The sequence below is a fragment of the Paraburkholderia sp. BR10923 genome (assembly GCF_040948765.1).
Lineage (GTDB): Bacteria > Pseudomonadota > Gammaproteobacteria > Burkholderiales > Burkholderiaceae > Paraburkholderia > Paraburkholderia youngii.
This window is the reverse complement of sequence record NZ_JBFPKO010000019.1, coordinates 1-55,105: the sequence shown is the minus strand read 5'-3', so window position 1 is coordinate 55,105 and position 55,105 is coordinate 1. Positions and strand designations below refer to the sequence as shown.

At 64.3% G+C, this 55,105-nt stretch carries 57 protein-coding genes and 1 pseudogene (1 of these 58 cut by a window edge); 31 read left to right on the top strand and 27 right to left on the bottom strand.

Annotation, left to right across the window (positions count from 1 at the left end; genetic code table 11):
* Positions 1-705, top strand: partial view of an AraC family transcriptional regulator gene (locus AB3X94_RS28730; protein ID WP_176105742.1) — the 3' portion only. It extends 264 nt beyond the left edge of the window; the window shows 705 of its 969 coding nt (coding positions 265-969); its start codon lies beyond the left edge, outside the window; its stop codon occupies positions 703-705.
* On the opposite strand, the gene AB3X94_RS28725 is transcribed toward AB3X94_RS28730, so the two are convergent.
* The 3 genes from AB3X94_RS28725 to AB3X94_RS28715 are packed head-to-tail and all read right to left on the bottom strand — an operon-like array spanning position 702 to position 2,827.
* Complete coding sequence (locus AB3X94_RS28725; protein WP_368613360.1) at positions 702-1,508, bottom strand: molybdopterin-dependent oxidoreductase; 807 nt, start codon at positions 1,506-1,508, stop codon at positions 702-704. The two genes, AB3X94_RS28730 and AB3X94_RS28725, sit on opposite strands and share 4 nt — an antisense overlap.
* Positions 1,505-2,155: a cytochrome b/b6 domain-containing protein gene (locus tag AB3X94_RS28720; protein WP_368613359.1), complete on the bottom strand. Its 651-nt coding sequence runs from the start codon at positions 2,153-2,155 to the stop codon at positions 1,505-1,507. Before AB3X94_RS28720 ends, AB3X94_RS28725 begins: the two co-directional genes overlap by 4 nt.
* A 42-nt stretch (positions 2,156-2,197) precedes the next feature.
* Entirely contained in the window at positions 2,198-2,827 is a 630-nt protein-coding gene (locus AB3X94_RS28715) for a DUF5666 domain-containing protein (RefSeq protein WP_176105745.1), read from the bottom strand.
* A gap of 247 nt (positions 2,828-3,074) precedes the next feature.
* On the opposite strand from AB3X94_RS28715, the gene AB3X94_RS28710 reads away from it, so the two are divergent.
* The 3 genes from AB3X94_RS28710 (at position 3,075) to AB3X94_RS28700 (ending at position 5,550) form a co-directional block, all read left to right on the top strand.
* Positions 3,075-3,746, top strand: coding sequence for a heavy metal response regulator transcription factor (locus tag AB3X94_RS28710; protein ID WP_368613358.1), 672 nt, complete (start codon positions 3,075-3,077; stop codon positions 3,744-3,746).
* Complete coding sequence (locus AB3X94_RS28705) at positions 3,743-5,143, top strand: heavy metal sensor histidine kinase (protein WP_368613357.1); 1,401 nt, start codon at positions 3,743-3,745, stop codon at positions 5,141-5,143. The genes AB3X94_RS28710 and AB3X94_RS28705 overlap by 4 nt, the downstream gene beginning before the upstream one ends.
* Positions 5,144-5,247: 104 nt before the next feature.
* Positions 5,248-5,550 carry a putative quinol monooxygenase gene (locus tag AB3X94_RS28700; RefSeq protein ID WP_176384599.1) on the top strand — a complete coding sequence of 101 codons (303 nt, stop codon included), beginning with the start codon at positions 5,248-5,250 and terminating at the stop codon, positions 5,548-5,550.
* Between the two features lie 57 nt (positions 5,551-5,607).
* Here the strand turns inward: AB3X94_RS28700 and AB3X94_RS28695 are convergent, their stop codons facing one another.
* Positions 5,608-7,086: a diguanylate cyclase gene (locus tag AB3X94_RS28695; RefSeq protein WP_368613356.1), complete on the bottom strand. Its 1,479-nt coding sequence runs from the start codon at positions 7,084-7,086 to the stop codon at positions 5,608-5,610.
* A gap of 115 nt (positions 7,087-7,201) precedes the next feature.
* The gene (locus tag AB3X94_RS28690; RefSeq protein WP_368613355.1) at positions 7,202-7,960 is read right to left on the bottom strand and encodes a GntR family transcriptional regulator; all 759 of its coding nucleotides are present in this window, start codon (positions 7,958-7,960) and stop codon (positions 7,202-7,204) included.
* 268 nt (positions 7,961-8,228) lie between these two features.
* Between AB3X94_RS28690 and AB3X94_RS28685 the strand changes: the two genes are divergently transcribed.
* The 3 genes and pseudogenes from AB3X94_RS28685 to AB3X94_RS28675 form a co-directional block, all read left to right on the top strand.
* The gene (locus AB3X94_RS28685; RefSeq protein ID WP_217709839.1) at positions 8,229-8,570 is read left to right on the top strand and encodes a UxaA family hydrolase; all 342 of its coding nucleotides are present in this window, start codon (positions 8,229-8,231) and stop codon (positions 8,568-8,570) included.
* Between the two features lie 89 nt (positions 8,571-8,659).
* A complete protein-coding gene (locus AB3X94_RS28680; RefSeq protein ID WP_368591622.1) occupies positions 8,660-9,835 on the top strand; it encodes a UxaA family hydrolase in 1,176 nt (391 codons plus the stop codon).
* Between the two features lie 171 nt (positions 9,836-10,006).
* Positions 10,007-10,117 (top strand): annotated as a pseudogene (locus tag AB3X94_RS28675) (dicarboxylate symporter family protein); the annotation flags it as partial.
* Positions 10,118-10,293: 176 nt separating this feature from the next.
* On the opposite strand, the gene AB3X94_RS28670 reads toward AB3X94_RS28675, so the two are convergent.
* Complete coding sequence (locus AB3X94_RS28670; protein ID WP_368613354.1) at positions 10,294-10,482, bottom strand: hypothetical protein; 189 nt, start codon at positions 10,480-10,482, stop codon at positions 10,294-10,296.
* A gap of 259 nt (positions 10,483-10,741) precedes the next feature.
* On the opposite strand from AB3X94_RS28670, the gene AB3X94_RS28665 reads away from it, so the two are divergent.
* Complete coding sequence (locus tag AB3X94_RS28665) at positions 10,742-11,119, top strand: hypothetical protein (protein WP_176105750.1); 378 nt, start codon at positions 10,742-10,744, stop codon at positions 11,117-11,119.
* Positions 11,120-11,636: 517 nt separating this feature from the next.
* Here the strand turns inward: AB3X94_RS28665 and AB3X94_RS28660 are convergent.
* Entirely contained in the window at positions 11,637-14,222 is a 2,586-nt protein-coding gene (locus AB3X94_RS28660; RefSeq protein ID WP_368613353.1) for an adenosylcobalamin-dependent ribonucleoside-diphosphate reductase, read from the bottom strand.
* 274 nt (positions 14,223-14,496) lie between these two features.
* On the bottom strand, positions 14,497-14,784 hold the full coding sequence (locus tag AB3X94_RS28655; RefSeq protein WP_013091570.1) for a DUF3331 domain-containing protein: 288 nt from the start codon (positions 14,782-14,784) through the stop codon (positions 14,497-14,499).
* A gap of 343 nt (positions 14,785-15,127) precedes the next feature.
* On the opposite strand from AB3X94_RS28655, the gene AB3X94_RS28650 reads away from it, so the two are divergent.
* Entirely contained in the window at positions 15,128-16,222 is a 1,095-nt protein-coding gene (locus AB3X94_RS28650) for an AI-2E family transporter (protein ID WP_368613352.1), read from the top strand.
* A gap of 7 nt (positions 16,223-16,229) precedes the next feature.
* Here the strand turns inward: AB3X94_RS28650 and AB3X94_RS28645 are convergent, their stop codons facing one another.
* Positions 16,230-17,102: an alpha/beta hydrolase gene (locus AB3X94_RS28645; protein ID WP_368613351.1), complete on the bottom strand. Its 873-nt coding sequence runs from the start codon at positions 17,100-17,102 to the stop codon at positions 16,230-16,232.
* A gap of 122 nt (positions 17,103-17,224) precedes the next feature.
* Positions 17,225-18,337, bottom strand: coding sequence for an OpgC domain-containing protein (locus AB3X94_RS28640; RefSeq protein WP_368613350.1), 1,113 nt, complete (start codon positions 18,335-18,337; stop codon positions 17,225-17,227).
* 526 nt (positions 18,338-18,863) lie between these two features.
* Here AB3X94_RS28640 and AB3X94_RS28635 point away from each other — a divergent pair.
* Both AB3X94_RS28635 and AB3X94_RS28630 read left to right on the top strand, forming a co-directional pair.
* Positions 18,864-20,042: a porin gene (locus AB3X94_RS28635; protein WP_176105755.1), complete on the top strand. Its 1,179-nt coding sequence runs from the start codon at positions 18,864-18,866 to the stop codon at positions 20,040-20,042.
* Positions 20,043-20,468: 426 nt separating this feature from the next.
* Complete coding sequence (locus tag AB3X94_RS28630; RefSeq protein ID WP_176105756.1) at positions 20,469-21,413, top strand: peptidoglycan DD-metalloendopeptidase family protein; 945 nt, start codon at positions 20,469-20,471, stop codon at positions 21,411-21,413.
* 251 nt (positions 21,414-21,664) lie between these two features.
* Here AB3X94_RS28630 and AB3X94_RS28625 read toward each other — a convergent pair whose 3' ends face one another.
* A complete protein-coding gene (locus tag AB3X94_RS28625; protein WP_176105757.1) occupies positions 21,665-22,063 on the bottom strand; it encodes a hypothetical protein in 399 nt (132 codons plus the stop codon).
* A gap of 350 nt (positions 22,064-22,413) precedes the next feature.
* Here AB3X94_RS28625 and AB3X94_RS28620 point away from each other — a divergent pair, with 350 nt between their 5' ends.
* From AB3X94_RS28620 to AB3X94_RS28610, 3 genes are read left to right on the top strand one after another with little or no spacing between them, the layout of a single operon-like run.
* Positions 22,414-22,869 carry a (2Fe-2S)-binding protein gene (locus AB3X94_RS28620; protein WP_368613349.1) on the top strand — a complete coding sequence of 152 codons (456 nt, stop codon included), beginning with the start codon at positions 22,414-22,416 and terminating at the stop codon, positions 22,867-22,869.
* Between the two features lies 1 nt (position 22,870).
* Entirely contained in the window at positions 22,871-25,123 is a 2,253-nt protein-coding gene (locus AB3X94_RS28615; RefSeq protein WP_368613348.1) for a molybdopterin cofactor-binding domain-containing protein, read from the top strand.
* A gap of 17 nt (positions 25,124-25,140) precedes the next feature.
* Positions 25,141-26,445, top strand: coding sequence for a cytochrome c (locus AB3X94_RS28610; RefSeq protein ID WP_368613347.1), 1,305 nt, complete (start codon positions 25,141-25,143; stop codon positions 26,443-26,445).
* An 86-nt stretch (positions 26,446-26,531) separates the two neighbouring features.
* Here AB3X94_RS28610 and AB3X94_RS28605 read toward each other — a convergent pair whose 3' ends face one another.
* Positions 26,532-27,236, bottom strand: coding sequence for an SDR family oxidoreductase (locus AB3X94_RS28605; RefSeq protein WP_368613346.1), 705 nt, complete (start codon positions 27,234-27,236; stop codon positions 26,532-26,534).
* 399 nt (positions 27,237-27,635) lie between these two features.
* Between AB3X94_RS28605 and AB3X94_RS28600 the strand changes: the two genes are divergently transcribed.
* From AB3X94_RS28600 to AB3X94_RS28585, 4 genes are all read left to right on the top strand, one after another.
* Positions 27,636-28,082, top strand: coding sequence for an Ohr family peroxiredoxin (locus AB3X94_RS28600; RefSeq protein ID WP_176105762.1), 447 nt, complete (start codon positions 27,636-27,638; stop codon positions 28,080-28,082).
* Positions 28,083-28,179: 97 nt separating this feature from the next.
* Positions 28,180-28,626: an Ohr family peroxiredoxin gene (locus AB3X94_RS28595; RefSeq protein WP_176105763.1), complete on the top strand. Its 447-nt coding sequence runs from the start codon at positions 28,180-28,182 to the stop codon at positions 28,624-28,626.
* A gap of 69 nt (positions 28,627-28,695) precedes the next feature.
* Positions 28,696-28,968: a hypothetical protein gene (locus tag AB3X94_RS28590; RefSeq protein ID WP_176105764.1), complete on the top strand. Its 273-nt coding sequence runs from the start codon at positions 28,696-28,698 to the stop codon at positions 28,966-28,968.
* Between the two features lie 257 nt (positions 28,969-29,225).
* Positions 29,226-29,684 carry a MarR family winged helix-turn-helix transcriptional regulator gene (locus AB3X94_RS28585; protein WP_176105765.1) on the top strand — a complete coding sequence of 153 codons (459 nt, stop codon included), beginning with the start codon at positions 29,226-29,228 and terminating at the stop codon, positions 29,682-29,684.
* A 41-nt stretch (positions 29,685-29,725) separates the two neighbouring features.
* Here the strand turns inward: AB3X94_RS28585 and AB3X94_RS28580 are convergent, their stop codons facing one another.
* From AB3X94_RS28580 to AB3X94_RS28545, 8 genes are all read right to left on the bottom strand, one after another.
* Positions 29,726-30,316 carry a winged helix-turn-helix transcriptional regulator gene (locus AB3X94_RS28580; protein WP_368613345.1) on the bottom strand — a complete coding sequence of 197 codons (591 nt, stop codon included), beginning with the start codon at positions 30,314-30,316 and terminating at the stop codon, positions 29,726-29,728.
* Between the two features lie 463 nt (positions 30,317-30,779).
* The gene (locus AB3X94_RS28575; protein WP_152854273.1) at positions 30,780-31,436 is read right to left on the bottom strand and encodes an amino acid ABC transporter permease; all 657 of its coding nucleotides are present in this window, start codon (positions 31,434-31,436) and stop codon (positions 30,780-30,782) included.
* A gap of 2 nt (positions 31,437-31,438) precedes the next feature.
* On the bottom strand, positions 31,439-32,206 hold the full coding sequence (locus AB3X94_RS28570) for an amino acid ABC transporter permease (protein WP_176105767.1): 768 nt from the start codon (positions 32,204-32,206) through the stop codon (positions 31,439-31,441).
* 62 nt (positions 32,207-32,268) lie between these two features.
* Positions 32,269-33,081, bottom strand: coding sequence for a transporter substrate-binding domain-containing protein (locus AB3X94_RS28565; protein WP_176110348.1), 813 nt, complete (start codon positions 33,079-33,081; stop codon positions 32,269-32,271).
* A 62-nt stretch (positions 33,082-33,143) separates the two neighbouring features.
* Complete coding sequence (locus AB3X94_RS28560; protein ID WP_368613344.1) at positions 33,144-34,238, bottom strand: ABC transporter ATP-binding protein; 1,095 nt, start codon at positions 34,236-34,238, stop codon at positions 33,144-33,146.
* A gap of 25 nt (positions 34,239-34,263) precedes the next feature.
* A complete protein-coding gene (locus AB3X94_RS28555; RefSeq protein ID WP_368613343.1) occupies positions 34,264-35,136 on the bottom strand; it encodes an ABC transporter permease in 873 nt (290 codons plus the stop codon).
* Complete coding sequence (locus AB3X94_RS28550) at positions 35,133-36,116, bottom strand: ABC transporter permease (RefSeq protein WP_368613405.1); 984 nt, start codon at positions 36,114-36,116, stop codon at positions 35,133-35,135. Before AB3X94_RS28550 ends, AB3X94_RS28555 begins: the two co-directional genes overlap by 4 nt.
* A gap of 5 nt (positions 36,117-36,121) precedes the next feature.
* Positions 36,122-37,216: a PotD/PotF family extracellular solute-binding protein gene (locus tag AB3X94_RS28545; protein WP_368613342.1), complete on the bottom strand. Its 1,095-nt coding sequence runs from the start codon at positions 37,214-37,216 to the stop codon at positions 36,122-36,124.
* Positions 37,217-37,708: 492 nt separating this feature from the next.
* Here AB3X94_RS28545 and AB3X94_RS28540 point away from each other — a divergent pair, with 492 nt between their 5' ends.
* Positions 37,709-38,602, top strand: a complete 894-nt coding sequence (locus tag AB3X94_RS28540; protein WP_176105771.1) for a LysR substrate-binding domain-containing protein — start codon at positions 37,709-37,711, stop codon at positions 38,600-38,602.
* A gap of 36 nt (positions 38,603-38,638) precedes the next feature.
* Here the strand turns inward: AB3X94_RS28540 and AB3X94_RS28535 are convergent, their stop codons facing one another.
* Positions 38,639-39,721 (bottom strand): calcium:proton antiporter, encoded by a 1,083-nt coding sequence (locus AB3X94_RS28535; RefSeq protein WP_176105772.1) that lies wholly within the window; start codon positions 39,719-39,721, stop codon positions 38,639-38,641.
* 285 nt (positions 39,722-40,006) lie between these two features.
* A complete protein-coding gene (locus AB3X94_RS28530) occupies positions 40,007-40,366 on the bottom strand; it encodes a BON domain-containing protein (RefSeq protein WP_176105773.1) in 360 nt (119 codons plus the stop codon).
* 325 nt (positions 40,367-40,691) lie between these two features.
* Between AB3X94_RS28530 and AB3X94_RS28525 the strand changes: the two genes are divergently transcribed.
* Positions 40,692-41,321 carry a DNA-3-methyladenine glycosylase gene (locus AB3X94_RS28525; protein ID WP_368613341.1) on the top strand — a complete coding sequence of 210 codons (630 nt, stop codon included), beginning with the start codon at positions 40,692-40,694 and terminating at the stop codon, positions 41,319-41,321.
* A 228-nt stretch (positions 41,322-41,549) separates the two neighbouring features.
* Positions 41,550-41,897, top strand: a complete 348-nt coding sequence (locus AB3X94_RS28520) for a DUF4148 domain-containing protein (protein ID WP_176105775.1) — start codon at positions 41,550-41,552, stop codon at positions 41,895-41,897.
* A gap of 274 nt (positions 41,898-42,171) precedes the next feature.
* Here AB3X94_RS28520 and AB3X94_RS28515 read toward each other — a convergent pair whose 3' ends face one another.
* Positions 42,172-42,624, bottom strand: coding sequence for a CBS domain-containing protein (locus tag AB3X94_RS28515; RefSeq protein WP_176105776.1), 453 nt, complete (start codon positions 42,622-42,624; stop codon positions 42,172-42,174).
* A 314-nt stretch (positions 42,625-42,938) separates the two neighbouring features.
* Here AB3X94_RS28515 and ribA point away from each other — a divergent pair, with 314 nt between their 5' ends.
* The 3 genes from ribA to AB3X94_RS28500 all read left to right on the top strand — a co-directional run bounded on the left by ribA (position 42,939) and on the right by AB3X94_RS28500 (position 44,838).
* Positions 42,939-43,589, top strand: coding sequence for a GTP cyclohydrolase II (gene ribA / locus AB3X94_RS28510; RefSeq protein WP_027193807.1), 651 nt, complete (start codon positions 42,939-42,941; stop codon positions 43,587-43,589).
* A 163-nt stretch (positions 43,590-43,752) separates the two neighbouring features.
* Entirely contained in the window at positions 43,753-44,478 is a 726-nt protein-coding gene (locus AB3X94_RS28505; protein ID WP_368613340.1) for an integrase arm-type DNA-binding domain-containing protein, read from the top strand.
* 171 nt (positions 44,479-44,649) lie between these two features.
* Positions 44,650-44,838, top strand: coding sequence for a helix-turn-helix transcriptional regulator (locus AB3X94_RS28500; protein ID WP_368613339.1), 189 nt, complete (start codon positions 44,650-44,652; stop codon positions 44,836-44,838).
* A 436-nt stretch (positions 44,839-45,274) separates the two neighbouring features.
* Here the strand turns inward: AB3X94_RS28500 and AB3X94_RS28495 are convergent, their stop codons facing one another.
* On the bottom strand, positions 45,275-45,532 hold the full coding sequence (locus tag AB3X94_RS28495; RefSeq protein ID WP_368367471.1) for a cytochrome b/b6 domain-containing protein: 258 nt from the start codon (positions 45,530-45,532) through the stop codon (positions 45,275-45,277).
* Positions 45,533-45,624: 92 nt separating this feature from the next.
* Complete coding sequence (locus AB3X94_RS28490) at positions 45,625-45,960, bottom strand: hypothetical protein (RefSeq protein ID WP_246391809.1); 336 nt, start codon at positions 45,958-45,960, stop codon at positions 45,625-45,627.
* A gap of 334 nt (positions 45,961-46,294) precedes the next feature.
* Between AB3X94_RS28490 and AB3X94_RS28485 the strand changes: the two genes are divergently transcribed.
* From AB3X94_RS28485 to AB3X94_RS28465, 5 genes are all read left to right on the top strand, one after another.
* The gene (locus tag AB3X94_RS28485; protein ID WP_176105777.1) at positions 46,295-47,227 is read left to right on the top strand and encodes a LysR family transcriptional regulator; all 933 of its coding nucleotides are present in this window, start codon (positions 46,295-46,297) and stop codon (positions 47,225-47,227) included.
* A 119-nt stretch (positions 47,228-47,346) separates the two neighbouring features.
* Positions 47,347-48,555, top strand: coding sequence for a YbfB/YjiJ family MFS transporter (locus AB3X94_RS28480; RefSeq protein WP_176105778.1), 1,209 nt, complete (start codon positions 47,347-47,349; stop codon positions 48,553-48,555).
* Positions 48,552-49,835, top strand: a complete 1,284-nt coding sequence (locus AB3X94_RS28475) for an MFS transporter (protein ID WP_176105779.1) — start codon at positions 48,552-48,554, stop codon at positions 49,833-49,835. Before AB3X94_RS28480 ends, AB3X94_RS28475 begins: the two co-directional genes overlap by 4 nt.
* Before the next feature lie 57 nt (positions 49,836-49,892).
* Positions 49,893-50,993 (top strand): NAD(P)H-dependent flavin oxidoreductase, encoded by a 1,101-nt coding sequence (locus tag AB3X94_RS28470; RefSeq protein WP_368613338.1) that lies wholly within the window; start codon positions 49,893-49,895, stop codon positions 50,991-50,993.
* 181 nt (positions 50,994-51,174) lie between these two features.
* The gene (locus AB3X94_RS28465) at positions 51,175-52,122 is read left to right on the top strand and encodes a LysR family transcriptional regulator (RefSeq protein WP_176105781.1); all 948 of its coding nucleotides are present in this window, start codon (positions 51,175-51,177) and stop codon (positions 52,120-52,122) included.
* A gap of 30 nt (positions 52,123-52,152) precedes the next feature.
* Here AB3X94_RS28465 and AB3X94_RS28460 read toward each other — a convergent pair whose 3' ends face one another.
* Together AB3X94_RS28460 and AB3X94_RS28455 are read right to left on the bottom strand one after the other, a co-directional pair.
* Entirely contained in the window at positions 52,153-52,863 is a 711-nt protein-coding gene (locus AB3X94_RS28460; RefSeq protein ID WP_176110351.1) for an SDR family NAD(P)-dependent oxidoreductase, read from the bottom strand.
* Between the two features lie 195 nt (positions 52,864-53,058).
* Positions 53,059-53,481, bottom strand: coding sequence for a VOC family protein (locus tag AB3X94_RS28455; protein ID WP_176384532.1), 423 nt, complete (start codon positions 53,479-53,481; stop codon positions 53,059-53,061).
* A gap of 200 nt (positions 53,482-53,681) precedes the next feature.
* Here AB3X94_RS28455 and AB3X94_RS28450 point away from each other — a divergent pair, with 200 nt between their 5' ends.
* Positions 53,682-54,119: a MarR family winged helix-turn-helix transcriptional regulator gene (locus AB3X94_RS28450; RefSeq protein WP_368598545.1), complete on the top strand. Its 438-nt coding sequence runs from the start codon at positions 53,682-53,684 to the stop codon at positions 54,117-54,119.
* 85 nt (positions 54,120-54,204) lie between these two features.
* Positions 54,205-55,105, top strand: a 901-nt coding sequence (locus AB3X94_RS28445; RefSeq protein WP_368613337.1) for a DHA2 family efflux MFS transporter permease subunit, incomplete at its 3' end; no start/stop codon positions are given.

Here is a 55,105-nt window from a genome sequence, read left to right as displayed (position 1 = left end):
CCGTTGCCGTTCGAATGCGAGACCGAAGCAAGCGAACAGGAGCCTTTTCTCGGCATTTCCGTGCGCGTCGATCTGACGATGGTCGCCGAGTTGCTGATGGCGCTCAACGAGACCCAGGGTATCGCGCAGCACGAACCGGCCGGCATCTACTCGACCCCGCTCGATCCCGCGCTGAGCGGCGCAGTGAAGCGTCTGATGGAAGCACTCGCATCGCCGCTCGATGCGCGCATCCTCGCCCCTGGCATCGTGCGGGAAATCTGTTATCGCGTGTTGACCGGCGAGCAGGGCGGCGCGATTCGCGCGGCGCTCACGCACCAGAATCACTTTGGCCGCATCGCCAAGGCGCTGCGGCGCATTCATGCGGACTACCACGGCTCGCTCGATGTCGATACGCTCGCGGCCGAGGCCGGCATGAGCCTCGCGGTGTTTCACGCGCAGTTCAAGGCGGTGACCGCGACGTCGCCGATGCAGTACGTGAAGACCACGCGTCTGCATCACGCGCGTCTGATGATGGTGCAGGATGGCTTGAATGCCGGCGCGGCCGCCGCGCGGGTCGGGTACGAAAGCGCGTCGCAGTTCAGCCGTGAGTTCAAGCGGCTATTCGGCCTGAGTCCCGTCGACGAGGTCAAGCGCATGCGCGCCGCTCACGATGCGCCGCTGCCGCGCGCGCACAAGCCGGTGCCGCGTTACGTGACCGCGGTCTAAAGTCCGCTGAACCAGTTGTAGCCCTGATCTTCCCAATAGCCGCCGGGGTTCGTGTCGGTGACGAAGATCGCGGCGATATGCTTCGGGTTCTTGAAGCCGAGCTTGGTCGGCACGCGCAGCTTCAGCGGATAACCGTATTTGGCCGGCAGCGGCGCGTTGCGGAAAGCGAGCGTCAATTGTGTTTGCGGATGCAGCGCGGTCGCCATGTCGAGGCTCGAGTAATAGCGGTCCGCGCATTTGAAGCCCACGTAGCGCGCGCTCAGATCGGCGCCGATCAGTTCGAGAAACGTGCGAAACGGCACACCGCTCCATTGTCCGATCGCGCTCCATCCCTCGATGCACACGTGGCGCGTGATCTGCGAAACCTGCGGCAATTTGCGCAGCTGCTCGAGACTCCAGCTGCGCTTGTCCGCGACGAGCCCCGACACTTCGAGCCGAAAGCTCGAGCCGTCGATATCGGGTGCATCGAACTCGGGATAGAACGCGTTGAACGGAAAAGGATCGGTGATATCGCGCGCGGCATAGGTCGGCGCTAGCTTGTTGCGATTGAAGAGCCACGCCTGCACGCGATCGTTCCAGCGCGACATCGCCCACAGCACTTTGTCCACTGAATCGTTGTCCTGCAGGTTGCAGCCGGACAGCATCGCGAGCGCGCCAATCGAAAGCGAGGAGCGCAGAAATAAGCGGCGTTGCAATTGCTCGATTTGCGGCCGGTGCTCGGCAAGCACGATGCGTGAGCGGCGCGCGCCGTCTGTATTGGCGTGCGTATCGTTCGCCGTGTCGGTTCGTTGCGGGGCGCTCATGCGCGAGTCCTCCGAAGGGCTTGATCGATCCGATGCGTGCGGTGCCGGGCGCGTCCAGTGAACATCGGCGGCAACGTGCGCGGCACCAGCAGCACCAGCAGCAGATGCACGACGACGAAGCCGACCACGCCGGCCATCGCGACGAAATGCACGCGCCGCGCAAAATCGAAGCCGCCGAACAGCGCGGTCAGCCACGAGAACTGCACCGGCTTCCAGATCGACAGTCCCGATGCGACGAGCAGCACCCCGAGCAGCAGCACCAGCAGATACAGCGCGCGCTGCACGGCGTTGTACCGGCCGGTCTCGTGCGGCAGTCTGAAGCGCAACGCGAGCGCCGCATCGCGCGCCACGTCGCGGGCACGCACCGGCAGCAGCTTGCGACGCAAATGGCCGCTCGCGACGCCGTACGCGAAATACAGCAGCCCGTTCACGCACAGCAGCCACATCGCCGCGAAGTGCCATGCGATCGAGCCGCCGAGCCATCCGCCGACCGTCGCCCATACGGGAAACCGGAACGGAAAGATCGGCGACGCGTTATAGATTGCCCATCCGCTCATCACCATGCAGACCATCGCGAACGCGTTGATCCAGTGCGTCACGCGAACGAAGAGAGGATGAACGATCAGAGCTGCTTGCGAGTCGGGCATTGGCTTCAAAGACGAGAGGAGGAAGACGAACGAAGTGCCGCGTTACATCGGCGGCGTCACGCCATGCTCACCGGCCGAAATGAAATTCGCCGCCATCGAGCCGTCCGCCTCCTTGTGCGCAAACAGCACGACCTTCGCGCCGGGCGTCAGCAGCGCGCGGCTGCCAGGCTCCAGACTGACGATGGGCACGTCCTGCGGAATCACGATCTTCTTCTCGCCGTCCTTATACTTGACGGTGATCGTGCGGCCGTTGCTGACCACCAGCGAGCCGACCGTGCCGTTCGTCATCGTGCTGTTCGCGCCGAGATCCCACGGTCGATGACCTTCGCCCGAGCCGCGCATGCTCGGCGGGAACACGTGCACTTCGAGCGCTTTCAGCGTGCCGTCGGACTGCGGAATCGCGGCGGTGCCGACATAGCTGTCCGGCTTGATGTCGGTGACGTTCGCGAGCGTGACGCCGCGAATCGGCGTGTCGGCGGCGAGCTTCACGTCGACGTCCTGGCCGTCGCGCGTGTGGACTTTGAGCAGATCGCCCGACAGCGACGTGACCGTGCCGCGCACGCCGGTCGGCACGGCAGTCTGGGCCGAAGCCCCGAACGTCGTCGCGAACAGTGCGGCGGCGAGTGCGGGGACGGCGAGGGCGCGCAGCGTGCGTGCGCGGACAGTGTTCATGCGGGTCTTCATCAGGCAACTCCAGGAAAGGGATGCAGCGTGGTGGATGGTGCTGTCAGACTAGCCGCCACATCGGCTCATCAAGGTGACGGGAGGATGACAAAAACGTCATCAATGGCCGACGGCGGCCACGTAGAATGGCCGCCGGGGGAGCGTCGCAGGTTTTTTCGAGCGCTCCCGTCAGGCGTTTATTGCGCGCGCGAGCGCGGCCTTGCGGGTCGAATCGTGCGCAGGAGCGGCGAGCATCATGAGCATTCTGGTTATCGAAGACGATCCGAAAACCGGCGACTATCTGAAGAAGGGCTTGCGCGAGAATGGCTACGCGGTAGACCTCGCGCGCACCGGCACGGACGGCCTTCACCTGGCGCTCGGGCACGACTACGAACTCGTGGTGCTCGACGTGATGCTGCCCGGCATCGATGGTTGGGAAATCATGCGGGCATTGCGCGCGCGACGCGATTTGCGGGTGATTTTCCTGACCGCGCGCGATCAGGTCAGCGACCGCATTCGCGGTCTGGAACTCGGCGCCGACGACTATCTGGTCAAGCCGTTCTCGTTTACCGAGTTGGTGCTGCGCATTCGCACGCTGTTGCGCCGTGGGGTGATCCGCGAAAGCGACGTGTTCGAAGTCGCCGACTTGAAGCTCGACGTATTGCGCCGCCGGGTCACGCGCGAGGGCGTCGACATTCCGCTGACCAACAAGGAGTTCATGCTGCTGCATCTACTGGTGCGCCGCGAGGGCGAAGCGCTGTCGCGTTCGCAGATCGCGTCGGAAGTGTGGGACATGAATTTCGATAGCGACACCAACGTGGTCGACGTGGCGATCAAGCGCCTGCGCGCGAAGGTCGATCACCCGTTCGAGAAGAAGCTGATTCACACGGTGCGCAGCATCGGCTACGCGTTCGGCGACGGCGCATGAGACTCTGGACCGAACGCTCGCTGATCGCGCGCACCACGTTGCTGTTCGCGCTGATCGCCTGCGCGGTGATCGGTTCGCTCGGCGCGTATTTCTATCATTCCGCCGAAGTCGCGCTGCAACGCCGCGCCGATGTCGTGCTGAGCGGCCGCGTCGAGCATTTCAGCCGCATCGTGCACGACCTTTACTCGGTCAGCGAATTGAAGAAGCGTCCGCTGCTGTTCGAGACGATGCTCGGCGCGGAGGAGGACGTGCTGATCTTCCGGCGGCCGGGCGAAGCGCCGTTCGTCGACGTGAATCCGGGCGGGCTCGCGGTGCCTGATTTGCCGCTCGCCCCGGCAGGTGATCCGCCGCGCGCCATCGACGTCCGTCGGACGCACCTTCCCGACGGCGTGCCGGTGCATTGGGCGATCGCGACCGCGACAGCGCGCGAGGATGGCACCGAAGTCGAGGTGATCGCCGGCCATCCGATGACACACGAAATGCGCATGCTGGCCGAGTACCGCAACCGCATCGTGCTGGCGACGCTGAGCGGCATGCTGGCTGCGACGCTGCTCGCTTACTGCGTGCTGCGCCGCGCGCTGCGACCGGTGCGCGAGATCGCCACCCGCGCCGCGCAAATCAGCCCGACGAATCTGACGGTGCGGCTCGACGATCAAGCGGCGCCGGTGGAACTGCGTCAACTCACGCACGCGTTCAACGCGATGCTCGATCGTCTCGCCGACGGGTATCAACGCCTGCAGCAGTTTTCCGCCGATCTCGCACACGAGATTCGCACACCAGTCGGCGCGCTGGTCGGCCAGACCCAGGTGGCGCTCGCGCAGCCGCGCGAACCCGACGAGTATCAGCAACTGCTCGAATCGAATCTGGAGGAGCTGAATCGCCTGAGCCATATCGCGGAGAACATTCTGTTTCTCGCGCATGCGGATCATGCGGCGTTGTCGATCGAGCGGCAGCCGGTCGATCTGCGTGGCGAGCTCGTCAGAATCGCCGACTATTTCGAAGGCCTGGCCGACGAACGCGGCATGCGTTTCGAAGTCGACGCGGCAGGCATCGCGTCGGCCAATCCGATGCTGTGCCGCCGCGCGATCAACAATCTGGTCGTCAATGCGGTGCGTTACGGCGCGGGCGGCACGATCGTGCGCCTGCGCGGCGAGCAAGACCAGGCGGGCGCGCTGGTGACGGTCGAGAACGAGGGCGAGCCGATTCCGGCCGCGCAACTCGACCGGCTGTTCGATCGCTTCTATCGCGGCGACGCGGCGCGCAGCGCGTTCACGGAATCGAACGGACTCGGGCTCGCGATCGTGAAGGCGATCATGCATCTGCATGGCGGCAGCGCGCGCGTGGTGTGTCCGCTGCCGGGCGTGGTGCGTTTCGAGCTGCGCTTTCCGGGCGCGTGACTTGTTCGCGGCGTAGGTCCGGCGCCGCGTCAGACGCCGCCGCCTATACTTTTCAAAGCGCTTTGAAAGGATCGTTCGCTGCCGACCTCACCAGGAGTCGCATCATGGTCAAGCTCGCTTTGTATGTCCGTCTGGAAGCCAAGCCCGGCAAGGAAAAGGAAGTCGAGGCGTTTCTGCTCGGCGGCCTGCCGCTCGTCGAGCAGGAACCGGCCACCGCAGCGTGGTTCGGTCTGAAACTCGGTCCGTCGATCTACGCCATTTTCGATGCGTTCGACGACGAAGCCGGCCGCGACGCGCATCTGAACGGCAAGGTCGCGGCCGCGTTGATGGAGAAGGCGGCCGAGCTGTTCGCGTCGCCGCCGAGCATCGTCAGGCTGGATGTGCTGGCAGCCAAGCTGCCGGGCTGAGTGAGCTCGAGCGTCGAGCGTTGCGCCGGCGTGGCGAACGCCTGACGCCCTCGGCCGTTACTTCGCCGGCGCGTCCACGCCCGCCTGCGCGTCGTAGTGCGCGCGCTTTTCCTCATACATCAGCAGATCGGCGCGCTGCACGCCCGCTTCCAGCCGATCGCCGCGCTGGCAGGTCGCCGCGCCCATCGAGAAGCTCAGCGGCGAGCCCGGATAGAACTGGTTGTTCATCTCGACCAGCTGGCGAATCGCGTCGATCATCGCCGCGCCACCGCGCTCGTCGGTATCGGGCATCAGGATCGCGAACTCGTCGCCGCCGATCCGCGCCGCGTGGAACGGCGACTCCATCGCCTTCGCGAGCACTTCGCCAGCCCGCCGCAGCAGCGCGTCGCCGGCCGCGTGGCCGAGCTGATCGTTCACCCGCTTCAGGCCGTTCAGGTCGGCCATGATGATCGTGACGGGCCACGGTCCCTTGCGTTCCAGCCGGTTCAGTTCGTCGACGTAGAACGAGCGGTTGCGCAGCTTGGTCAGCACGTCGTGCTTGCCGAGGAATTCCAGGTAGGCCTCGGCCTTCTTGCGCGCGGTGATATCGGTCAGCGCGACGAGCACGAGATCCCAGTCCCGCTCGTGGCCGGGCAGCACCGAGAATTGCAGGTGTACGTGAACCTCGTTGCCGTCGAGTGAATAGTTGAGCACCTCGCGCTGCTGGAACAGCTTGTTGTCCCACAGGTCGATCAGCTGCTCGCGGAAATGCGGGCGCATCTCGTCGCGGAACACGTCGGCGAGGCGCGCCAGCAGCGTCTTCTTGTCCTTCGCGCCGAACATACCCAGCGTGTGGTGGTTGACGTCGAGCACATGGATTTCCGCCATGCAGCGTTCGACGAACTCGGGATGGACGTCGGTAAACACCCGGAAATCGTTGATGCCGGCCGCGCGCGCGCCGTCGAGCAGGCGTTTGACCGCGCTGAAATCTTCGACCCACAGCGATACCGGCGAATGTTCGAAGAGCCCGCGCGCGTATTCTTCCGCTTCCGCGACACGGCGCCGCGCGCCTTCGAGCTCGGTGATGTCTTCGGTCGACACCAGCACGCGGTCCCAGCGTTGCTCGTGACCGGGCAGCACCGCACCCTTGAGCAGCACGTCGAGCCGCCGTCCGCCGAGCGTGTAGTTGACCGTGTGGCTCGTGAAGTTCGATTGTCCGGCCCAGAGCTGGCACAGCTCCTCGAGGTGCGTTTTCAGCATGTCGTCACGGAACACCGACGCGAGGTTGCTCGTCAGCGTGTCGAAATCGGCGGCCTCGAATTGCGTGAGCGTCTGCCGATTGACCTTGATCACGCGGATGCGGTGAGCGCATTCCGCAACGCGGCGCGGGTCTGCGGCGAAATGGGCGCGCAGATCGGTCACGCCCGCGGCTCGCCATTCATCGAACAACGCGCGCACGCCGCTGAAATCTTCGAGCCACAGCGACACCGGCGCGAGTTCGAACATTCCGGAGTCGTCGTTGATGGGCGCGGCGCCGCCCGTGAGGGTATCCAGCATTAGGTTCTCGGATTCGGAAGTGCGGCTATTTTAGACAGGTTGGCGCCGGCCGAAAATGAAAGACGATTGGCCTGTCGTTTTTGCGCAGATGGCCCTGGCGAGTGACGGTGGTCCGCTATTTCTGATCGTCGCGCGCCGCGCGCGTGCCGATGTACTCGTACTCCTCGGTATTGAGCCGCGAAATGCGCAGTTCCACCGCGCTGCGGTGATACGAGTACGCGATGCGCCGAATCTCGAGCAGCGGCGCGCCGACATCGACGCCAAGCTGCGCGCTTTCGAGCTCATTGGCGAGCGCAACGCTCACACGCTCATCGGTCTCGACCACGTTGATGCCGAAACCGTCCTGATAGAAGTTGTACAGCGTGTTCGGCCGGTTGCGCAGCTTGCTTTCGGTCAAGCCGGGAAACAGCGCTTCGGGCACGGTGATATGTTCGATCAGCACGGTCTTGCCGTGCAGCGCGAGCCCGTTGACGAACTGCAGCACGCGCGCGCCGGTCTCGATACCGAGCGCGGCGACCGCCTCGCGCGACGCTCGCGCCTTCTTGAACCCGATCAGCGTGACGACCGGGTAGGCCTTGTCGCCGTCGCGCCGCACGATGCGAAAGAAGCGGAAGAAGTGCCGGTCGCGCTGATGCATCGCCACGAAGGTGCCGAGCCCCTGATGACGGATCAGAATGTTCTCGGCGCACAGTTCGTCGATGGCTTTGCGCAGCGTGCCGATCGACACGCCGAAGCGTTCGGCAAGGCGCTTTTCCGAAGGAATGCATTCGCCGCCTTTCCATTCGCCGGCCGCGAGCGCCGCGAGAATCGCGCTCTTGACCTCCTTGTACCGTGTGGCGCCCACTGCGGGCGCGTTGATCGCGAGCGTGCTCATGAAAACCTCTGGGATACGCGAGTCGTAGCTCGCCTGCGTTGAACCTGGCCTGATTCTAAACGACCAGGTCATCTAATACATCTGGATGAATCGTATGTTGTCGGCGATTCGCGACAGCGGCATGGGTCTTCATTCAGTCCTCTAACACATATATATGACCTAGTTGACATTGAGTAAGTGGACGCCTAGTATCGATTCACCGCGGCGCACCTGACTGCGCTGCCCCGGCGGCACCCTCACCGCATTCAAACTACGAATGGAGACGCTCATGAGCAATCCCACGGCAGACATCAACGACACCGCAGCGGGCGCGTCGGCGCCACGCAGAACGATCCACATTGTGCTGCACGAGGCGAAAGACACGGTCGGCGTGGCGGTGGTCGAGGGCATCAAGGCGGGCATGCAGCTCAACGCATGGATCATGGACGACGACGCAATCGTCACCGTGCCGGCGAAGCAGGACATTCCGATCGGTCACAAGGTCGCGCTGAAGGACATGGCCGTCGGCGACACGGTGTTCAAGTACGGCGTCGACATCGGCAAGGTGGTCGCGCCGATCAAGGCCGGCGAGCACGCGCACGTGCACAACATCAAGACGAAGCGCTGGTAAGCAACGCGCGCAATTGCTGCCTGTTTTGCCGCATCCCGCTTCGCGGCATCGGGCCGCCCCTCACTGGCAACCCGAACGAGAGAGAAACCATGAGCGTGATTGACCTGGATACCACTTTCCGCGGCTATCGTCGCGACAACGGCCGCGTGGGCGTACGCAACCACGTGATCATCCTGCCGGTCGACGACCTGTCCAATGCCGCGGCACAGGCGGTCGAACACAACATCAAGGGGACCATGGCGCTGCCGCATCCGTATGGGCGGCTGCAATTCGGCGCCGACCTCGAACTGCATTTCCGCACGCTGATCGGCGCGGGCAGCAATCCGAACGTCGCGGCGGTGGTCGTGATCGGGATCGAGGAGGGCTGGACCAAGCGCGTCGTCGACGGTATTGCGAAAACCGGCAAGCCGGTGATGGGCTTCGGCATCGAACTGCATGGCGATCACGACACGATCATGCGCGCGTCGAAGGCCGCGAAGGAAATGGTGCAGTATGCGACCTCGCTCGATCGCGAGGCGTGCCCGATCTCGGAGCTATGGGTGTCGACCAAGTGCGGCGAGTCGGACACCACGTCGGGCTGCGGCTCGAACCCGACCGTCGGCAATGCGTTCGACAAACTCTACGGCCTCGGCACCACGCTCGTATTCGGCGAAACCTCGGAGCTCACGGGCGGCGAGCAGATCGTCGCCGCGCGCTGCGCGAACGACGGCGTGCGCGAGCGCTTCCAGTTCATGTTCGACCGCTACCAGGACATGATCAACCGCTGGAAAACCGATGACCTGTCCGAGTCGCAGCCGACCAAGGGCAATATCGCGGGCGGCCTGACGACGATCGAGGAAAAGGCGCTCGGCAACATCCAGAAGATCGGCAAGAAGTGCATGGTCGATGGCGTGCTGGACAAAGCCGAGGAGCCGACGCATTCGGGACTGTGGTTCATGGATTCGTCATCGGCCGCGGCCGAGATGGTGACCTTGTGCGCGGCATCGGGCTTCGTCGTGCATTTCTTCCCGACGGGACAAGGCAACGTGATCGGCAATCCGATCGTGCCGGTCATCAAGATCTGCGCGAATCCGCGCACGGTCCGCACGATGGGCGAGCATATCGACGTGGATGTGACCGGCATTCTGCAGCGTGAGCAGAACCTCGACCAGAGCGGCGACAAACTGCTCCAATGCATGATGGCGACGATCAACGGCCGTTTCACCGCAGCCGAAGCGCTCGGTCATCGCGAGTTCGTCCTGACGCGTCTGTTCGAAAGCGCCTGACACGGGCGGCTTGGCCGCCGCGGCGAGCCGCACGGCTCGCGCGCCGCGGTCCCCACCTTCCCGGCGCATGCCGGCACGGAGAAGCGGCCAACGATGCCCCCGTGACCGGCAGCTCATGCGGCAGTGGCGCCGGCTCGACATCTGGCAGCAGCGAGTGGAGGAGACACCATCTTGCGCGTGCTCAAACATCTCTACGTGCAGGTCCTGATCGGACTTGCGGCTGGCATTCTCGTCGGTCATTTCGCGCCCGTGTTCGGCGTGCAGATGAAACCGCTCGGCGACTGTGTGTGCGGGCGCTTTTAGTACTCTACAAAACCGAAATGACCCTGAGAGAACTCACTCTTTCGGCAAGCCAATCGTTATAGAAGAAGTCGGTGGGATTGTAGGGCATTGCAATCAGGCAGCGCAGGTGGTGGCGAAACTCCAGATGTCCCCGTAGATTGGTCGCGTTTGGGCAATCACCTCTTCAGCATGGCCTCGCGGGCTTCCCGAACCTGCCGGGCGGCCTCGATGTCAGTAAGACGCTGTGCTTCCTGCTGCAGGCCATTGAGTGTGACGCCGTCGCGCAGGAAGTTGCTGGCACCTTCGAGCACCGCGCGCACGCACGCAACGGTGCGGATTCCTGTTTCGTCCAACTTGAGGATCATCCCGTGACGATCAACACCCTCAGGTGTTCCCTGGCAACCGGAGCACGATGTCGCTCGTATCAGGGTCAACATCGGCTGAAAACGCGTCCCACCCCGGTATGAAGAAGCAATGGCGCATGTTTGATTCTAATGGCTCGGCAGCGGTTGACATAGACTTTGATTCCCACCACGGGCAGTCTAATCCGCATGCACATAACTGGGATGGCAACGTGCGCGATCAAGGTTGGCCCGTTTCAATTCTCCCTTAGTGAGGCAAACTGTGACAGATATTGACGCAACGCTCCACGCGTATGATTACTTCCATGACTGGCATGTCGAAAGCATCGTGCTACAAAATGAATCTGACTTGACTTGTCCTGACACATTGATTCTGGGTCTCAAACTCGGTGCGCGTCGAGTCACGGCCACCTTTCAAGGAGTGACCCGTCTAGGGCTCGAGAACGGCGGTACAGTCAATATCGTGCTGTCGATGGAGAGGGCACGGCCGAACACGCAAGTTGAAGCACTTGCACGCAATCTGTTGAAGTGCTCATTGCCGGGTAAAAGAACAGCTCAACACATTGTCTATCTGCATCCGACTGCCGGCTTTGCGATCGCTATAGAGTTCGATTTGTTCATCATCCGGGAACATGCATAGTGGAGACGAATATGCCGCCCCTCACAAGTCGTTTTTTTTTGTGCCTCTCTCTTCGGCCGCTTCTACAATCAACCCGCCATGCCGGAGACATGCGCCGCCCACTCTTCCTTCACGGGCAGCGCTGTTCGAGCAGGTCAGTCTTGTGATAGGCCACATCAACCTTGTTCGCAACCATATGCGAGCGCGCCCACTCGACAAAATTCCAGTTAAATCTTTAGTCCCCGTCATAACCATAAAATGAGCGAACCAGATACCGAAACGACAAGCCCAAAAGAGCTTGCTGCCGAATCCATCGTACAACGCGGCCCGATGCGGCAGGGCAACTATCCTGCACGTCGTCGAGCCAAAATCCTGCATTGATCTCGGCGAGGGGAACAGCAGGCGCATCGTTTTAGCCCGGGTCGACGCGGCGGCTGAATGCGACCTTTTCGGACCTCACGGCCTAGATTAGTTGCCACGGTCGCTTTGCGACCTTACGGGAATACTCACATCCACGCCGCTCGCTCCTCACCTCCCGCTACCCGCACGCCCCCACCTCCCCGCACGCGGTACAAAAATCGCAGCCATCCTTGCGAATCACCGCATTCGCGCCACACGAAGCGCATTTGCGTCCGAGCATCGTGTGCAGCCCTTGCGTGCCGTTCGGCTGCAGCAACGCGTCGGCGCTATCCGCCGGATTCGGACGCAGGCCGAAATCGGCGGACAGCGCCAAGTCTGTTTTCATTTGTCCGCGCGGCAAACGCGCAAGCATCCGCGATGCGACCTGATTGCCCTCGGCGTCGAGAAAGCCGCGTCGATACAGGATCTGCTGGATCGCGAACGCGAGCGCCGCCACTTCGGAATCGTGCCAGCGCGGCGCGCGATGACCGTCGAGCCGCTGCACGTCGCCAAGCCGCACCTGGCCGCGATCCCACGACACCTTGCGCATATCCTGCAGATTGCGCGCGACGAAGCCGCCGCGCGCGGCCAGCGACAGCGAACGCATCGTCGCGGTGATCCATTGCTGCGACTCGTCGCGCTGACCGACCGGAATGAAGAATTCGATCGGCCGCTCGATCGTCACGTCCTCGCCGCCGAGCCGCCCCGTCACCTCGATGAACGACACTGCGACATACAGCGACTTCTTGCCGGCCTGCGTCAGATACTCGACCTTCTCGATGATCGCCGGCAATTCGCCCCTCGGCCGATGATCGATCGCGATACGCAGCGGGTCCTGATCCATCTCGGCGAGCGTGTCGTCGGCCTGCGCGGACGACACGCTCAGCACCGCGCCGAGCGTGTCGTTCGGGCGATAGGTGGCAAGGCCCTTCAGCCCGTTTTTCCATGCATCGAAGTAGAGGCTTTCGAACGCGTCGAATGGATAGTCGGCGGGCACGTTGACGGTCTTCGAGATCGATGTGTCGACGTACGGCTGCACGGCCGCCATCATGTCGAGATGGTCGCGCGCGGACATCTGCAGCGCGCTGACGAAATAGTCGGGCAGGCGGGTCACATCGCCGCCGAGCTCGCGATAAAGCCGGTATGCGTAGTCCTCGACGTCGAACGATTCGCGGCCGCCGTCGGCCATCTCCTTCATGCGCGTATAGGTCCACGAGAACGCCGGCTCGATGCCGTTCGACGCGTTGTCCGCGAACGCGAGGCTCACGGTGCCGGTCGGCGCGATCGACAGCAGGTGGCTGTTGCGGATGCCGTCGCGGCGGATCGCCTGCTTGATGTCGTCGGGCAGACGCGATGCGAAGGTGCCGGCTTCCAGATAGCGCGCGGCGTCGAACAGCTCGAACGCGCCGCGCTCCTTCGCGAGTTCGACCGACGCGCGATACGCTTCGTCGCGCATCAAGCGCGCGATGCGTACCGCGAAATCGCGGCCTTCCTGCGAGTTGTAGCGCAGGCCCATCATCACCAGCGTATCGCCGAGGCCGGTGAAGCCGACGCCGATGCGCCGCTTCGCGCGCGATTCGGCGTATTGCTCGGGCAGCGGCCACAGCGTGACGTCGAGCACGTCGTCGAGAAAGCGCACCTGCGTGCGGGTGCGGCGTGCGAGGCCGTCCCAGTCGAACGATGGCTGGCGCCCCTGCATCTGCGCGAACGGATCGACGACGAAGCGCGTCAGATTGAGCGGTCCGAGGTTGCAGCAGCCGTAGGCGGGCAGCGGCTGCTCGCCGCACGGATTGGTCGCGCGGATCGTTTCGACCGCGCGCAGATTGTTGTCCTCGTTCATCCGCGAGATGAACACGATGCCGGGCTCGGCGACGTCGTACGTCGAACGCATGATGCGGTCCCAGATCGCGCGCGCTGGACGTTCGCTATAGACCCACAGGCCGTCATCGCGCTGCCGCACGTCGCCGGCCGCGCGCAGCGCCGGCGACGGCTCGGCGCGATGGACCAGTTGCCACGGCTCGTCGTTCTCGACCGCGCGCATGAATTCGTCGGTGACGCCGACCGACACGTTGAAGTTGTTCCAGCGCCCCTTCGAATGCTTGGCCTCGATGAATTCGAGCAGGTCCGGATGGTTGCAGTCGAGCACCGCCATCTGCGCGCCGCGCCGCGAGCCCGCGCTTTCGACGGTGCGGCACGATGCGTCGAACACGTCCATGTAGCTGCACGGACCCGAGGCGGCCGAGCTGGTCGTGTGAACCCGCGCGCCCTTCGGCCGGATCGCGGAGAAGTTGTAGCCGACGCCGCCGCCGCGGCGCATCGTTTCGGCCGCCTGCAGCAGCGCGACGTAGATGCCCGGCAAACCCTGTTCATCGACGCCCTGAATCGAATCGCCGACCGGCTGCACGAAGCAGTTGATCAGCGTCGCGGCGATGCCGCTGCCCGCCGCGCTCATGATGCGGCCCGCGCCGAGCGCGCCGTGGCGCATATTGTCGAAGAACTGTTCCTCGACCGACGCGCGCAACTCGGGCGGCTCGGCCTCGGCGACGCCGCGCGCGACGCGGCGATACACGTCGTCGGCGGATTGCTCGTCGCCCTTCGCATACTTTTCGAGCAGCACGTCGAGCGAGAACTGCTGCGGCGGGATCAGCGAAGCGGGAGGAGCGGAGGAAGCGGAAGGCGTGGAAGCGGCGGTGGCCGCGCGGGTTTGCGGCGTGTCTTCTGCCATGATCGGCCCTCAAACGGCGTCGCGGCGGGCGCGGCGCGGTGGTGGAAGGCGCGCAGCCGGCGCCGGATAGCGAGCCGGCAGTCGGGCGGGCGCAACGAGTCCACCTTAACGCACGAGGCGCGGGGCGGCAACCGTGAGCGGGGGCAGCGCGGCGGCGGATCATGCGATGCCGCGGCGGCCGGGCACACGGTCGTTAAGGGGCGCATGGGCGGTAGGGAGACAGACGGGGTTGAAACTCGCGCTCCGGCCGCGGTAGTCGGGAACGTTCCGTGCGTCAGGCCGCTTCGAGCAGCGGTTCGAGAATTTCCGCGCAGATCATCGCGGACGCATTCGATGGCGCTGGGCGCTCGGCCGGCTTGAACACCGGGTCACCGCGGCGGATCTTGCGGCGCGACACCGCGCAGGTGCCAGACGAATGCGCCGAGCGGCGGCGCCAGCGCTGTTCACCGTAGTGGCAGCGGCCCGGCTCGACCCAGCGGATCACCAGCGTCGTGTCGGAGCTCTCCAGAATTTCGATGCGTACGCCATTGCTACCGTCGAGGGGGATGGACTCCAGGGTCATCATCGACTCCGTATTGTGGAGTGCCGAATTTAGTCCCGTGCGCGCCGGATAGCCATTGTGTCATCGTTGAAACACCGTTCCGGAATTAGCAATAATCACACTTGACATTTGCGACTTGCTGAAATGACGGGCGTTACAAGCATTTTTATGTGATTTTTTAATAATGCACATTTTTGCAACGCTGTGTTGCATATGGCGCGACGAGGAGGGCCGCCGGGAAAAGGGCGGCAACGCTTCCTTTAAGATGTTGGGTGTCGGGCGGCGAACTGAGCCGTCAGTGTAGCGGGTTTGAATTTTTCAGGTCGGCTCGTGCGCACACTGTTCAAAAAACACCAGAGTTCACATGATTCCACGCCCTCCCGCCGTCCCGCCCAACTCTCCCGAACCGTCGTCCGTCGCCGTCGAGCGCCAGAAAAAGCAGAGGGCCGCGTCGGTCGTGCTCTATATCGGGCTCGTGCTGCTCGCATTGTGGGTGGTGCGCGATTTCATCGTGGTGGTGGCGTGGGCGGCGGTCGTCGCGATTGCGCTGTGGCCGCTGCTGCACAAGGTGGCGGGGAGCCGCTGGTTCAGGGGGCGCACGACCCTGCTCGCGACCGTCTTCACGCTGCTGATTGCCGTGCTCGTGCTGCTGCCGCTCGGGCTCGGCATCGCGCAGGCGCTGCGCGAGGCGCATGAACTGAACGAATGGTTCCGCAGCGCGCAGGAGAACGGCATCCCGCTGCCGGACTTCATCAACCGTCTGCCGTTCGGCGTGCAGCAGATCAGCTCGTGGTGGCAGGCCAATCTCGCTCAGCCGCTGCGCGACTCGGCGGCGATGAAAGGCTTGCACAGCGAAACGGTGATGACGCTCGGCCGGCATTTCGGCGCTCGCGCCGCGCATGCGGCGATGGTGTTCGCGTTCATGCTGGTCACACTGTTCGTGATTTTTCAGGCGGGGCCGCGCCTGTCCGGCTCGTTGCTGAAGGCCGCGCGACGCGGTTTCGGCGATAGCGGCGCGGACCTCGTCGCGCATATGGGGACCGCGGTGCGCGCCACCGTGTCGGGCTTGATCGTGGTCGGCGTCGGCGAGGGCCTGCTGCTTGGCGTCGCGTACTTCGTGACCGGCGTGCCGCATGCGGCGCTGCTCGGCTTCGTGACGGCGATCGCCGCGATGCTGCCGTTCTGCGCGCCGATCGTATTCGGTCTCGCGGCGCTGTGGCTGCTCGTGCAGGGCTCGATGGTCGCAGCGGCCGGGCTGCTGATATTCGGCGCGGTCGTCGTGTTCGTCGCCGAGCACTTCGTGCGGCCGGTGCTGATCGGCAACTCGACGCGCCTGCCGTTTCTGCTCGTGCTGTTCGGCATTCTCGGCGGCGCCGAGACGTTCGGGCTGCTGGGGATTTTCATCGGCCCCGCGTTGATGACGGTGCTGATGGTGCTGTGGACCGATCTCGTGGAGTAGCGCCGGCTCAAGGCCGCTGATTCGACGGATGCTCCAGCGCCGGCGGCTTCACGCAGCCGAGCGTGTATTTGAGCGCGGCTGGCAACAGCGCGCTCCATACGTCCCACGTGTGGCCGCCGTCGATGATCCGCAGCGCCGCCGGATTGCCCGCGAGCCGCAGACGGGTGTACAGCAGCGACGCGTCGGCCTGGATGTCGAGGTCGTCGTCGCCGGCTGCGATGAACATCGGCAGGCGATACGGCTGGCTCATATAGCGGTCCCACTGCGCCGGGTAGTTGAGCTCGTGCCAGATGCGCGGATCGAACTGGTGCTCGCCGAACACGCCGACCCGCCGCGCCGCCGACGCGCGCGGCGGCTCGTTCGCGTAGATCGCGGGACTCAGCAGCAGCGCGCCGCAAAACATCTCGGGCTGCGTCAGCGCGTAGCGCAGCGCGCCGAAGCCGCCCATCGATACGCCGCCGATCATCCGGCCGCCGCGCTGCGTCGCGACCGCGTAGTGCGTTTCGATCTCGGGCAGCAGATCGCCGAAGAACGCGCTCTCCATCTTTTCCTTGCGGTCGACGTACCAGTCCGTGCCGCCTTGCGGCATCACGATCACGACCGGTGCAATCTCCTTGCGCTCGATCAGCGTGTCGGCGGCACTCTGCAGATGACCTTGCGCGAGCCAGTCGTTGGCGTCGCCGTTATTGCCGTGCAGCAGGTAGAGCACCGGCAGGCGCGGACCGTCCGCGCGATAGCCGGCCGGCAGGTAGATCGTGTAGTTCCAGTCGCGGCCGAGCGCATCGGAATGGAAGCTGCGGCTCGCGACCGTGCTCGCGAACGCGGGCGCGCCGACGGCGGAGGCAAGCAGTGCGAGGGCGAAACAGAGGAATCGACGCATGTCAGTGAGGATGGCCGGCTGGCGCGGGATTCGCGCGCGGCCGTCATCCTATCAGCATTGGCGCCAGATTTGAGATGGGAAGTGGCGGACAGGCGGACGGCGCTTTATGCGCGCAAGGTTCTTCAGCCCGAGGTCCGCAGCCGCCCTTCAACGAACCGCGCGACGAAGCGCTTCAGCGGCTCCACGCCCAGCGCGACGGCAAACAGCGCGCCAACCGCGGCCGCATCGGCGAGCAGTCCGAGCGGATAGTTCAGGTAACCATCGGTCGCCGCGTAGAGCACCGAGTCGATCACCAGCGAAATCACAGCGCCGGCAATGAAGCACAGCAAGCCCTGACGGCCGATCAAGCCGACCCACGGCAGCCGCCCCGCGACCTTCTTCGCCCAGCCGAGCTCGATCAGATTGGCGACGAGCCACGCGATCGCGAGGAAGTTGCCCGCGCGCAGATAGGACAGATTCTGCTTGAGGCTTCCGGGAAGGGGCGCGTGCAGCAGAACCAGCTTGTAGTAGGCGGCGCCCACGACCACCGCGAACGCCAGCACGCTGACGAGCCAGCCGGATCGATGCGCGCGGGTTCGCTGATACACCGGCTGGCAGCGCGCGAGCACGCCGAGCACGAACAACAGTTGCCACGCGAACGGGTTGAAGTCCCAGTGCATGTCGGGCGCGGCGGGCAGGTACTTGTTGATCGCCGGCGCGCCGGCCCACAGCGCGACGCTGCCGGCGACCAGCAGCCACGGCTTGCTGCGCGCGAGCGGCAGGATTGCGGGGACCAGCAGCGCGAAGAAAGCGTACATCGGCAGCACCGACGCGAGGTACGGCTGGCGGCGCAGCAGCACGATGTCGCGCAGTGCGGCGAGCGGCGTGTCGATCAGGTCGTCGAGATCGGTCGTGGCGAGATTCGGCCCGTCGATGCTGAATGCGGTGAGCACCGCGCTGACCAGCAACATCAGCCCGGCGGTGACGAGAAACGCGCGATAGATCTCGAACGAGCGGCGCACGAAGCGGCCGCGCGCGACCGTCTCGTTGCGCCGCTCGGCGAGCGTCGCATAGGCGGTGGCGGTCGCGAAGCCGCCGAGGAACACGAACACTTCGGCGGCATCGCACAGCGCGTACGCATGCAGCGTCACGCGCGACAGAATGCTGCCGCCGATGTGATCGACCACGATGATCAGCAGAACCAGGCCGCGGAAAAAGTCCAGTTCGATCAGGCGGGAGGAGGGCTTGTCAGGCATTGTTCGAGTCAAAAGCAGCCCCGTGCGACGGCGCGCTGATCCAGCGCGGCGGGCGTCTCACAAGGCTTTCTAATATGGGATTGGGTGCTGCGGCGGGAAGGCGATCCGGGTTGGCGTCGCCTGTGGTCCGCGTCGCCGACTTCGGCCGCCGTTTCTAGGTGGCGGGTGAGCGGGCTGTAAAGAGGACCTGCGCTGCGGCATCGAGTTCCGTTGCATGGCAGCAGAGGCAGGGGATTATATTTCTTTTCATGACAATCACGCAGCGAGACCGGCAGCCGCGGCTGCCGTTTACCTGAACCGACCTTACGAAAAAAGAGGAAACAACGCGCAGTGGAGAATTAGCAACATTCCCGATGCTTGGCGCATCCACTCATGGACGGCCGGACGATGTCATGTGAGGATTTCTGGAAAGCGCAGCCATTGGAGCAGTCCTCAGAACTGCTGGGAAAGTGATGAGAATAAAAAGCAAAGAGAACAAAGCGGCCGGATCGAGTTGTCCTATCACTCGAGGTGCAGGGAGATCATCATGAACAAGCAAGTGTTCGCGCTGGCTGTCTCCGTTGCTGCGTCTTCCGTTCTTGCCGTGCCTGCCGTCGCGCAGACTAGCGTCACGCTGTATGGCGTGATCGACGAAGGCATCAACTACACGAACAATGTCGGCCACGGCCATGTTTATGAACTCGCCAGCGGCCTTGCACAGGGGAGCCGCTGGGGCCTGAAGGGCGCCGAGGATCTCGGGGGTGGACTGAAGGCGATCTTCCAGCTCGAGAATGGTTTCGATCTGAATTCCGGGCGGCTCGGGCAGGGCGGCCGCCTGTTCGGCCGCCAGGCTTTCGTCGGACTCAGTTCGCAGGCGTACGGCACCCTAACGTTTGGCCGACAATACGATTCGGTCGTCGATTATCTGGCGCAGACAACGGCCAACGGCAATTGGGGCGGTCAACTGTTCTCGCATCCGTACGACAACGACAACACCGACAACACGTTCCGCCTGAACAACACCGTCAAGTACGCGAGCCCGTCGATCTCGGGCTTCCAGTTTGGCGGCACCTACAGCTTCAGCAACGACACGAGCTTCGCCAACAATCGCGCGTACAGTTTCGGCGGCCAGTACACGTATGGCGGGCTGCTGGTCGCGGCGGCCTATCTGCAGGCCGACAATCCTGGCGGCAGTGCGAACGGCGCGGTCGCCACGAACGACGCCGGCTTCGTCGCGACGCGCATGCGCGTGTTCGGCGGCGGCATCACCTATACGTTCGGACCGGCGACGGCGGGCTTCGTCTACAGCAACTCGAACTATCTGGAGCCGACCGCAAACGGTTATCTCGGCATCGAGCCGTTAGTTCCACTCGTGCCCGTCACGCCGCCGGGCGTGCTGCTGAACTCGCTCAAGTACCAGAACTTCGAGATCAACGGCAAGTATCAGATCTCGCCGGTGCTGTTCGTCGGCGCGCAGTACGTGTACACGATGGAAACCTACGACGCATCGAACGGCGGCGTGAAGCCGCGCATCCATACGTTCGGGCTGATGGCCGACTACAACCTGTCCAAGCGCACCGACGTCTATCTGCAGGGCGCCTATCAACAGGTCGCCGGCGATTCCACACTGTCGATCCTCGATTTCGCATTCATCCCCGGCACGCAGTCGCCGTCGTCGACGTCGAAGCAGGTCGTCGTGCGCGCGGCGATCCGGCATAAGTTCTAGTTCGTTGCTCGTCGAACGCGGATCGGCCAGCCTTCGAATTTCGAAGGCTGGCTTTTTGTGCTCTCCGCCTCGACCGATGACTATTCAAGTTCCCCCCGCATCTGCCGATAAGCCGAAGGTCAACGAGTCTGAACGCGCCGCGGCGAAGCGGCGATGTGTGCGTCGTTGATGTGCCGAAACACGTGCCGTCGTAACGCGGAAACACGGCTCGTAACGTCTGTATCAGAGTGTGTGGCGCGGCGCGTTTTTATTAAACGGCACTTTAGAATTCCGCCAGAAATTTGATCGGCAAGCAGGCACGGAGTGAGCGCCCTTCGAGGCAGCTTCGCCATGTCGTCGGGAAGGCCGCGCGTCCGAAGATCGCGCGCCTTGTCAGCGGCAGCGGCGTATCCGGCTTGCGCATCTATACAGCAGGAGTCGGACAGAATGAGAAAGCGTTTCGACAGAACGATCCTGGCCGGTCTCGCCGGCGCATGGGTCGCGCTGGCCGTCAGCGGTTGCGCGAACGTCGGGCAGCCGAATGCGCAGAACGATGTGGCAAACAGCACCAGCGCAGCGTCCGGCGTGCCGGCGGCGAATGCGACGGGGACAGGGTCTGGCGATGCGGCGGCAGCCGCGCCGCTGTCGATCGATGCCAGCGATAACGTGCCGCTGAAAAAGTCGCCGCCGCTCGTGTATCGGGTCAGGCGCGGCGACACGCTCGCGCGGGTCGCGCAGCGTCACCACATCAGCGTCAAGCAGTTGCAGGCATGGAACGGGCTGAAGGCGTCGGCGCGGCTGAAGCCGGGGCAGGTGCTGCACGTTGCGTCGCCGGAGACGGTGCGCGCGGTGAAGGCGGCCAATGCGGCGGCCGCCGCGAAGGCGGCGGGGTCCGCGGCGCCCAGTGCTTCACAAGCGACAGCGCCAACGTCGGCACAAGCTTCGACGCAGTCCGCAGCACCCGCTCCGGATGCCGCGGAAGTCCGCCAGGTCACGCAGGAAACCCGCCGGCATGCGAGCAGCGTGACGCTCGCGTGGCCTGCCGCGGGCAGCGTCGTCGAAGCGTTTCAGCCGGGCGAAACACGCGGCATCGAGATCGGCGGCAAAGCGGGCGATCCGGTGCGAGCCGCCGCCGACGGCAAGGTGATGTACGCGGGCACCGGACTGAACAGCTACGGCAGCCTGATCATCGTCGAACACAACAAGGATTTTCTGACCGCGTATTCGCACAACCGCAAGCTGCTGGTGAAGATGGGCGACATCGTCCGCAAGGGGCAGCAGATCGCGGAGATGGGCGACGAGAACAACTCGCGTGTGTCGGTCGGGTTCGAAGTGCGGCACGACGGTAAGCCGGTCGATCCGCTGCGTTACCTGCCGCAGGGGCGCAGTTGAGCTTTGGCGTTCCCGCAAAAGCTCACCTTGAATTTATTCAGCTAACCCAGGTAATCTGGTCGGCCGCGCCTTCCAGGCGGTAGATAAATCGTTGCCAAAGTACCTTCACGTCAGAGCATTTCGCTCAATTTACGCAAAAGTACCGGCCATCGACGATGCCACACCGACGTGCGGCCGCTTATCAACGGTGAGGAAATGCAGGAGCCGGCAAGCAGCGCACGCGCCGTCGCCGTGCTCCGCGCGAATCGCCGTTAGCTCGTTTGCACGGCGCGCAGCAAACGCGATACCTCGCCGTGGTAATGCAGGATCGCCGGATCGGCCTGCAACAGCGGCAGATAACGCGGCAGGAAGTGGTTGTTCGGTTGCTCGGGCGAGAACAGTCCGATCACGGCCTCGGCCGTCGCGAGACGGTCGCCGGCCTCGGCCTCCGCGTCGTCGAGAGTCTCATCGACGCTCGCGATCACCGTTGAAAGCGGTGTCAGCCAGCGAAACCCCGAACCGTTGATCAGCACCTGCAGGAATGCCGCCGGCGTCACCGGGCCGAACTCCTTTTCGTATACGGCGCGTTCGTGATCGAGAATCGCCTTGTGCAGCGCAAGCAATGGTCGGCGAACATCCGTGAGGAATTGAATGCATTGCGGGTCGTTCATCGGCGGCTCCAGCGGCTGAGGTGACACGACGGAATCGCGCGTCGCAACACCACTCAATGCGATGCAGCGGGTCGCGCGACGGATCGATCCATCGATGGTAACGCATCGCCCCAGCCGGCACATGCGATCCACCCCGCATAGCATGCGATGTGCCGCCTGGCACCGCCAAAGCGTAGTTCTTTCGACACGACTACAATCGGCCGGTTTTCTGTCGACACCCGCTCGATCACAGGCCGCTTTTCATCGCGGATTAGCGCGACATGCCGAACAAAACGGCGCATGTTCGCGCTCTGGTGCGGTGTCGCGATCTAAACCGCGTGACCACGACAACATCCCCACCGGAGCCGCTCATGACAACGCTCAATATCAACGGCGAAACCCATACCGTCGATGCCCCGCCCGACATGCCCCTGCTGTGGGTGCTGCGCGATCTCGTCGGGCTGACCGGCACCAAGTTCGGCTGCGGCATCGCGCAATGCGGCGCGTGCACCGTGCATCTCGATGGCGTCGCGGTGCGTTCGTGCGTGTTCCCGGCGGCGGCGGTCGGCGACGGCAAGGTCGTCACGATCGAAGCGGTCGGCGCCACGCCCACGGGCCAGAAAGTGCAGCAGGCCTGGCGTGAACTCGACGTGGTGCAGTGCGGCTACTGTCAGTCCGGGCAGGTGATGTCGGCGGCGTCGCTGCTCGCGCGCAATCCCAATCCGAGCGACGCCGACATCGACGCCGCGATGGCGGGCAACATCTGCCGCTGCGGCACCTATCACCGCGTGCGCGCGGCGATCAAGCAAGCTGCGAAGGGGGCCTGACATGTCCCAGGGATTGCTCGATGCGCAGAATGGCGCGCAGCCGACCGACACCAACACGCGGCATGCACACGGCATCTCGCGGCGCACGTTCCTCAAATTCGGCGCGACGGTCGGCGCGGCGGCTGGCGGCGGTCTGCTGCTCGGCTTCAGCATGCCGGCCGCGAGCCAGGATCAGAAGTCGGGCAAGAGCGTGATCGGCGGCGATGCGAACGAGGCGCCGCAAAGCGGCGTGTTCGCGCCGAACGCGTTCATCCAGATCGACACCGCCGGCAAGGTCTCGCTCGTGATACCGAAGGTCGAGATGGGTCAGGGCGTCTATACGTCGATTCCGATGCTGATCGCCGAAGAACTCGAAGTCCCACTCGACTCGGTCACCCTCGATCACGCGCCGCCCAACGAAAAGCTCTTCATGGACCCGCTGCTCGGCGGGCAGTTGACCGGCGGCTCGACGTCGATCCGCTTCGCGTGGGAGCCGATGCGCCGCGCCGGCGCGACTGCGCGCGCGATGCTGATCAACGCGGCCGCGCAGCAGTGGCAGGTCGATCCGGCCAGTTGCCATGCGCAAGGCGGGCAGGTGATCCACGCGGCCAGCAATCGCAGCGCGAGCTATGGTCAGCTCGCGCAGGCGGCGTCGGCGCTTCCCGCGCCGCAGAACGTGGCGTTGAAAGACCCGAAGGATTTCAAGCTGATCGGCACGCCGGCGAAGCGTCTCGATTCGCCGGAGAAAGTCGACGGCACCGCGCAGTTCGGCCTCGACGTGCGCTTGCCCGGCATGGTCTACGCGGCGATCGCGAACTGCCCGGTGTTCGGCGGCACGCTCGCGAGCGTCGACGCTGCGCATGCGAAGCAGATTCCCGGCGTGCGCGAAGTCATCAAGCTCGACAACGCGGTCGCGGTGATCGGGGACCACACGTGGGCCGCTAAGCGCGGTTTGCAGGCGCTCGACATCAAGTGGAACGAAGGCGCGGGCGCGCAGGTAACGATGAAGCGCATCGTCGACGACCTCGCGGCGGCCTCGCAACACGGCGGCGCGGTGGCGCGCAAGGACGGCGACGTCGGCCGCGCGTTCGGCGATGCGAAGTCGCGCGTCGACGCGGTCTACCAGCAGCCGTTCCTCGCGCACGCGACGATGGAGCCGGTCAACGCCACGGTCCACGTGCGCGGCGACGCGTGCGAAATCTGGCTCGGCTCGCAGGTGCCGACGCGCGTCGTCGATGCGTCGGCCGCGGTCACGGGCTTGCCTGCCGACAAGATCATCGTGCACAACCATCTGCTCGGCGGCGGCTTTGGGCGGCGGCTCGAAACCGACATGGTCACGCAGGCCGTGAAGGTCGGCAAGCAGGTGTCGACGCCGGTCAAGGTGCTGTGGACGCGAGAGGAAGACATCCAGCACGACATGTACCGGCCGTACTACTACGACACGATCTCGGCCGGGCTCGACGCGAATGGCAAACCGATCGCGTGGCAGCATCGCATTGCCGGTTCGTCGATCATGGCGCGCTTTGCGCCACCCGCGTTCAAGAACGGGCTCGACCCCGACGCGGTGGAAGTCGCCGCCGATCTGCCGTACGACCTGCCGAACCAGCTGGTCGACTACGTGCGCGTGGAACCGCACGCGGTGCCCACCGCGTTCTGGCGCGGCGTCGGGCCGACGCGCGGCACGTTCGTCGTCGAGAGCTTCATCGACGAGCTCGCCGCGCACGCGAAGATCGATCCGGTGCAGTACCGGCGCAATCTGCTCGGCAAATCGCCGCGCGCGCTGAACGTGCTGAACGTGGCCGCGCAGGCCGGCAACTGGGGCAGCGCGCTGCCGAAGGGGCAAGGGCGCGGCATCTCGGTGATGCACGCGTTCGGCAGCTTCTTCGCGATCGTCGTCGAGGTCGCGGTCGAGCAGGGCGAGGTGACGGTCAAGCGCGTGAACTGCGCGGTCGATTGCGGGATGTACGTGAATCCGAACACGATCGAGGCGCAGGTGCAGGGCGGCATCATCTTTGGCATCACGGCGGCGCTTTATAGCGAGATCACGATCAAGGACGGCCGCGTCGAGCAGAACAACTTCACCGACTACCGGATTCTGCGCATCAACGAGACGCCGCCGATCGACGTGCATCTCGTGAAGAGCGGCGAAGCGCCCGGCGGCATCGGCGAACCGGGCACCGCGGCGCTCGCGCCCGCGCTGACCAATGCGATCTATGCGGCCACCGGCACGCGGCTGCGGCAGTTGCCGGTTGGCCGTCAACTGCACAGCGCGTAACGCGCAAGGAGCCCGACATGAAAAACATGCTGAAGGGTCTTGGCGCGGCGCTGTGCGTCGCCTTGCCGTTGCTCGCGCAAGCGCCTGCTGATGCCGCGACTCCGGCGGGTGCCGGCGCAGCCGATCAAGCGCTCGTGCAACGCGGCGCCTATCTCGCTCAACTCGGCGATTGCGCGGCTTGCCACACCGCGCCGAAAGGCAAGCCGTTCGCTGGCGGTCTGCCGATGAACACGCCGATGGGCCGCATCTACGTGACCAACATCACGCCCGATGCGCAGGCCGGCATCGGCGGCTACACGGAAGCGGACTTCGCGCGAGCGCTGCGCGAGGGCGTCGCGAAAGACGGGCACAACCTGTATCCGGCGATGCCGTACCCGTCCTACGCGAAGGTCAACGATGACGACGTGAAGGCGCTGTACGCGTTCTTCATGCACGGCGTCGCACCGGTGCAGCAGGCGAATCGCGAGTCCGACATCAAGTGGCCGCTGAACATGCGCTGGCCGCTGATGTTCTGGAATATGGCGTTTTTGCAGAAGGGCGCGTATCGCGACAAGCCGGGCAAGGACGTCGCGTGGAATCGGGGCGCGTATCTGGTGCAAGGGCTCGGACATTGCGGGTCGTGTCACACGCCGCGCGGCGTTGCGTTCCAGGAAAGCGCGCTCGACGAAAGCGGCAGCGCGTTCCTGAGCGGCGCGCTGCTCGACGGCTGGTTCGCGTCGAACCTGACCGGCGAGCACAACAGCGGGCTCGGCCGCTGGAGCGACGAGGATCTGCGCACGTTCCTGAAGACCGGCGCGAATCGCCATGCGTCGGCGTTCGGCGCGATGACAAGCGTGATCAACAACAGCACGCAAGCGCTGAGCGATCAGGACGTCGCGGCGGTGTCGGCGTATCTGAAGTCGCTGCCGCCGGTCGGCGGCAACGGCGCGCCGGCCTATACGTACGATCCGCAGGCGACGAAAGTGTCGCTCGATCGCCCCGCGAACGATGCCGGCGCGCGCGTCTATACCGCGTATTGCATGCATTGCCACGGTGTCGACGGACGCGGCTTCGCGCCGATGCTCGCGCCGCTTGCCGGCAATCCGAACGTGCTCGCGAAGGACGCATCGTCGCTGATCAACGTGACGCTGAACGGCACCGGCGATCTCGTGATCAACGGCGTGCCGTCGCCGTACCCGATGCCCGGCTTCGCGGCGGTGCTCGACGATAAGCAGATCGCCGATGTGCTGAGCTTCGTGCGCGCGGGCTGGAACAACGGCGCACCGGCGGTTGGGGCGGCGGAGGTGGCGAAGTTGCGGCAATCGACGCAGGCGGGGCGGTGATCGAGAGGTGAGTGCGGCGGAACGCAAAAGCGGCAACCCATGCGGCGCGGGGTTGCCGCTTTTTGGGCAAGAGCGCTTCCGCGCGATCAGCGTGGCGTCGAGTCGTTCAGATAGATGCCTGCCGACAGTCCAGCCTTCACCTGCCGCGTGAATTCGTCGGTGGACACTTCCTCCGAGCCTGCCTCGATAGCCTCATACGCCTGGCGCACGACGTCGGCCGGCGTTGCCTTCGGAACTTCCAGGTCGCGCACCAGATCCGTATCGATAAAGCCAGCATGCAGCCCGATGACCTGCGTGCGTTGCTCGCGCAGCGATTGGCGCAGGCCGTTGGTCAGCGCCCACGCGGCCGACTTCGAAACGCCGTAGGCAGACAGAATCGGCCGGTTCACCCAGCTCGCGACCGACAGCACGTTCAGGATCGCGCCGCCGCCGTTCACGGCGAGGTTCCCCGCGAACGCACGTGACATCGCCAACATGCCAAAGACATTGGTTTCGAAGTGATCGCGCAACGCGTCGAGCGCGCCGTCGTCCGTCAGGCTGCCGAGTCGCGCGATGCCCGCGTTGTTGATGAGCAGGGTGACGTCGCGAGCCGCATCGGCAGCCGCGGCCACGGCCGCCGGATCGGTCACGTCGAGCTTGACGGGGACGACTCCAGGCAAGGTCACGCTGGCTGGATCGCGGGCGCCCGCATAGACCTTCCGCGCCCCTCGTTGGAGCGCCTGTTTCGCGAACTCGAGGCCAAGCCCGCGGTTCGCGCCCGTCACGAAAACGACAGCATCTTCGATCTTCATAGTCCTTCCTTTCACGTGGTGAGTCACATGCACGCCAGCTCGCGGTACGCGTGAGATGTGGTGGAAACGAGGCTGCATTCGCTAACCGAGCCGTTGCGCCGCGCCTTTCCCGCGCAGCAGCCAATCGCGTCGCGCAGCCAGCGCCGGATGGCTTATGTCGGACGATTCGTGAGCTCTCACGCGTCGCATATGACAATGGGCGCAGCATATAACTATGATATTCATACCGTCAAGTGCGGCGAGGCTCTGGGTGAACATTCGTTTTCGCTATTGATTGATCGCATGCGATTAAATCTTTTGCGATTGACAACGGACGCGTCTTTGTCCATTATTCGACGCAAGCGATTACATCGCATGCGATCTAAGCCGCTTAACCCCTTATTCACACAGGAACCCATCATGACCCGGATCGATCAAGTCCTCTTTTCAGGCAACTCCCACGCCACGGTCAATCACGACCCTGAGCTCCAGCGCGGTGAGCACGGCGTGCTCGACCTCAAGCTCTCGGCGCTCAACGGTGAAAGCCGCGATTTCATTGCCACCGAGCTGCACCCGCGAGCCGAGCAGATGTTTGCCGGGGCATGGTCAGCCTGTTACATCAGCGCCTTCGAAATTGCGGCCTCGCTGAGGAAGGTCACGCTGCCGTCGGACTATTCGGTGGACATCAAGGTCAGTATCGGCACGGTCGGCAACGGGTTCTGTCTCGGCGCGCAGTTCACCATCCGTGCGCCGGGTCTGGCAGCGGAAGTCGTCGAGGCGATCGCGAACCGCGCCCACCAGATCTGCCCGTACTCGAAGGCCGTGCACGGCAACATCGAGGTCAGCCTGAACGTCGTGACAGCGTGACCTATCTGTCGCACACGATTGAATCGCACGGGAATCAAATCGACTTGACACCCGCTTGGCACCCGCTTGATACCCACCATACACACAGGAATCCATCATGGAAAAGATCGAAAAAGTCCTCACTGCAGGCAACTCCCACGCCACGGTCAATCGCGACCCCGCTGCACAGCGCGGCGAGTACGGCGTCTATGACTTGAAGCTAACCGCGCCTGGCGTCGAGTCGCTCGACTATATCGGCACCGAACCGCACCCGCGAGCCGAGCAGCTGTTTGCCGGCGCCTGGTCGGCCTGCTACACCACCGTGTTCGGCATGGCGGCCCAACTGAACAAGGTCACGCTGCCGCCCGACTATTCCGTGGACATCCGAGTGAACATCGGGCAGACCGGGGCCGCGTGGTTCCTCGGCGCCGAGTTCGACATCCGCGTGCCCGGTGTGGACAAGGAAGTCGTCGAGAAAATTGCGCACTTGGCTCATCAGATCTGCCCGTACTCGAAGTCGGTGCGCGGCAACATCGAGGTCAGCACCAACATCGTCACGGCGTAATCCGTCAGGGCACGTGTCTCGGCCCGGGGCAGGTGCCCTTTACTGAACATCTTTGAGGGAATTCCCATCATGAAGACCAAGCTCATCGTTGCACTGCTCGTCGCAGTTTCCGCGTCCGTCACCGCACCCGCGTTCGCCAGCGGCTATGGACCGGCCCCGTTCTACAAGCCTTCGGTTGGTGCACCGGCATCGCAAAGCGGTCAGAGCCTGCGAACCGTCGCCGCCGAGCGCGGCGACGAAGCTACCCCTGAAAAGGCGTACGGCGGAGCGGTTTCGGGACAGTCGCAATCGGGCGGCCATGTCGCCGTGAGGTCGAGTGACAAACTCTTCGCACACCACTAGGTCGTCGATCCCACCGTCGCTCGGCCGCCGCGCATCCTCGTTGCTGCTGCGCGCCGGTCACGGCAATCGGACGGTCGATGATTTAGCCACTGAGAAAGAAGCAGCGTTCAGAGCGGTTCTACGATGCCGTACTGGGCGCTCTTCGCCGACGGTGGGTTGTCGCCTTCAGGCAGCGATGCGTCATATGTTGTAGCGCGATATAATCGTATGCGATATATATCTTGCGAAACGTCAGGCTCCAGCCGAGGAGGGTACACATGAAACCCAAGGATCAACTGGCACCCGAAAATCTGATGCTTTCCGATTACCTGTGCTTTGCGGTCTATTCCGCGAACCTGGCTTTTGGCAAGGCATACAAGCCGATACTCGAGGAACTTGGGCTTACCTACCCGCAATACATCGCGATCATTGCGTTGTGGGAGGAGGACCACCAGACCGTCAGCGGTCTTGGCGCCAAGCTGTTTCTCGAGTCCAACACGCTTACGCCAATGTTGAAGAAGCTCGAGGCGATGGGCTATCTGGAAAGGCAACGCGATCCCGGCGACGAGCGCCAGGTGCGGATCAGTCTCACGAAGAGCGGCCGGCGGCTACGCGAAAAGGCCCTGAAGATGAACCCCGTCGAGACGGGCCTTGCGTCCGACGAGTTCGCGAAAATTCAGGCATCGGTCGTGACGTTGCGGAACAATCTCATCAAGTCAGTCCAGAACGACGAATGAACGCGTAACGGTCGCATAGCAGGGTCGCCTATGTCAGACATTCAACGGACTTTTTGGCGCTTCACGGGGGACTTCACGGTCGATCGGACCTCGCGGGGACCTGTTTTAGACGAGCGAGTGCGCTCAGCCGCAGGCTTGCCGGTCTTCGCTGCATCCTGTCGCGTCGCGCGCTCCTGCGCGTAGGAAGGGCTTAGTTCAGTCGTCAGATCTTCGCGCCGCAATGGTTCACCGCAGGCCTGGCAAACCGTGCCAATGCCGGCATCGTTGCCGCAGGTGACGTGCGTGAAGCGTACTGCGACATCCTCGCCCTGCGGTTTGTGCCACTTCTCGCCCCATTCGCGAAGCGCCAGCATGACAGGGTAAAACGCTCGGCCCATCTCGGTGAGTTCGTATTCGTAACGAGGGGGCGTTGTCATGTAGCGCTTGCGCTCGATCATGCCGTCCGCTTCGAGCCGTTTGAGCCGGGACGAGAGCATCTGCGGCGTCGCTTGCGACTGCGCCACCAGACTATCGAACCTTCGATTACCCATAAACAGTTCGCGCAGGATCAGAACAGCCCAGCGGTCACCGATGACAGCCTGAGACAGCGCGATTGGGCACAGCGTATCGCCCTTGTCGGGCAAGGCACTCATTCAAACCTCCATCGAAATCGCTGCGATCGCAAGTATGATAATCATAGCAATATTGGCAGGGGTTTGCGGCTCAACGCACTCGTGAGGCGTGAGGAGCCGGTGACTCGCTGATCCATTCCGCGGCAGTGCGTCCGGGAATCTTTGCGATCAGCTCGGCGCCGCAAAAGCACAGATCAATCGGGTCGGAACGCCCACGGCCGCCGAACTACAGTCGAGCATCGACATGTTCTTTCCGGCTCTCGCCTCGCCAAGTGGGCAGGCGCGTCGGGCCAAGCTCCGTAGCCGCGCCTACGGCGTGCCGAGCGACTTTGAACTGAATTTCGGCAAGTACATGCCCACGCTAGGGCCGGCGGGCGACGATCACACGGTCCCGCCGCTTGACGGCGCGCCAAAGGGCTGAGCCCCGTCGTGCAATCCGTACGGCGCACGCCGGCGCGGCGCGCCGCGCATAGCCTCCCATCACTCAGCGATGCTGCCCGACCTTCTGCCGCTTCTCCAGCACGCGCGCATACCAGGTCAGCGGAAAACACATCGCGAAGTAGATCATCGCGACCATGCCGTAAATCGGAAACGGCCGGAACGCGGCATTCGTGATCATCGTGCCGGTCTTCGTCAGTTCGATGAAGCCGATGATCGACGCAAGCGCGGTGCTCTTCACCACCTGCACGAGAAAACCGACGGTCGGCGCGACCGCGATCTTCAGTGCCTGCGGCCACACGATATAGCGCAACTGCTGGCCGAACGTCATGCCGAGGCTCGCGCCCGCCGCCCACTGACCGCGCGGCACCGCTTCGACGCAGCCGCGCCAGATGTCGACCAGATAAGCGCTCGTATAGAGCGTCAACGTGACGGCCGCGGCGGCCCACGGCGACACGTCGATGCCGATGAGCGGCAAGCCGAAGAACGCGAGAAAGAGCTGCATCAAGAGCGGCGTGCCTTGAAACACCTCGACGTACAGCACGACGATGCGGCGCAGCCATGCGATCGGTGACACGCGCATCGCGAGCAGCACGAGCCCGACGACCCCGCCGCCGACGAACGCGATCAGCGACAGCAGCACCGTCCAGCGCGCGGCGAGCAGCAGATTACGGGCGATATCCCACAGCGTGAATTCGACCATGATCAGCGCTCCGTCGGCAGGGTACGCGCGCCGCGCCACATCAGGCGGCCGCGCCAGTTGCGCGGCAAGCCGTCGTTGCCGCTGCTGCTGTTGTTGGCGCCACGCGCGGCGCGGCCCGCGAACAGCCCGCGGCCGAAGCGGTTCAACAACTGCCGCAACACGATCGACATCAGCAGATAGGTCGCCGTGATGATCACGTAGCTCTCGAACGAACGGAAGTTGCGCGACTGGATGAAGTTCGCCGCATAGGTCAGGTCGGGCACCGAGATCTGCGACACGACGGCCGAGCCGAGCATCACGATCAGCACCTGGCCGAGCAGCGCGGGAAACACGTTGGCGAGCGCCTGCGGCAGCACGACATAGCGGAACACCTGGCGTCCATGCAGGCCGAGCGCCTCGGCGGCCTGCACCTGGCCGCGCGAAATCGAATCGATGCCGGCGCGCACGATCTCGGTTGCGTACGCGCCGAGATTGACGCTCATCGCCAGAATCGCGGCCTGGATCTCGTCGATATGAATGCCAAGGCTCGGCAGGCCGAAGAACACGAAGAACAGCTGCACGAGAAACGGCGTGTTGCGGATCAGTTCGACGTAGCTCGCGACCAGCCAGCGCGCCCACTTCGGCCCGGCCGCCGCGATGCTCGCGCCGGCAATCCCGACGAGCCCGCCCGCCAGGGTCGAAACGGCCGTGAGACCGAGCGTCACGGCGGCGCCGCGCGCGAGCATCCCTGCATAGAGGCCGAAGCCGCTGAAATCGAATGCGTAAGTCATGGCCTCGTGCCCATCGTAGGATCAGTTTGCGGCGCGGACTTCACAGCACCGCGCCACGGGTTTCAGAGATCGGCTGGCAGCGGCGCGCGCAGCCACTTCTGCGAGATCGCGTTCATCGTGCCGTCCTTGCGGGCCTTGGCAATCGTTTCGTCGACCTTCGCCTTCAGGCGCGGCTCGTTCTTGTTCAGACCGACGTGATCGGGCGAGCTGAACAGCGCGAACTTCTGCTCCGGATCGTTTGCCGGATGCCGCGCGAGAATCGTCGCGCCGACGTCGTTGCCGACCACCATCAACTGTACCTGACCAGAAAGAAACGCCGAAATAGCGCCGTTCGGATCGTCGAAACGTTTGATGTTCGCCGACGGCGGCGCGATCTTAGTGACGCTCAGGTCTTCGAGCGTGCCGCGCGCGACCGAGATCGACTTGCCGCCGAGATCGGCGGCGTTCTTCACCGGCAGCGACTTCGGACCGAACACCGCGAGGTAGTACGGCGCGTACGGCTGCGAGAAGTCGATCACTTTTTCGCGTTCCGGCGTCTGGCCGACCGACAGCAGCATGTCGGCCTTGTGGTCGGCGAGGAAGGCCATGCGGTTGTCGCCGGTCACCGGTACCAGTTCGACCTTCGCGTTGAGCGCCTTGCCGATCAGATTGGCGACGTCGATGTCGTAGCCGACCGGCTTCATGTCCGCACCGATCGAGCCGAACGGCGGATAGTCTTCGAACACGCCGATGCGCACGGTGCCGGACTTCGCGATGTCGTCGAGCGCGTCGGCATGCGCGGCCGATGGCAGCGCGCCGAGCGCGGTGATTGCGAGCGTCGCGGCGAGGGTCGCGAACACGCGGCGGGTCGATTGGAGAGCGGGGCGCTGGTTCATCATCTGGTCCTCTGTCGTCATGCGGTTTTATCGAAGCGAAGCGTGTGGGATGGGTTCGGGTATCAGGCGGTGCACGCTGCGATCAGCTTACAGGCGTGCGGCGGCAGCTCGGCGAGCACCGGCATGCCGAGCGCGAGCCCGGGCGTTTCGCGCGGCGTGGTCGCGGCGGTCAGCGTGAAGCCCGCGCAATCGATCGTCGCTTCGAGCGAGGCGCCGACGTCGCGAATGAATGTGACGGTGCCGGGCAGCCGGTTCGCGTCCGGTGTCTCCGTGGCCGCCTTCACGCAGACGTCCTCGGGGCGGATCAACAGGCGGATCGCGTCGCCGCTCGCAACCGGCTGCCGCGCATCGGCGAGCGGCGCGCTCGCGCTCGGCGTCACCGCGATGCGCCGTCCGCCCGGCAGGCTAACGACGCCCGCGCCGTCGTACTGCACCGGCAGGATATTGCCGAGCCCGATGAAGTCGGCGACGAACTCGCTGACAGGATCGCGGTAGATGTCGAGGGGCTTGCCGACCTGCGCGATGCGGCCTTTCTCCATCACGACGATCTCGTCGGCCATCGTCATCGCTTCGCGCTGGTCGTGCGTGACCATGATCGTCGTGATGCCGAGGCGTTGCTGCAGCAGGCGGATTTCGACCTGCATCGCTTCGCGCAGCTTGGCGTCGAGCGCGGACAGCGGTTCGTCGAGCAGCAGCAGTTGAGGCTCCGAAGCAATCGCGCGCGCGATCGCGACGCGCTGACGCTGTCCGCCCGACAACTGCGTGACCGGCCGGTTCGCCATGTGCGGCAGCTGGATCAGTTCGAGCAGTTCGGCGACGCGGCGCGTTTGCTTCTCTCTTGCGACCTTGCGCAGCTTCAGCGGATACGCGACGTTCTGCGCGACCGTCATGTGCGGAAACAGCGCGAGCGACTGGAACACCATGCCGAAGTCGCGCCGGTTGGCCGGCAGCCACGTGATGTCGCGGCCGGCGAAATGGATGCTGCCCGAGCTCGGTGTTTCGAGCCCGGCGATCATCCGCAGCAGCGTGGTCTTGCCGCAGCCGGACGGGCCGAGGAAGCAGACGAGCTTGCCGTCGGGCACGCTCAGGTCGACGTCGTCGACGGCATGCACGGCGCCGAAGCGCCGCGTGACGGCTTGCAAGGTCAGATGGGTCATCGCAGGCTCCAGCAAGGTGGCGGGTTCACAGCGCGACGCCTTCGTCGCCGATCAGCTTTTCCAATAGCCAGATCAGTGCGAAGTCGATCGCGACGATGACCACCGCGAAACAGAACACGGTCGGATCGAGCGAGGACACCGTGCGGCTATAGAGCCACACCGGCAGCGTCATCGTGTCGATGCTGTACAGGAAAAACGTCACCGTGAACTCGTTGAACGACACGATGAACGCGAACAGCATGCCGGCGAGAATGCCGGGACGCATCAGCGGCAGCACCACGTCGACGAGTGCGCGGCCGGGATTCGCGCCCATCACGAGCGCGGCTTCCTCGAACTCGGGGCCGATCGATGCGACCGACGCCGCGCAGTTCTTCACCGTGAACGGCAGCGCCAGGATCACATGCGCGATGATCAGCCGGCCGACGCCCAGCTCGACCGGCAGCACGTTGAACTCCAGCAGCAGCGACAGGCCGAGCATCACGAGCGGATAGACGAGCGGCAGCGCGACCAGCTGCTCGACCGCCGGCTTGCCGCGAAAACGGTAGCGCGACAGTGCATACGCGGCGGGCACGGAGACCAGCGTCGCGATCAGCATCGTCGATAGCGCGACGATGAGGCTCGTGGTCAGCGCGGCGCCCATCGACAGCGTATCGGTCGCGTCCGGTGACACGAAGCTGTGCCACGCCGCGCGATACCAGTGCAGGCTGTACGCGTGCGGCGGGAATTCGAGCGTGTCGGCCGCGCTGAACGACATCGCGATCATCGTCAGGATCGGCAGTGCGGCGAGAAACAGCACGACGCCGGCCACGAGCGCGGTTGCGCGGCGGAGCTGGCCGGGCATCGTATCGGGCAGGCGCGGGAAGCGCGGCAAGCGCGAAGCTGGCAGCGGCGTGCTCATGCGTGAGGCTCCCCGGTCAGACGTTGGGTGCGGCGCACGAGCCGTTGCGAGAGCGCCATTACGGCGAGCGTCGCGACCATCAGCACGACGCCCGAAGCGGAGGCCGCCGGCCAGTTCAACAGCGGCGCGACCTGATCGTGCACGAGCACGGCGAGCATCGGCACGCGCCGGCCGCCGAGCAGCAGCGGCACCGCGAACGCGCTCGCGTTATACGCGAACACCAGCAGCGCACCCGACACGAGGCCCGGCATCGCGAGCGGCAACAGCACGTGGCGCAGCGTTTGCCAACGCGTTGCGCCGAGCGTCGCGGCGGCTTCCTCGTACGAGATCGACACCGCACGCATCGCGCTGGACAGCGGCAGAACGGCGAGCGGAAACGCGGTCTGGATCAGCCCCAGCAGTACGCCATGCTCGCGATACAGCCACATGACCGGACGCTCGACGAGCCCGCTCGCGAGCAGCGCGTGATTGAGCAGGCCCGCCGGGCCGAGGATCACCAGCCAGCCATAGCCTTGCAGCAGCAGATTGACCAGCAGCGGCAGCAGCACACCCGCGAGCAGCAGCCGGCGCGCGAGCCGCGAGGTCGTGCGCGCCATCGCGAGCGCAACCGGAATCGCGAGCACGACCGCGCACAGCATGCTCTGGAACGCGAGCCGCAGCGTCAGCCACAACGACCTCAGGAAGTAGCCGTCGAGCAGGTCCGCGTAGTTCTGCAGCGTGAAGCTGCGCCATTCGTCGTCTGACGTGCCGAAGCTCATGCGCAGCACGACCAGCGCGGCCGCGCCGAGGATCGCCAGAAACACCAGGATCGGCGCGAGCAGCAGCCACGGCCGGGCTTTCGCGAGCGTCGTTGCGCCGCCAGCGGGGGCGGTCAAGGCAGTCTCGACGATTACGGAAGCGCAAGCAGCGCCGCCGGGCGTCGGACCCGGCGCCGCTTCGTCCGGCATCATCGCGGCACGCCGCGGGAAGCGCGCGAGCATCGTGGTTACGCCGAGAAGATTTCGGTGTAGCGCTTGATCCACGCCGGCTGCACGACGGCGAGCGCCTTGTCGTCATGCAGCACGGCTTTCTCGGCGATCTGCTGCGGGCTCGGCACGAACGCGCGGCTCTCGGCCGGAATCATCGCTTTCGAATTGACCGGGCCGTTCAGCACGTCGGCGGCCATGCGGCCTTGCACGCCGGCGTCGAGCGAATGATTGATGAACGCGTGGATCAGGTCGCTGTCGCCCGGATGCGCTTTCGGGATCACCGTGAACATCAGCTGCGTCGCGAAGCCTTCCTTCATGCCGTAGGTCACGCCCATCTTGTACTCGGGCTTGCGGATCTGCTCCGGAAAAAACGCCGGCGAGTAGATGCCGCCGATGTCGAGCGAGCCGGTGCGGAACAGGTCGGCCACCTGGTTCGGGTTCTCGCCGAGCGTCATCACATGGTCTTTCAGTTGCGCGAGCTTCCTGAAGCCGGGCTCGATGTTTTGCTGCGAGCCGCCGTTCATCTTCGCGGCGATGATCGCGAGATCGACCGCTTCGGCCCACTCGGGCGGCGGCAAGAACACGCGGCCGGCGTATTTCGGGTCCCACAGCGCCTCGTAGGACGAAGGCGGCGTCTTGATGGTCGCGGTGTTGTAGATGAGCCCGTCCGACCACAACAGATAGCCGACGCCGAAGCCGTTCGCGCCAGTGCGGTATTGCGGCGCGACTTCTTTCAGATTCGGCAACTTGTCGAGATCAGGCTTCATCAGCAGGCCAGCGTCGGCGAGACCGGATGCGCCGACGCCGGCGAGCGTGATCACGTCGTAGGTCGGGCGCTCGCCCGCCGCCTTGACCTTCGCGACCATGCCGGAGGTGCCGTCGGCGCGATCGGCGATCACCTTCGCGCCGGTCTTCGCGGTGAACGTCGCGGCAATGTTGCGCAGCGCGGCCGTGCCGGTATCGTCGGACCATGTCAGGATGCGCAGCGTCTTGCCGCTGAAGTTGTGCTCCTGTGCGCACAGATTGAGGAACGGCATCGGCAGAGCGGATGCCGCGAGCGCCGTACCGATCGTCTTGATGACCTGCCTTCTACCGCGTTTGATCTGCTGCATGACGGTCTCCTTTGATGAACGCCCGTTGCCCATGAATCGCTATGACCGCTGCCGGATGAACCGTGCGTGGAGGCACTGTAGGTTTGCCAAAATCACGCAACAATCGAAATATGCGCATGGGTGGCATGACCTGCGCTCATGGCTCGCGGTGCGCGGGCGCGGCGGCGCGCGGTTCAGCGACGCGACAGGAGACTACGGGCGACGGTGCATGCGGGTTAACGTCCATCTCCGACCGGTGAATACGGGGGTGCATCGAGGTATGAGGAAAGCTCGGTTCTGGTGCGGGTGCCGCAGGTCTTTCGCACCACGGCGGTGCGACATCGGCCGGAACGCGCATTTTTCGCGCGCCATGAGCCGAACGCATGCGGGGTGGCCCGCGCGCCGGCTCGTGCGCGCGCGGCCGATCGCGTATGCTTTGGGCATTGCGGGCAGGGCAGCGACGGGCGGTGCCTCAGCCGCGCAATGATTTTTTCTGATCCGGGACGACATCCGATGCGACGCCTACCGCCGCTCAACGCGCTGCAGATTTTCGAAACTGTCGCGCGGCATCGCAGCTTCACGCGTGCCGCCGACCATCTGTGCCTGACGCAAGGCGCGGTCAGCCGGCAGATCATCGCGCTCGAGGAGTACTACAAGTTTCCGCTGTTCAAGCGACACGCCAAGGGGCTGACGCTGACCGCCGAGGGCGAAATGCTGCTGCCGACGGTCAAGGAGAGCTTCGCGCGGATCGAGGAAATGTCGCTGCGCCTGACGAGGCAGCGCACCGATCTCGCGCTGAAGGTGCCGACCTGCGTAATGCGCTGGATGCTGCCGAAGATCATGCGCTTCCAGTCCGAGTATCCCGATCTGCACGTGCAGATCACGACCACCTGGCAGCACGACGTCGATTTCCAGAGCGAGCCGTTCGACGCGGCGATCATCTACGGTTCGTCGCCCGGTGCGGACGTACAGGCGGTGTCGCTGTTCGAGGAGCGTCTGACGCCGGTCTGCACGCCCGAGCTGCTGAAGGACAAGCCGCTCGCGCAGGTGGCCGATCTCGCGCGGCACACGCTGCTGCATCCGACGCGCGATCACCGCGACTGGAAGATGTGGCTCGCGAAAGTCGCGGAGACCGATGCGACGGGCGCTGCCACGATCGACGCGGAGCTCGGCCCGAGCTTCGATACGCTCGACATGGCGACCAATGCCGCCGCCCAGGGCTTCGGCGTCGCGATCAGCGATCTCGCGCTGATCGACGAGGACGTCGCGGCGCGGCGCCTGATCCGGCCGTTCGACACCGTGCTGAAGACCGGCTGGCGCTATTACTTCGTGTACCCGGAATCGGTCGCGCAACAGCAGAAGCTGAATCTGTTCCGCGACTGGATGGTCGAGCACTGGGAAGAGTGAGTCACCGTCCGCCCCAGCGTCAGATTGGGCATCAGATCAAGGCGCGAACGACAAAAACAGATAAGCCGCGAACAGCGATAGATGCACGGCGCCTTGCAGAATCGTCGTGCGTCCGGTGCTGAGCGTCAGCGTGGCGACCACCAGCGTCAGCGCGAGCAGCACCATGTCCTTGCCGTTGATGCCGAGCACGATGGGCTGACCGATATACAGGAACACACCGGCGACGGTGGGAATGGTCAGGCCGATACTCGCCAGCGCCGAGCCGAGCGCGAGGTTCAGGCTGGTCTGCAGACGATCGGCGCGCGCTGCGCGCAGCGCCGCGAGTCCTTCCGGCAATAGCACCAGCGACGCAATCACGATCCCGACCACCGCCGGCGGCGCGCCCGCGCCGAGCACCGCGGATTCGACCACCGGCGACAGCACTTTCGCGAGCAGCACGACCGCGACGAGACTCACCAGCAGCAGCACGCCGCTGATGGCTGCGAAGCGCGCGCCCGGCGGCTCGGCATGGACGTCTTCGTCGGGCACGCCGGCGAGGAAGTAGTCGCGATGGCGCACCGTCTGCACGAACACGAACACGCAGTACAGCACCAGCGACGACACACCGGCAAACGCGAGCTGCGGCGGCGACAGGACCGGCCCGGGGCTGGTAGTCGTGAAGTTCGGCATCACGAGCGTCAGCACCGACAGCGATGCGAGCACCGCCAGCGCAGCCGCCGCGCCGCGGCTCTGGAAGTCCTGTTCCAGATGGCGGATGCCGCCCGCCAGCAGACATAGCCCGACGAGCCCGTTGCAGACGATCATCACGGCCGCGAATACCGTATCGCGCGCGAGGCCGGCTTTCTCGGGACCGGACGTCAGCATCACCGAGACGATCAGCGCCACTTCGATCACGGTGACGGCGACCGCGAGCACCAGCGTGCCAAACGGCTCGCCGACGCGATGCGCGACCACTTCGGCATGATGGACGGCGGCAAACACCGCCGCGCACAGCGACACGCCGACCAGCGCGAGCAGCAGCGCATTGCCCGGCATCGCATAGGCGGCACCGAGCACGATCCAGCTAATGAGTGGCGCGACGAGGGTCCAACGGGGCAAGACGGTCGCCGGCGAAGTCATGCGGCCTTCCTTTCGGTGCATGTATGAACTTAAGGTGATATCTTAACGATAGACCCTAAGCCATTAAACTATAAGAGAAAATTGTCGCAAGAAACCAGTGCGACACGGAGTCGTTCAACATATCGCGGTTTCGAGGAAATCGTCGCGTCGGGCGGTGCGAGGGCTGCACCGGGGGCAATCGTGTCGAGCGACGGATCGGAGAGAAAATTGGCGTCGCGACGGAGCTTTCCGCCATCGACGCCAGCTTGCTGCTTTTACCGCAACTTCTTCGGCTGGTTGACCGGCTTACTGGCCGATTGCGCGGATCGACAGTGCGCTCTTCACCGACGTCACGCCTTCCACGCCTTGAGCGGCGTTCGTCGCGATTTCGATCTGAGCCTGCTCCGGCACCGAGCCTTCCAGCGTGACCGCGCCGTTGCGTGCGCGCACGGTGATGTTGCCGACGGTCAGGCCCTTCGTACGTGCGAGCTTCGCGCGGACCTTCTTCTGCAGAGCGCGATTAGCCTGTTTATCCTGCTTGGTGGTCGGTGCCGCTGCCGCCGGCGCTTCGGTCGCGGCCGCATCGCTGCTTTGCGCGTACGCGTTGAGGGAAGCGAGAACGACCAGCGCGCCGCCGATCACCTTGATTGCCGAGAATGCTTTCATTCAACCATCTCCTGTTGTCGTAGAACGTCGATCCCCCGGATGGGGTCGATTTTTTTTTACATCAGCGGGTACAGCGGGATTCAATGCGAATGAAACAGGTACAGCAGCCATGCGAACACTTTCAGCCGACACGGATGTTTCCGCGAGCCGCGAAGGGCGCGCCGAGACATGCAAACGGCCGTGTGACCGGCCGGAAGCACACGATACAGCAATTAGTGCCATGTTGACTTGCCGGCGCAGAAAATGAGGCGTCGGTACAACGAATTTGCCGGTCGCAACCCTCTATGACGTGGGATTTCAGCATCGACTTAAGGACATCCAGCCCATGCGAAACGAAGCTCTTCCGATCCGACCATTACGCCGAGACGATCTGCCGGTCGATACGGTCGAACTCGCGCGCTTCATGGTCGGCAAATATCTCGTGCACGATCTGCGCGAAGGACGCCTGAGCGGCCGCATCGTCGAGACCGAGGCGTATCCGCTCGGCGATTCGACGAGCCACGCGTTTATCGGACGTCGTCCGTACAACGGCTCGATGTTTCTCGCGCGCGGTCATGCCTACGTGCGGCTGACCTACGGCGTGTCGTACATGCTGAATATGTCGTCCGAAGCGGAGGAGGTCGGCGCCGGCATCCTGCTGCGGGCGATCGAACCGCTCGAAGGGCTTGCGCTGATGGAAGCGCGCCGTCCCGGCGTGCCGCTGCGCGATCTCGCCCGCGGACCCGGTCGGCTGACAGTGGCATTCGGCATCGGCCAGGCGTTCGACGGCCACGATCTGTGTACGGGGCGCGGGCTATGGATCGGCGTGATCGAAACCGGCGACGCACCGGTCGGCGTGACGACGCGCATTGGCCTTTCGCGCGAGATGCACCGGCCGCTACGATTTTTCGAACCGGGCAGCGCGTTCGTCAGCGGCCCGCGCAAGCTGCTGACGATTCCGCATTCGGGCGCATGACGTTCGGAAACATCAGACGCGAAGGTGACGTTCCGTACAATTGTTGCCCGGAACATCATGCGGGGCGCATCGACTCCGAGATATTCCCCCGGCATTATTGCGATCAAAACAATTTTCTATCTCACAATTAAGGGTTTTCCCTTGTTCATGCGGTGACTAGACTGAACATATTCGCTGCACACCACGGTGTCGGCGATGCAGATAAAACCACATTGGAGGGAAGTCATCATGAAATCGCTGATCAAGGCAGTTGCCATTGCAGCCATTGCCGCCGCGCCGATCGTATCGTTCGCGCAATCGAGCCAGCAGCCGGTCACCCGCGCCCAGGTTCGCAACGAACTGATCCAACTGGAGCGCGCGGGCTATAACCCGTCGACCTCGAACGACGCGGAATATCCGGCCGACGTCCAGGCCGCCGAACAGCGCGTGCAAGCGCAAAATCCGGCCGTCGCGCAAACCCAGCCGACCGCTAACACCAGCGGTTACGGCGCGCCGATGAGCGGAGCGACGCAAGCGGGTCGCGTGACGCAGCCGCAGCCGACGAGCGGCCCGAAGAGCGTGTATTTCGGTAACTAATTTCGCTAACCGGTAACCACGCACGCAGCGCCGCGCTGTGCGCCGCTTTCGCGGGCGCACAGCGTTTCGTACAAGGTACTGTTTTCAATCGAGCGCGCCGCACCCATGAGCCGCGAGCGTGCCGTCCGTGCGCGGGTTGCGTTCCTCTTTCCGAAGGAACCTCCGCTGCCGCAAGGTAGCTTGGCCCAAGCTCTTCCTGGCTTGGGCTTTTTTTGCGGCCGGTCCCGAGCGGATGAACGCCAGGCGATCGCTCGGCGCAGCTCGTGCTTCAGCGTCATTCGCCGTGGAGTCGTTCGCCGTGAATATAGAACTCGAGTTGCTGGATGGTGAACTGCTGTTCCGCGATAATGTCCTTCACGAGGTCCCCAATCGACACCATGCCGATCAGCCGGTCGTTCTCGATGACAGGCAGGTGACGCATGCGCCGCTCGGTCATCAGCGCCATGCACTCTTCGGTCGTCTGGTCGGGGCGAACGAAGCGCACCGCCTTCGTCATGATGTCGCGTACGGGCGTCGCCTTCGACGACCGGTCCATCAGCACCACCTTGCGAGCATAGTCGCGCTCCGTGATGATGCCGGCGATGCTGTCGCCGTCGGTCACCACCAGCGCGCCGATACCCTTCTCGGCCATCAACCGGATCGCCTCATAGACGGAGTCGTCGGCGCCAATCGTGTAGACGTTGGAGGGGTTCGGTTTCGTTCTGAGAAGCTGTGCAACGCTTGACATGGAGCGGCTCCGTTTCGCAATGCAGCACGCCGAAGTGGCGCGCTGTCGTGAGGGACAGGCGATTCCAGTATAGGCGCGAGGTTCGCCCGCGGTACACCGGGAATACCTCTGGCACGCCGGACGATGCGCGCCGGATCGGCCAGATTCGCACGGACTTGCCGGTCCCGTCGTGGGGCGCCAGCCGTTCTCGCGGGGGGCTGCGTTCCGTGCTCGCGAAGGGGCATCCGGGTGCGGCAGGCGGATTAGCGGTAAACTCGCAGTCCACACCTTATCCCCGGCTCGCCGGGTTCATGCCTGCACCATTGCTTAACGCCATGCTCACGTCTCAGGATTCATCGCCCGCAGCGGACGGCGCCGTCACCGGCGAATGCGTCGTTCTCGACGCCACCGCCACGCTACCCACGCGCTATGGCACGTTCACTTCCTATGTGTTTCGCGTGCTCGACAGCGGCGCCGAACATCTCGCGCTCGTAATGGGCGATGTCGCCAACCAGTCGTCCGTGCTGACGCGCCTGCATTCGGAATGTCTGACGGGCGACGTGCTCGGCTCCTATCGCTGCGACTGCGGCGAGCAGCTCGACCTCGCGCTGCGCTATATCGCGGCTGAGGGTTGCGGCGTGCTGCTGTATCTGCGCGGCCACGAAGGACGCGGCATCGGCCTGTCGAACAAGATCCGCGCGTATGCGTTGCAGGAGCAGGGGCGCGATACCGTCGAAGCCAACCTCGATCTCGGCCTGCCCGACGATTCACGCGAATACGATTCGGCCGCGGGCATCCTGCGCACGCTGAAGGTCACGTCGGTGCGGCTGATGAGCAACAATCCCGAGAAGTTCGACACGCTGTCGAAGCACGGCATTCCGGTGTGCGAGCGTGTCGCGCTCGCAATTCCGATGCGCGAGGAAAACGAGCGCTATATCCGCACGAAGCAGCTGAAGTTCGGGCATTACTTCGACGAGAACGAATAATAGCAAGTCGAGACCTGTCCGGGTTCGTCCATAGTGAGCCAATGGATGCTTCAAGTATCTGAATAAAAAAGAAAAAATATCGGAATGGCTAGCTCAATTGGCACATCAACGCTTTTCTGTGTGCGACTAAACTCGCTACCTTGGCGTAGGTTTTTGCTGCATTGTGCTGCAAACCTACGCCGAGTATGCTTCTCTCAGAAAAACCTACGCCGAGGGAAGTATGCGCTTTGATGCACGTGTCGCAGCTAAGCTGCCCAGTGGCGAGCACATGACCTTTGAGGGGTTTCCAGGACTAAGACTCCAAGCTTCGGCGAGCCGCAAATCGTGGACGTACCGGTACAAGTCGCCAATCGACAGCCGCATGCGGCAAGTGAAGCTTGGTGAATGGCCGGCAATGTCGTTTGCCGCAGCTATCGCTGCGTGGGAGAAGAGCCGTATCGAGAGGGACTCCGGTGCGGAACTCTCCGCGCTGCGTCGAAAGCAGGAAAATGAGGCCAATCGCCCATCGCCAGGTGATTACACCGTTAGACAGTTGTGCCGCGACTATCTGCAGGGATATGTAGAGCTCAATCGAAAGGCAAAGGGCGCGACCGAGGTCGCACGTATATTCAGGGCGATGTTAGGGCCGGTTGCGGATACGCGTGCAATTGCTGTCACGCGCGCCCAGGCTTTCGATTTCCTGGAGTCATATCGTTCGACGCCTGTTCTCGCTGCACGCCTTCGCATGGAGCTCGGTAATGCCTGGCGTTACGCGCTAGATGCCGGTCGTCTTCCTGAAAACACCGCGAATTGGTGGAAGGAAGTTCTACGAGGGCAACTGAAGAGCAAAGGGCGCAAGATTGAAGGCAAGCAGCAGGCATTGAGAAGTTTCCTGCTCAGCGTCGTCTAGCAAGCGGCTCTCTGCGGAACTTTCGGGAAGCGCATCGCTTGGTGGCTGCGCTGGCAAACAGAATTTTCTTTCTCTGAGGGCGTTTGCCACAATTAGTGCCGCCAATTAAATTCCGATGTGCGTGCTCAACCGTAACGATGAATCGCTCGCAGATCAATCCTCCGTTCGTTCATGTTGACGACGCCTCAGTGCAGTCCGGAACCAACGGTAACAGACGAAGGTAAAGTCGCAATGAAGATCTGTCTCTCTCTAAAAGAAGTGGCAGAGGCACTCTCTCTGTCACCGACGACCGTACAGCAACTGGTACGCGAGAAAACGTTCCCCGAACCACGATTGCTTTCCGGCCGGAGGGTGGGATGACTCGCACATGAGGTTCAGAACTGGGCTGACGCACGCCCGATCGCCAAGCTACTGCCGCCAGAGAATTCAGGCGCTAAGAAGCGGCAAGTCCCTCGAGACGTGAGCGGCCGAAATAAAGACGATTTGGACTCCATGGCGAGAACTGCGGCGACAAGTGACGCGGCCATTCGGACGCCCGCGAGAGTGCTTTGAGTTCTGGAGATCTATTGTGGGGATGACAAATTGGGGCGACCCAGCAGTAGATAAGCGGAGAAGGAATCGGCCAGATGAACAGACAAGATGTCGGCGCCAAACGCGTGGTGCTGCACAGCGGCTTTTTCCGCTTCTCGGAGTGATCGACGAAGCGGGCGCTTTGAAAAAAGGACATCGACGTTCAGATCGACGCGCGCGTCGATTGTCTGTCGATCGACTGAGCGCGCGGTCTGCCGGCAGTGAACTACGTGCCGCCCGGCTTGCCGGGCAGCACGCGCTTGAATACCTCATCGCGCAGCACGTAATGATGAAGCAGCGCGGCGGCGGCATGCACCGCAGCGATGACGATGATGGCCCAGCCGACGAGATCGTGCGCCTCGCCGATAGAATGAGGCGTGGCCTTGCTGGTCGGCGCGAACGGCGCGGGAATCAGCAGCCCGAAAAAGCTCATCGATTCGTTGCCGGACCAGCACAGCACGAAACCCAACACCGCTTCGGCCACAGCAGTGCGTACAGAAGATAATGGATGCCTTTGGCGCCCGACTCGATCCATCCCACGGCGGACACGGGACTATGATGTCCGGGTATCAGCCGCTATCGGCTGCGCACGATCAAGACGGCCGACAGCATGACCCCGAACGACATGTGGCCGACGATCATCAGGTGACGCGTGGACTTCGACGCAAACCCCCAGGTGTGGGCCAGTACAATTTGCTCACCGCCAGAATGGCCGTGATCCAACAGGATCGAGAAAGCGTCGTACTGGGTGTGGTCGTCGCCGGCCGCGATTGGGGTCGTCGTCGCGGTTGCAGGGGAATATTTGAGCCTTGTCATCGGGTCGAGCGAAAGGAATAAGAACGGTAAGGCGCCAGAAAAAAGCAGGGCTGCGACAGGTTGGCAATCGCGCTGAGTGCGAGCATTCGGTGACATGGTAAGGTCATGGCGCTCGCTACCTCCGGCGCGCGCGTGCGCTACTGTCGAGAGCGCGTACCTGGAACTGAAGGCTTTCTGAAGGAACTGGTCGGCCTTGAACCAGCATTCCTCTTTTGCTTCCGGGTCTGCATAGTGATGCGTTTCGAGTGCGTCGTCGTCGACGCGACGCGGGGTTCAATGCGACCCGCCATCGTTCTTTTGCCGCAAGCCTGTGGCCGGCTCCTCTGACGTTGGTCGTCTTCCGCTAAGATCGTCGCGGGATTAACCGACCCACACGACGGCGGCACCATCAAGTGCCACGCCTAAGCGCAAGTTCACCACCCAACACGCCATGGACCGTATCGACGCCATGAAGGTCTTCGTCGCCACGCTCGACGAGGGAAGTCTCGCAGGCGCAGGCCGCCGGCTCGGCCGCTCGCCGGCGGCGGTGAGCCGGGCCATCGCGTTTCTGGAGACCCACACGGGCACGCCGCTGCTACACCGCACCACGCGCACGATCCGGTTGAGCGAGGCGGGCGAGCGCTATGCGCTCGCGTGCCGGCGCATTCTCGCGGACCTCGAGGAGGCGGACCTGCTCGCCGCCGACGAGCGCTCCGCGCCGCGCGGCCTGCTCGGCGTGACGGCGGCGATCGCAGTGGGCGAGGAGGTGCTGCGCCCGATCGTCGATTCGTTTCTCGATCGCCATCCGCAGGCGTCGATCCGCCTGCATCTGCTCGACCGGCCCGTGAGCCTGATCGACGAAGGCATCGACGTGGCGTTGCGCATCGCGCATCTGCAGGACTCGACGCTCGTCGCCATTCCGGTGGGCGAGGTGAGGCGGGTGGTGGTCGCGTCGCCCGACTATCTCGCCACGCATCCGGCCATCGTCGCGCCCGCCGATCTCGCCAGCCATCCGATCATCTCGATGACGCATTTCGGGCTCGATTCATGGAGCTTTCCGGCGACCCGTCAAACGGCGCTGCCGCAGGTCGTGCGGTTCACGCCGCGCGTCATCGTCAACACGATTCGCGCGGCGCGGGCTTCGGCCGTGGAGGGGCGCGGGCTCACACGGCTCTTTTCCTATCACGTGGCAGATCACGTCAAGGCCGGCGCGCTGAAAATCGTGCTGCGCGACAGCGAGCACACGCCGCTGCCCGTGAATCTGGTGACGCCGCACGGCCGCCTTGCCGTGCCCAAGGTGCGCAGTTTCGTCGATTTCGCCGCGCCGCTGCTGCGCGAGTATTTCGAACAGGCGAAGCAGATCACCGACGCCGATCGCCGCTGATTCGATCGCCGCGCGGAAGAATGACTTACGCAGCGCGGCGATTCTCCCGGAATGCGACTCGAGCTAGACTGCTCCCATCTTCATCGGGTGCTTAACAGCACGGGTCCGCGGGAGTCGTCATGCAGCAAGCCGTCTCGAATCCGGCCGGTCCGGCCGGCTACAACGTCTGGCGGGGCACGCTCGCCGGGGCCAGCGCGAGCCTGATCGGCATCGGTCTCGCGCGGTTTGCCTATACGCCGCTTTTGCCTGCCATCATCGGCGCGCACTGGTTTCCTGCTTCGACCGCCGCCTATCTCGGCGCGGCGAACCTCGGCGGCTATCTGGCCGGCGCGCTGCTGGCCGGTGCGATGGTGCGCGTGGCGAAACCCGCCACCGTGCTGCGCGCGATGATGCTGCTTGCAACCATCGCCTTCGTGGCCTGCGCGGTGCCCGTGTCGTTCCTGTGGTTCTTCATCTGGCGCCTCGCGTCGGGAATTTCGGGCGGCGCGCTGATGGTGCTCGCCGCGCCCACCATCCTTGCGCACGTGCCGGCGGCTCGTCGCGGCTTCGCGAGCGGCGGGATCTTCACCGGCATCGGGCTCGGCATTGCGGCATCGGGCACGATCGTGCCGATCCTGCTGCGTCAGGGACTCACGTGGACGTGGCTCGGGCTCGCGGCCGTTTCGCTCGGGTTGACCGCGGTGGCGTGGAACGGCTGGCCCGAGCACGCGGCACCGGCGCATGTTCATGCGCATTCGCGCTTCGAAACAGCCCCGGCCTATCCGCGCGCCGGCCTGCGCTCGCTCTATGTCGAATATGGCCTGAACGCGGTGGGACTCGTGCCGCACATGCTGTTTCTCGTCGATTTCGTGGCACGCGGGCTGGGGCGCGGCGTCGAGGCGGGCGCTGAATTCTGGGTGCTGTACGGCTTGGGCGCGATCGTCGGGCCGCTCGCGGCGGGGCATCTGGCCGACCGCGCGGGTTTCGGCCGCGCGCTGCGTGTCGCGTATCTGGCGCAGGCCGCTGCGGTCGCGATTCCGGCCGTGGGCTTGTTCGGCGCGGCGGGGTTGATGGTGTCCGCCTTTGTCGTAGGCGCGTTCACGCCGGGCATCGTGCCGCTGGCGCTCGGTCGCGTCAACGAACTGCTTGCGCACCATCCGTCCGCGGTCAAGGGCGCGTGGAGCCGCGCGACCACGAGCTTCGCGGTGATGCAGGCGCTGGCGGCCTATGGTCTTTCGTTCGTGTTTTCTTCGAGCGGCGGCAATTATCCGGTGCTCTACGCGATCGGCGCGGTGGCGCTGCTGCTCGCACTCGCGGTCGATCTGCTGGCCGCACGGAGCGCGAAATGAACTCCCCGGTTTCGTCCTCATCGGCGGCGCTCGCGGCGCCGCCTGCGCGGCACGACGCGCGGCCGCGCGGCTACGCGGAGCGCAACGTCCAGTACTGGCGGCGCAATCTCGTCGTTTGCGTGTTCGGCTCGTTCACGACGCTCGTGAGCCTCAGCATGCTGCTGCCGTTCCTGCCGCTCTATGTGCGGCAACTTGGCGTCAGCTCGCAGTCCGCGGTGATCCAGTGGTCGGGCATCGCGTTCGGCGCGACCTTTCTCGGCACCGCGCTCACCGCGCCGCTGTGGGGGCGTCTGGCCGACCGCTTCGGGCGCAAGCCGATGCTCGTGCGCGCGGCGATCGGTATGGCGGTGGTGATGTCGTTGATCGGCGTGGCGCACAATGTGTACGAACTGGTCGCACTGCGTCTGATCGCCGGTCTGGTAGGCGGCTACGCGTCAGCTTCCACGGTGATGGTGGGCACCCAGGCGCCGCGCGAACGCGCGGGTTGGGCGCTCGGCATCCTGTCGACGGGCGCGCTCGCGGGCAACCTGGTAGGGCCGCTCGTCGGCGGCGTGCTGCCGGACTGGATCGGCATTCGCGGCACGTTCTTCGCGGGCGGCGCGATGATCGCGGCGGCGGCGCTGCTGACCATCTTCATGGTGAAGGAAGAGTTTCACCCGGCCAGCGACGGCAAAGCGCGCGCATCCGGCAGCTCGGACGTACCCGTGCGGCGCACCAACTACGCGGTGGTCGCGGCGCTGCTCGTCACGGCGATGATGGTGTTGCTCGCCAATATGTCGATCGAGCCGATCATCACCGTGTACATCGGTGACCTCGGCGTGAGCGCGCCGCATCTTGCTCGCGTTGCGGGCGTGGTCATGGCATGCTCGGCGCTCGGGAGCATGCTGACGGCCGCGCGCCTCGGCGCGCTGGCCGACCGCTTCGGGAGCTGGCGCGTGATCGTCGCCTGCCTCGTGCTGACGGGACTGGCAATGGTGCCGCAAGCCTTCGTCACGCAGTGGTGGCAGCTCGCGGGGTTGCGCGTGCTGATGGGTATGACGCTCGCGGGTCTGTTGCCGTCGATCGGCAAGCTCGCGCGGCAGTCGGTGGATGAAAGCAGGACCGGCGGCATGCTCGGCTATCTGCAATCGGCGCAATTCAGCGGCCAGGTGGTGGGCCCGGTGATCGGCGGCGTGATCGGCGTTCACCTCGGGCTGCACGCGGTGTTCTTCGTGACTGGCGCGCTGCTGATCGCCTGCGGCGGCCTCGCGCGCTGGGCGCACCGCCGCACTGGAGCCTGACCGGCTGGCAAGGTGGCAGCCACATTGAACCTCTAACGCATCCGGTGGGAAGGGAACATGAGCACTCAAGCGAACAACCGCGCGTTGTTGCGCACGCTCGGCATCCACAAGCCGATCATTCAGGCGCCGATGGCCGGTGTCACCACGCCGGCGCTGGCCGCCGCGGTGTCGAACGCGGGCGGTCTGGGCTCGCTCGGCGTTGCCGCGATGAACGCGGAGAACGCGCGCCGCGCGATCCACCAGACCCGCGAGCTAACCACGCGGCCGTTCAACGTCAATGTGTTTTGTCATCGTCCGGCGACGCCCGATGCCGCCGTCGAGCGCGCGTGGCTCGAATGGCTCGAACCGGTGTTCCGGCAATACGGCGCGACGCCGCCGCAAGCGCTGTCGGAGATCTACACGAGCTTCGTCGTCGATACCGCGATGCAGACGATGCTGCTCGCGGAGAAGCCGGCCGTCGTGAGCTTCCATTTCGGTTTGCCGCCCGATGCGGTGATCGCGCAACTCAAACACGCGGGTATCCGTTTGCTCGCGAGCGCGACCAATCTCGACGAAGCGGCGGTGGCCGTCGAGGCGGGGGTCGATGCGATCGTCGCGCAGGGCATCGAAGCGGGCGGTCATCGCGGCGTGTTCGACACCACCGCGCGCGACGAACGCCTCGGCACGTTCGCGCTGACGCGGCTCCTCGCCAGCGAGTTCGACCTGCCGGTGATCGCGGCGGGCGGCATCATGGACGGCGCCGGCATCGCGGCCGCGCTTGCGCTGGGCGCGCAGGCGGCGCAATTGGGCACCGCGTTCGTCGCATGCCCGGAAACCTCTATCGACGACGGTTATCGCCACGCGTTGCTCAGCGATGCGGCGCGCTCGACGACATTCACGTCGGCGATCTCGGGGCGCCTCGCGCGCAGCATCGTCAATCGCTTCACCGCGCTCGGCGAGGACCCGCAGGCGCCGCGTACGCCGTCCTATCCGATCACCTACGACGCGGGCAAGGCGCTCAACGCAGCGGCCAAGGCCAAGGGCGAGTTCGGCTACGGCGCGCAATGGGCGGGCCAGGCTGCGCCGCTTGCGCGGTCGTTGGCGGCGGGCGAACTGATGGCGCAGCTGGAGCGCGAAACGCGGGAAAGTATCGAGCGGCTGCAATCGGTGTGGAACTGAGCAGTCGGGCCTCGATGCCTCGCACGCATGGATGGCATCGAAACACGTGGCGCGCGCACCTGCCGATGCGGGTGTGGCTTCCGGCGCGTCAATTGTCGGTCGTCAGTTCCGCGTCCATGCGTTCGCTGCCGCGCGGCCGGGATCGACAGGTTCTTGAGCCAAAAGACGAAGGCGGACAGGCATGCAACGCAAATTCGACGATCTGCTGCTGGGCAGCATCGAGCTCTTCTGTTTCGCGGCGGAGCTCGGAAGCTTTACGCTCGCGGCCAACGCCGCGAGTGTCACGCCGGCGGCGGTGAGCCGCTCGGTGGCGCGGCTCGAGGAACGGCTCGGCGTGCGCCTGTTCGTGCGCACGACGCGCCAGATCCGTCTGACCGACGCGGGGCGGCGCTACTTCGAGCAGTGCCGTCAGGCGTTGTCGCAACTGATGGACGCCGAGCGCGAAGTGACGGGCGAGCAGACCACACCCGCAGGCGTGCTGCGCATCAGCATGCCGACGCCGTATGGGCACTATCGCGTGTTGCCGCTGCTGCCGGCGTTTCGCGAGCGCTATCCGCAAGTCCAGGTCGAGACGCACCTGAGCAACCGCAACATCGACTTCGCGGACGAAGGTTTCGATCTGGCGATACGCGGACGCGCACCGGCCGATTCAAACCTCGTCGCGCGCAAGCTCGAAGATGCCGAAATGGTCGTGGTGGCGAGCCCCGCCTACCTGAAACGCGCGGGGGTGCCCAACACCGTCGAGGACCTGCAGGCCCACGAGTGCATCCAGTTCGAAATGCCGAGCAGCGGGCGTCATCTCGCGTGGACCTTCGAGCGCTCGCCCGAGGATGGCGACGTGCTGACGAGCGGAAGCTATCGAACCTCCGGCGACGCGCTTGCCGGCGTGACGCTCGCGCGTGCCGGCGCGGGGCTGTTTCAGACCTATCGCTTCGTCGTCGAGGACGATCTGCGCGAAGGGCGCCTCGTGGAAGTGTTGCGCGACGCGGGCGCACGCACGCGGCCGTTCATCCTGCTCTATCCGCATGCGCGTTATTTGACGTCGCGCGTGCGCGCTTTCGTCGATTTTCTGATGGAGCAGTTGGCGAAGCCCATGACGCCCGCCGCGCCGGTGACGCGCGCGCATTGAGCCTCGTACGCGCGTCGTGTCGTGGTCCGCTCAGTGACCCGCGCTCTGGCCGCCGTCCACGTGCAGGATCTCGCCAGTCACGAACGGTGCCGAGTCGAGATAGAGGATCGCGTTGACAATGTCGCTCATCTCGCCCATATGACCGATCGGATGAAGCGCGCCGAGCGCCGCATGCGTTTCGGGCGCATGCATCGGCGACTTGATGATGCCGGGCGACACCGCGTTGGCGCGGATGCCGCGCTTCGCGTACTCGATCGCGAGCGAGCGCGTCGCGGCGGCGAGGCCGCCCTTGGTCAGCGAGGCCAGCACCGACGGCACGCCGTCGATCGCGTGATCGACGAGCGTCGTCGTGATGTTGACGACGTGGCCGCGCTCACGCTTTTCCATCTCGGCGACCGCAAGCTGCGTGATGTAGAAAAATCCCGCGAGATTGATGCCGGTGACCGTCGCGTAATCTTCGGCCGTGTATTGCGTGAACGGCTTGGCCACGAAAATGCCCGCATTGTTGACGAGCGTATCGACCCGCCCGAAGCGCGCCACGGCTGTTTCGATGACCCGTCGAGCGGTGGCCGGATCGGCGATGTCACCGGCCACGGTGACGAGGTTGGGATCGTCCGACGGCTTGATGCTGCGCGATGTCGCGACGACGTTGTGGCCGAGCTGGCGAAACGCCTTGACCGTTTCGGCGCCGATGCCTTGCGACGCACCGGTAACCACGATGACTTTGGGAGACTGACTCATAGTGAACCTCGAAGTAAATTGGATCAGCACTGTGTGATCGGGCTGATGGCTCCGACGGCTACTAATTTATGCAGTCGTGCTCCGCTTTTGCATACAGGGCGCGGACAAACACTTGTGAGCGGCAGGAACAAGAGGTCAGTCGTGACACGTCGCGTGCGTGTCGCGGCGTCTGACCTCAGCGGCACCGATCCGCATTCAGGATGTTTGCGTTCGCGGATCGTGATCGAACTCGAGCCTGATCCCGCCCGGTTCATACACCATCGTGTGGCGTTTGGGACCGGCACCGAGGTCCTCCGGCGCGAATTCGACCTTCACGCCGGGCCACGCCGATACGCGCGCGAATATATCGGTGAGCGCTTCCTCGCTGCTCACGCGCAACGCAAGATGATGAAGTCCGACATGAACCTTGCGATCGAATTCGACGATGCGGCTCGGGTCGGTGACCTGCCACAGCGTCAACATCACGTGTCCGTCCGATACGAACGCCGCCGGGTAAGCGGGCCGTTCGCCAACCTGTTTCCAGCCGAGGCACTTCACGAAGAAGTCGCGTGTGAGGTTCAGATCGCGGACCGTGAGTCCGACGTGATCGATACCTGAAGTAAGCGGGTTGTCAGTCATGATTCTGTCTTCCTGAAAAGAAAGCGGCGGTCGAATCCCCGCCAGAACATCATAGCCACATGTAGCCACATGAAATGGCGTCGATTGTCGCTGGCGGCGCAATTCAGTTTTTACACCATGTGGCGCATCTGGCGAACAAATCCGCTTGCTCAAATCTGCATAGTCAAATAAGCTGAAGTCAGATATCTTGGAGACGACCGATGGACGATTCGACCAACGAAGACTTTGAGCGCGCGCAAAAGCTGGTGTCTGTGCTGGGTCAGGCGCGTCAGCTGATTGGAAGCGAGCTCAGATCGGGGCTCGCGGATGCAGGGCTGAACCTGCAGGCGCGCGGCGTCCTGCTCACGCTTGCGCGCGGCAACGTCACAACGCCGGCCGCACTTTCGAAACAGGCAGGTATCCCCCCGGCCCGGATGACCCGGGTGCTGGACAAGCTCGAAAAGAGCGGACTGATCGAGCGCGCGCGTAACGAGAGGGATCGCCGTCACGTGGACGTGTCGTTGACCCGGGAAGGGCAGGCCGTCGCCGCCCGCAATGTCCGAGTCACCCGTGGCGCTTGGAGCGAGCGGCTCTCGCACTTCTCGAAGTCGGACTTCGATACGTTGAACGTGCTGCTGTCCAGACTGCTGAACGACTAGGCGGCATTTTTTTTATTCGATTATCTGACATATCAGATATCAGCCCGCAATCGAAGGGCGCTTCGAACCGAGACGAGGAGTTGCAATGAACCCATCGACCAACCCGGCCGCGCCGGCCCAGCTGACTGGCGCGAAATTCGCCATCGGCACGTTCGCCGTGGCGCTCGCGACCTTCATGAACGTGCTCGATTCGTCGATCGCCAACGTCGCGATTCCGACGCTGTCGGGCAACCTCGGCGTGTCGATCGACGAAGGCACATGGGTTATTACGCTGTTTGCCGCGGCCAACGCGGTGTCGATTCCGTTGACGGGGTGGCTCACGCAGCGCATCGGCCAGGTCAAGCTGTTTGTCTGGGCGATTCTGCTGTTCGTGCTGTCATCGGCGGCGTGCGGACTCGCTCCGAACCTGCTGGTACTGCTCGTCGCCCGCGTCGTGCAGGGCGCGGTGGCGGGGCCGCTGGTGCCGTTGTCGCAGGCCATGCTGCTCGCGTCGTTTCCGAAGGAAAGAAGTTCGAACGCGCTGGCGTTGTGGGCGATGACCGCGACGGTCGGGCCGATCGCGGGTCCGGCGCTCGGCGGCTGGATCACCGACAGCTACAGCTGGTCGTGGATCTTCTACATCAACGTGCCGGTCGGCCTGTTTGCCGCGGGCGCGATCTGGGCGATCTACCGCGATCGCGAGACGCCGGCCCGCAAACTCCCGATCGACAAGGTCGGCCTGATCTCGCTGATCGCATGGGTCGCACCGCTGCAGATCATGCTCGACAAGGGCCGCGACCTCGACTGGTTCAGCTCGCCGGTGATCTGGGCGCTGATGATCGTCGCCGCGGTCAGCTTCCTGTTTTTCCTGATCTGGGAATTGACCGAGGAAAAGCCGATCGTCAACCTGCGGCTTTTCGCCAGACGTAACTTCCTCGGCGGCACGATTGCGATTTCGGTCGCCTACGCGATCTTCTTCGCCAACCTCGTGATCCTGCCGCAGTGGA

Excerpts from the sequence above, each read along its gene's own strand:
- AB3X94_RS28725 (WP_368613360.1), bottom strand. The coding sequence starts at position 1,508 with ATGAGCGCCCCGCAACGAACCGACACGGCGAACGATACGCACGCCAAT.
- AB3X94_RS28720 (WP_368613359.1), bottom strand. The coding sequence starts at position 2,155 with ATGCCCGACTCGCAAGCAGCTCTGATCGTTCATCCTCTCTTCGTTCGC.
- AB3X94_RS28715 (WP_176105745.1), bottom strand. The coding sequence starts at position 2,827 with ATGAACACTGTCCGCGCACGCACGCTGCGCGCCCTCGCCGTCCCCGCA.
- AB3X94_RS28710 (WP_368613358.1), top strand. The coding sequence starts at position 3,075 with ATGAGCATTCTGGTTATCGAAGACGATCCGAAAACCGGCGACTATCTG.
- AB3X94_RS28705 (WP_368613357.1), top strand. The coding sequence starts at position 3,743 with ATGAGACTCTGGACCGAACGCTCGCTGATCGCGCGCACCACGTTGCTG.
- AB3X94_RS28700 (WP_176384599.1), top strand. The coding sequence starts at position 5,248 with ATGGTCAAGCTCGCTTTGTATGTCCGTCTGGAAGCCAAGCCCGGCAAG.
- AB3X94_RS28695 (WP_368613356.1), bottom strand. The coding sequence starts at position 7,086 with ATGCTGGATACCCTCACGGGCGGCGCCGCGCCCATCAACGACGACTCC.
- AB3X94_RS28690 (WP_368613355.1), bottom strand. The coding sequence starts at position 7,960 with ATGAGCACGCTCGCGATCAACGCGCCCGCAGTGGGCGCCACACGGTAC.
- AB3X94_RS28685 (WP_217709839.1), top strand. The coding sequence starts at position 8,229 with ATGAGCAATCCCACGGCAGACATCAACGACACCGCAGCGGGCGCGTCG.
- AB3X94_RS28680 (WP_368591622.1), top strand. The coding sequence starts at position 8,660 with ATGAGCGTGATTGACCTGGATACCACTTTCCGCGGCTATCGTCGCGAC.
- AB3X94_RS28670 (WP_368613354.1), bottom strand. The coding sequence starts at position 10,482 with ATGATCCTCAAGTTGGACGAAACAGGAATCCGCACCGTTGCGTGCGTG.
- AB3X94_RS28660 (WP_368613353.1), bottom strand. The coding sequence starts at position 14,222 with ATGGCAGAAGACACGCCGCAAACCCGCGCGGCCACCGCCGCTTCCACG.
- AB3X94_RS28655 (WP_013091570.1), bottom strand. The coding sequence starts at position 14,784 with ATGACCCTGGAGTCCATCCCCCTCGACGGTAGCAATGGCGTACGCATC.
- AB3X94_RS28650 (WP_368613352.1), top strand. The coding sequence starts at position 15,128 with ATGATTCCACGCCCTCCCGCCGTCCCGCCCAACTCTCCCGAACCGTCG.
- AB3X94_RS28645 (WP_368613351.1), bottom strand. The coding sequence starts at position 17,102 with ATGCGTCGATTCCTCTGTTTCGCCCTCGCACTGCTTGCCTCCGCCGTC.
- AB3X94_RS28640 (WP_368613350.1), bottom strand. The coding sequence starts at position 18,337 with ATGCCTGACAAGCCCTCCTCCCGCCTGATCGAACTGGACTTTTTCCGC.
- AB3X94_RS28635 (WP_176105755.1), top strand. The coding sequence starts at position 18,864 with ATGAACAAGCAAGTGTTCGCGCTGGCTGTCTCCGTTGCTGCGTCTTCC.
- AB3X94_RS28630 (WP_176105756.1), top strand. The coding sequence starts at position 20,469 with ATGAGAAAGCGTTTCGACAGAACGATCCTGGCCGGTCTCGCCGGCGCA.
- AB3X94_RS28625 (WP_176105757.1), bottom strand. The coding sequence starts at position 22,063 with ATGAACGACCCGCAATGCATTCAATTCCTCACGGATGTTCGCCGACCA.
- AB3X94_RS28620 (WP_368613349.1), top strand. The coding sequence starts at position 22,414 with ATGACAACGCTCAATATCAACGGCGAAACCCATACCGTCGATGCCCCG.
- AB3X94_RS28615 (WP_368613348.1), top strand. The coding sequence starts at position 22,871 with ATGTCCCAGGGATTGCTCGATGCGCAGAATGGCGCGCAGCCGACCGAC.
- AB3X94_RS28610 (WP_368613347.1), top strand. The coding sequence starts at position 25,141 with ATGAAAAACATGCTGAAGGGTCTTGGCGCGGCGCTGTGCGTCGCCTTG.
- AB3X94_RS28605 (WP_368613346.1), bottom strand. The coding sequence starts at position 27,236 with ATGAAGATCGAAGATGCTGTCGTTTTCGTGACGGGCGCGAACCGCGGG.
- AB3X94_RS28600 (WP_176105762.1), top strand. The coding sequence starts at position 27,636 with ATGACCCGGATCGATCAAGTCCTCTTTTCAGGCAACTCCCACGCCACG.
- AB3X94_RS28595 (WP_176105763.1), top strand. The coding sequence starts at position 28,180 with ATGGAAAAGATCGAAAAAGTCCTCACTGCAGGCAACTCCCACGCCACG.
- AB3X94_RS28590 (WP_176105764.1), top strand. The coding sequence starts at position 28,696 with ATGAAGACCAAGCTCATCGTTGCACTGCTCGTCGCAGTTTCCGCGTCC.
- AB3X94_RS28585 (WP_176105765.1), top strand. The coding sequence starts at position 29,226 with ATGAAACCCAAGGATCAACTGGCACCCGAAAATCTGATGCTTTCCGAT.
- AB3X94_RS28580 (WP_368613345.1), bottom strand. The coding sequence starts at position 30,316 with ATGAGTGCCTTGCCCGACAAGGGCGATACGCTGTGCCCAATCGCGCTG.
- AB3X94_RS28575 (WP_152854273.1), bottom strand. The coding sequence starts at position 31,436 with ATGGTCGAATTCACGCTGTGGGATATCGCCCGTAATCTGCTGCTCGCC.
- AB3X94_RS28570 (WP_176105767.1), bottom strand. The coding sequence starts at position 32,206 with ATGACTTACGCATTCGATTTCAGCGGCTTCGGCCTCTATGCAGGGATG.
- AB3X94_RS28565 (WP_176110348.1), bottom strand. The coding sequence starts at position 33,081 with ATGAACCAGCGCCCCGCTCTCCAATCGACCCGCCGCGTGTTCGCGACC.
- AB3X94_RS28560 (WP_368613344.1), bottom strand. The coding sequence starts at position 34,238 with ATGACCCATCTGACCTTGCAAGCCGTCACGCGGCGCTTCGGCGCCGTG.
- AB3X94_RS28555 (WP_368613343.1), bottom strand. The coding sequence starts at position 35,136 with ATGAGCACGCCGCTGCCAGCTTCGCGCTTGCCGCGCTTCCCGCGCCTG.
- AB3X94_RS28550 (WP_368613405.1), bottom strand. The coding sequence starts at position 36,116 with ATGCTCGCGCGCTTCCCGCGGCGTGCCGCGATGATGCCGGACGAAGCG.
- AB3X94_RS28545 (WP_368613342.1), bottom strand. The coding sequence starts at position 37,216 with ATGCAGCAGATCAAACGCGGTAGAAGGCAGGTCATCAAGACGATCGGT.
- AB3X94_RS28540 (WP_176105771.1), top strand. The coding sequence starts at position 37,709 with ATGCGACGCCTACCGCCGCTCAACGCGCTGCAGATTTTCGAAACTGTC.
- AB3X94_RS28535 (WP_176105772.1), bottom strand. The coding sequence starts at position 39,721 with ATGACTTCGCCGGCGACCGTCTTGCCCCGTTGGACCCTCGTCGCGCCA.
- AB3X94_RS28530 (WP_176105773.1), bottom strand. The coding sequence starts at position 40,366 with ATGAAAGCATTCTCGGCAATCAAGGTGATCGGCGGCGCGCTGGTCGTT.
- AB3X94_RS28525 (WP_368613341.1), top strand. The coding sequence starts at position 40,692 with ATGCGAAACGAAGCTCTTCCGATCCGACCATTACGCCGAGACGATCTG.
- AB3X94_RS28520 (WP_176105775.1), top strand. The coding sequence starts at position 41,550 with ATGAAATCGCTGATCAAGGCAGTTGCCATTGCAGCCATTGCCGCCGCG.
- AB3X94_RS28515 (WP_176105776.1), bottom strand. The coding sequence starts at position 42,624 with ATGTCAAGCGTTGCACAGCTTCTCAGAACGAAACCGAACCCCTCCAAC.
- ribA (WP_027193807.1), top strand. The coding sequence starts at position 42,939 with ATGCTCACGTCTCAGGATTCATCGCCCGCAGCGGACGGCGCCGTCACC.
- AB3X94_RS28500 (WP_368613339.1), top strand. The coding sequence starts at position 44,650 with ATGTTGACGACGCCTCAGTGCAGTCCGGAACCAACGGTAACAGACGAA.
- AB3X94_RS28490 (WP_246391809.1), bottom strand. The coding sequence starts at position 45,960 with ATGTCACCGAATGCTCGCACTCAGCGCGATTGCCAACCTGTCGCAGCC.
- AB3X94_RS28485 (WP_176105777.1), top strand. The coding sequence starts at position 46,295 with ATGGACCGTATCGACGCCATGAAGGTCTTCGTCGCCACGCTCGACGAG.
- AB3X94_RS28480 (WP_176105778.1), top strand. The coding sequence starts at position 47,347 with ATGCAGCAAGCCGTCTCGAATCCGGCCGGTCCGGCCGGCTACAACGTC.
- AB3X94_RS28475 (WP_176105779.1), top strand. The coding sequence starts at position 48,552 with ATGAACTCCCCGGTTTCGTCCTCATCGGCGGCGCTCGCGGCGCCGCCT.
- AB3X94_RS28470 (WP_368613338.1), top strand. The coding sequence starts at position 49,893 with ATGAGCACTCAAGCGAACAACCGCGCGTTGTTGCGCACGCTCGGCATC.
- AB3X94_RS28465 (WP_176105781.1), top strand. The coding sequence starts at position 51,175 with ATGCAACGCAAATTCGACGATCTGCTGCTGGGCAGCATCGAGCTCTTC.
- AB3X94_RS28460 (WP_176110351.1), bottom strand. The coding sequence starts at position 52,863 with ATGAGTCAGTCTCCCAAAGTCATCGTGGTTACCGGTGCGTCGCAAGGC.
- AB3X94_RS28455 (WP_176384532.1), bottom strand. The coding sequence starts at position 53,481 with ATGACTGACAACCCGCTTACTTCAGGTATCGATCACGTCGGACTCACG.
- AB3X94_RS28450 (WP_368598545.1), top strand. The coding sequence starts at position 53,682 with ATGGACGATTCGACCAACGAAGACTTTGAGCGCGCGCAAAAGCTGGTG.